Annotated in this window: 61 protein-coding genes, 1 tRNA gene and 1 pseudogene (1 of these 63 running past the window's edge); 30 read left to right on the top strand and 33 right to left on the bottom strand. The window is 73.8% G+C overall.

The window, feature by feature from the left end; all coding sequences use genetic code 11:
- On the bottom strand, positions 1–1,023 hold a 1,023-nt coding region (locus KBX37_RS10010; RefSeq protein WP_210775618.1), incomplete at its 3' end, for a cobyrinate a,c-diamide synthase.
- Between the two features lie 172 nt (positions 1,024–1,195).
- On the opposite strand from KBX37_RS10010, the gene KBX37_RS10015 reads away from it, so the two are divergent.
- Positions 1,196–2,011 (top strand): SURF1 family protein, encoded by an 816-nt coding sequence (locus KBX37_RS10015; RefSeq protein ID WP_307849024.1) that lies wholly within the window; start codon positions 1,196–1,198, stop codon positions 2,009–2,011.
- Positions 2,012–2,097: 86 nt separating this feature from the next.
- Positions 2,098–2,925: a hypothetical protein gene (locus tag KBX37_RS10020; RefSeq protein WP_210775619.1), complete on the top strand. Its 828-nt coding sequence runs from the start codon at positions 2,098–2,100 to the stop codon at positions 2,923–2,925.
- 18 nt (positions 2,926–2,943) lie between these two features.
- Here KBX37_RS10020 and KBX37_RS10025 read toward each other — a convergent pair whose 3' ends face one another.
- From KBX37_RS10025 to KBX37_RS34365, 4 genes are all read right to left on the bottom strand, one after another.
- A complete protein-coding gene (locus KBX37_RS10025) occupies positions 2,944–4,527 on the bottom strand; it encodes an ATP-dependent DNA ligase (RefSeq protein ID WP_210775620.1) in 1,584 nt (527 codons plus the stop codon).
- Between the two features lie 146 nt (positions 4,528–4,673).
- Positions 4,674–4,880 carry a hypothetical protein gene (locus KBX37_RS10030; RefSeq protein ID WP_088975693.1) on the bottom strand — a complete coding sequence of 69 codons (207 nt, stop codon included), beginning with the start codon at positions 4,878–4,880 and terminating at the stop codon, positions 4,674–4,676.
- Positions 4,881–4,957: 77 nt separating this feature from the next.
- The gene (locus tag KBX37_RS10035) at positions 4,958–6,310 is read right to left on the bottom strand and encodes a dipeptidase (RefSeq protein ID WP_210775688.1); all 1,353 of its coding nucleotides are present in this window, start codon (positions 6,308–6,310) and stop codon (positions 4,958–4,960) included.
- Positions 6,311–6,346: 36 nt separating this feature from the next.
- Positions 6,347–7,093, bottom strand: coding sequence for a uridine kinase (locus KBX37_RS34365; protein ID WP_374103715.1), 747 nt, complete (start codon positions 7,091–7,093; stop codon positions 6,347–6,349).
- Between the two features lie 180 nt (positions 7,094–7,273).
- Here KBX37_RS34365 and KBX37_RS10045 point away from each other — a divergent pair, with 180 nt between their 5' ends.
- Positions 7,274–7,675 (top strand): rhodanese-like domain-containing protein, encoded by a 402-nt coding sequence (locus tag KBX37_RS10045; protein WP_210775689.1) that lies wholly within the window; start codon positions 7,274–7,276, stop codon positions 7,673–7,675.
- Between the two features lie 173 nt (positions 7,676–7,848).
- Here KBX37_RS10045 and KBX37_RS10050 read toward each other — a convergent pair whose 3' ends face one another.
- The 3 genes from KBX37_RS10050 to KBX37_RS10060 form a co-directional block, all read right to left on the bottom strand.
- Positions 7,849–9,393 carry a cobyric acid synthase gene (locus KBX37_RS10050; RefSeq protein ID WP_210775621.1) on the bottom strand — a complete coding sequence of 515 codons (1,545 nt, stop codon included), beginning with the start codon at positions 9,391–9,393 and terminating at the stop codon, positions 7,849–7,851.
- Complete coding sequence (locus KBX37_RS10055) at positions 9,390–10,403, bottom strand: cobalamin biosynthesis protein (RefSeq protein ID WP_210775622.1); 1,014 nt, start codon at positions 10,401–10,403, stop codon at positions 9,390–9,392. Before KBX37_RS10055 ends, KBX37_RS10050 begins: the two co-directional genes overlap by 4 nt.
- Before the next feature lie 138 nt (positions 10,404–10,541).
- Entirely contained in the window at positions 10,542–11,135 is a 594-nt protein-coding gene (locus tag KBX37_RS10060; RefSeq protein WP_374103716.1) for a single-stranded DNA-binding protein, read from the bottom strand.
- An 87-nt stretch (positions 11,136–11,222) separates the two neighbouring features.
- Here KBX37_RS10060 and KBX37_RS10065 point away from each other — a divergent pair, with 87 nt between their 5' ends.
- From KBX37_RS10065 to KBX37_RS35940, 3 genes are read left to right on the top strand one after another with little or no spacing between them, the layout of a single operon-like run.
- Positions 11,223–11,522, top strand: coding sequence for a hypothetical protein (locus KBX37_RS10065; protein ID WP_210775623.1), 300 nt, complete (start codon positions 11,223–11,225; stop codon positions 11,520–11,522).
- 11 nt (positions 11,523–11,533) lie between these two features.
- Positions 11,534–12,148: a helix-turn-helix domain-containing protein gene (locus tag KBX37_RS10070; protein WP_210775624.1), complete on the top strand. Its 615-nt coding sequence runs from the start codon at positions 11,534–11,536 to the stop codon at positions 12,146–12,148.
- Entirely contained in the window at positions 12,145–12,939 is a 795-nt protein-coding gene (locus tag KBX37_RS35940; RefSeq protein ID WP_374103717.1) for a hypothetical protein, read from the top strand. Before KBX37_RS10070 ends, KBX37_RS35940 begins: the two co-directional genes overlap by 4 nt.
- A 57-nt stretch (positions 12,940–12,996) precedes the next feature.
- On the opposite strand, the gene KBX37_RS10080 is transcribed toward KBX37_RS35940, so the two are convergent.
- Together KBX37_RS10080 and KBX37_RS10085 are read right to left on the bottom strand one after the other, a co-directional pair.
- Positions 12,997–13,149 (bottom strand): hypothetical protein, encoded by a 153-nt coding sequence (locus KBX37_RS10080; protein WP_210775625.1) that lies wholly within the window; start codon positions 13,147–13,149, stop codon positions 12,997–12,999.
- 561 nt (positions 13,150–13,710) lie between these two features.
- Positions 13,711–13,908, bottom strand: a complete 198-nt coding sequence (locus KBX37_RS10085) for a hypothetical protein (protein WP_210775626.1) — start codon at positions 13,906–13,908, stop codon at positions 13,711–13,713.
- A gap of 82 nt (positions 13,909–13,990) precedes the next feature.
- Between KBX37_RS10085 and KBX37_RS10090 the strand changes: the two genes are divergently transcribed.
- The 8 genes from KBX37_RS10090 to KBX37_RS10125 all read left to right on the top strand — a co-directional run bounded on the left by KBX37_RS10090 (position 13,991) and on the right by KBX37_RS10125 (position 20,161).
- Positions 13,991–14,254, top strand: coding sequence for a hypothetical protein (locus tag KBX37_RS10090; protein ID WP_210775627.1), 264 nt, complete (start codon positions 13,991–13,993; stop codon positions 14,252–14,254).
- On the top strand, positions 14,251–14,469 hold the full coding sequence (locus KBX37_RS10095) for a hypothetical protein (RefSeq protein WP_210775628.1): 219 nt from the start codon (positions 14,251–14,253) through the stop codon (positions 14,467–14,469). The genes KBX37_RS10090 and KBX37_RS10095 overlap by 4 nt, the downstream gene beginning before the upstream one ends.
- Entirely contained in the window at positions 14,466–14,702 is a 237-nt protein-coding gene (locus tag KBX37_RS10100; RefSeq protein ID WP_210775629.1) for a flavin reductase, read from the top strand. Before KBX37_RS10095 ends, KBX37_RS10100 begins: the two co-directional genes overlap by 4 nt.
- 425 nt (positions 14,703–15,127) lie before the next feature.
- The gene (locus KBX37_RS10105) at positions 15,128–16,099 is read left to right on the top strand and encodes a hypothetical protein (RefSeq protein WP_210775630.1); all 972 of its coding nucleotides are present in this window, start codon (positions 15,128–15,130) and stop codon (positions 16,097–16,099) included.
- A 230-nt stretch (positions 16,100–16,329) separates the two neighbouring features.
- Entirely contained in the window at positions 16,330–16,605 is a 276-nt protein-coding gene (locus KBX37_RS10110) for a hypothetical protein (protein ID WP_210775631.1), read from the top strand.
- Between the two features lie 110 nt (positions 16,606–16,715).
- Entirely contained in the window at positions 16,716–17,819 is a 1,104-nt protein-coding gene (locus KBX37_RS10115) for a hypothetical protein (protein ID WP_210775632.1), read from the top strand.
- Positions 17,820–18,388: 569 nt separating this feature from the next.
- A complete protein-coding gene (locus KBX37_RS10120) occupies positions 18,389–18,694 on the top strand; it encodes a hypothetical protein (protein WP_210775633.1) in 306 nt (101 codons plus the stop codon).
- Positions 18,695–18,955: 261 nt separating this feature from the next.
- Positions 18,956–20,161 (top strand): hypothetical protein, encoded by a 1,206-nt coding sequence (locus KBX37_RS10125; protein WP_210775634.1) that lies wholly within the window; start codon positions 18,956–18,958, stop codon positions 20,159–20,161.
- A gap of 88 nt (positions 20,162–20,249) precedes the next feature.
- Here KBX37_RS10125 and KBX37_RS10130 read toward each other — a convergent pair whose 3' ends face one another.
- From KBX37_RS10130 to KBX37_RS10140, 3 genes and pseudogenes are all read right to left on the bottom strand, one after another.
- On the bottom strand, positions 20,250–20,870 hold the full coding sequence (locus KBX37_RS10130; RefSeq protein WP_210775635.1) for a hypothetical protein: 621 nt from the start codon (positions 20,868–20,870) through the stop codon (positions 20,250–20,252).
- 70 nt (positions 20,871–20,940) lie between these two features.
- The gene (locus KBX37_RS10135; protein ID WP_210775636.1) at positions 20,941–22,443 is read right to left on the bottom strand and encodes a recombinase family protein; all 1,503 of its coding nucleotides are present in this window, start codon (positions 22,441–22,443) and stop codon (positions 20,941–20,943) included.
- A 17-nt stretch (positions 22,444–22,460) separates the two neighbouring features.
- A pseudogene (locus tag KBX37_RS10140) lies at positions 22,461–22,628 on the bottom strand (single-stranded DNA-binding protein); the annotation flags it as partial.
- A 354-nt stretch (positions 22,629–22,982) separates the two neighbouring features.
- Here KBX37_RS10140 and KBX37_RS10145 point away from each other — a divergent pair.
- Together KBX37_RS10145 and KBX37_RS10150 are read left to right on the top strand one after the other, a co-directional pair.
- Positions 22,983–23,405 (top strand): HPF/RaiA family ribosome-associated protein, encoded by a 423-nt coding sequence (locus KBX37_RS10145; protein ID WP_210775637.1) that lies wholly within the window; start codon positions 22,983–22,985, stop codon positions 23,403–23,405.
- Between the two features lie 96 nt (positions 23,406–23,501).
- Entirely contained in the window at positions 23,502–24,551 is a 1,050-nt protein-coding gene (locus tag KBX37_RS10150) for an alpha/beta hydrolase (protein WP_307849026.1), read from the top strand.
- 7 nt (positions 24,552–24,558) lie between these two features.
- On the opposite strand, the gene KBX37_RS10155 is transcribed toward KBX37_RS10150, so the two are convergent.
- Positions 24,559–25,251, bottom strand: a complete 693-nt coding sequence (locus tag KBX37_RS10155) for a hypothetical protein (protein WP_210775638.1) — start codon at positions 25,249–25,251, stop codon at positions 24,559–24,561.
- Positions 25,252–25,400: 149 nt separating this feature from the next.
- Between KBX37_RS10155 and KBX37_RS10160 the strand changes: the two genes are divergently transcribed.
- Positions 25,401–25,473 (top strand) — tRNA-Arg (locus KBX37_RS10160).
- A 422-nt stretch (positions 25,474–25,895) separates the two neighbouring features.
- The gene (locus KBX37_RS10165; RefSeq protein WP_210775639.1) at positions 25,896–26,453 is read left to right on the top strand and encodes a DinB family protein; all 558 of its coding nucleotides are present in this window, start codon (positions 25,896–25,898) and stop codon (positions 26,451–26,453) included.
- A gap of 143 nt (positions 26,454–26,596) precedes the next feature.
- Here the strand turns inward: KBX37_RS10165 and KBX37_RS10170 are convergent, their stop codons facing one another.
- The 4 genes from KBX37_RS10170 to KBX37_RS10185 form a co-directional block, all read right to left on the bottom strand.
- Entirely contained in the window at positions 26,597–27,619 is a 1,023-nt protein-coding gene (locus tag KBX37_RS10170) for an LD-carboxypeptidase (RefSeq protein ID WP_210775640.1), read from the bottom strand.
- Positions 27,620–27,831: 212 nt separating this feature from the next.
- A complete protein-coding gene (locus KBX37_RS10175) occupies positions 27,832–28,515 on the bottom strand; it encodes a hypothetical protein (RefSeq protein ID WP_210775641.1) in 684 nt (227 codons plus the stop codon).
- On the bottom strand, positions 28,500–28,787 hold the full coding sequence (locus KBX37_RS10180) for a hypothetical protein (protein WP_210775642.1): 288 nt from the start codon (positions 28,785–28,787) through the stop codon (positions 28,500–28,502). The genes KBX37_RS10175 and KBX37_RS10180 overlap by 16 nt, the downstream gene beginning before the upstream one ends.
- Before the next feature lie 53 nt (positions 28,788–28,840).
- Positions 28,841–29,410 carry an N-acetyltransferase gene (locus KBX37_RS10185; protein ID WP_210775643.1) on the bottom strand — a complete coding sequence of 190 codons (570 nt, stop codon included), beginning with the start codon at positions 29,408–29,410 and terminating at the stop codon, positions 28,841–28,843.
- A 306-nt stretch (positions 29,411–29,716) separates the two neighbouring features.
- Here KBX37_RS10185 and KBX37_RS10190 point away from each other — a divergent pair, with 306 nt between their 5' ends.
- Together KBX37_RS10190 and KBX37_RS10195 are read left to right on the top strand one after the other, a co-directional pair.
- Complete coding sequence (locus tag KBX37_RS10190; RefSeq protein WP_210775644.1) at positions 29,717–30,661, top strand: RNA polymerase sigma-70 factor; 945 nt, start codon at positions 29,717–29,719, stop codon at positions 30,659–30,661.
- Between the two features lie 81 nt (positions 30,662–30,742).
- A complete protein-coding gene (locus KBX37_RS10195; protein ID WP_210775645.1) occupies positions 30,743–31,930 on the top strand; it encodes an NAD(P)/FAD-dependent oxidoreductase in 1,188 nt (395 codons plus the stop codon).
- 46 nt (positions 31,931–31,976) lie between these two features.
- Here the strand turns inward: KBX37_RS10195 and KBX37_RS10200 are convergent, their stop codons facing one another.
- The 3 genes from KBX37_RS10200 to KBX37_RS35600 all read right to left on the bottom strand — a co-directional run bounded on the left by KBX37_RS10200 (position 31,977) and on the right by KBX37_RS35600 (position 34,427).
- On the bottom strand, positions 31,977–32,669 hold the full coding sequence (locus KBX37_RS10200; protein ID WP_210775646.1) for an SMI1/KNR4 family protein: 693 nt from the start codon (positions 32,667–32,669) through the stop codon (positions 31,977–31,979).
- 132 nt (positions 32,670–32,801) lie between these two features.
- Positions 32,802–33,698 (bottom strand): aminoglycoside phosphotransferase family protein, encoded by an 897-nt coding sequence (locus KBX37_RS10205; protein WP_247657525.1) that lies wholly within the window; start codon positions 33,696–33,698, stop codon positions 32,802–32,804.
- 78 nt (positions 33,699–33,776) lie between these two features.
- Positions 33,777–34,427, bottom strand: coding sequence for a VOC family protein (locus tag KBX37_RS35600; protein WP_210775647.1), 651 nt, complete (start codon positions 34,425–34,427; stop codon positions 33,777–33,779).
- A gap of 99 nt (positions 34,428–34,526) precedes the next feature.
- Between KBX37_RS35600 and KBX37_RS10215 the strand changes: the two genes are divergently transcribed.
- Entirely contained in the window at positions 34,527–35,066 is a 540-nt protein-coding gene (locus tag KBX37_RS10215) for a DUF4240 domain-containing protein (protein WP_210775648.1), read from the top strand.
- A gap of 135 nt (positions 35,067–35,201) precedes the next feature.
- Here KBX37_RS10215 and KBX37_RS10220 read toward each other — a convergent pair whose 3' ends face one another.
- Positions 35,202–35,711: a hypothetical protein gene (locus KBX37_RS10220; protein ID WP_210775649.1), complete on the bottom strand. Its 510-nt coding sequence runs from the start codon at positions 35,709–35,711 to the stop codon at positions 35,202–35,204.
- Between the two features lie 209 nt (positions 35,712–35,920).
- On the opposite strand from KBX37_RS10220, the gene KBX37_RS10225 reads away from it, so the two are divergent.
- The 5 genes from KBX37_RS10225 (at position 35,921) to KBX37_RS10245 (ending at position 40,700) form a co-directional block, all read left to right on the top strand.
- The gene (locus KBX37_RS10225) at positions 35,921–36,730 is read left to right on the top strand and encodes a class I SAM-dependent methyltransferase (RefSeq protein WP_210775650.1); all 810 of its coding nucleotides are present in this window, start codon (positions 35,921–35,923) and stop codon (positions 36,728–36,730) included.
- A 111-nt stretch (positions 36,731–36,841) separates the two neighbouring features.
- Positions 36,842–38,020 carry a sensor histidine kinase gene (locus tag KBX37_RS10230; RefSeq protein WP_210775651.1) on the top strand — a complete coding sequence of 393 codons (1,179 nt, stop codon included), beginning with the start codon at positions 36,842–36,844 and terminating at the stop codon, positions 38,018–38,020.
- Positions 38,010–39,200 carry a hypothetical protein gene (locus KBX37_RS10235; RefSeq protein ID WP_247657526.1) on the top strand — a complete coding sequence of 397 codons (1,191 nt, stop codon included), beginning with the start codon at positions 38,010–38,012 and terminating at the stop codon, positions 39,198–39,200. Before KBX37_RS10230 ends, KBX37_RS10235 begins: the two co-directional genes overlap by 11 nt.
- Positions 39,170–39,886, top strand: a complete 717-nt coding sequence (locus tag KBX37_RS10240) for a response regulator transcription factor (protein WP_210775652.1) — start codon at positions 39,170–39,172, stop codon at positions 39,884–39,886. The genes KBX37_RS10235 and KBX37_RS10240 overlap by 31 nt, the downstream gene beginning before the upstream one ends.
- A 73-nt stretch (positions 39,887–39,959) precedes the next feature.
- Positions 39,960–40,700 carry a hypothetical protein gene (locus KBX37_RS10245; protein WP_210775653.1) on the top strand — a complete coding sequence of 247 codons (741 nt, stop codon included), beginning with the start codon at positions 39,960–39,962 and terminating at the stop codon, positions 40,698–40,700.
- On the opposite strand, the gene KBX37_RS10250 is transcribed toward KBX37_RS10245, so the two are convergent.
- From KBX37_RS10250 to KBX37_RS10260, 3 genes are all read right to left on the bottom strand, one after another.
- The gene (locus tag KBX37_RS10250; protein ID WP_210775654.1) at positions 40,655–41,602 is read right to left on the bottom strand and encodes a GlxA family transcriptional regulator; all 948 of its coding nucleotides are present in this window, start codon (positions 41,600–41,602) and stop codon (positions 40,655–40,657) included. The two genes, KBX37_RS10245 and KBX37_RS10250, sit on opposite strands and share 46 nt — an antisense overlap.
- A gap of 4 nt (positions 41,603–41,606) precedes the next feature.
- A complete protein-coding gene (locus tag KBX37_RS10255) occupies positions 41,607–42,215 on the bottom strand; it encodes an isochorismatase family protein (RefSeq protein ID WP_210775655.1) in 609 nt (202 codons plus the stop codon).
- Positions 42,216–42,344: 129 nt separating this feature from the next.
- Positions 42,345–43,094: a 1-acyl-sn-glycerol-3-phosphate acyltransferase gene (locus tag KBX37_RS10260; RefSeq protein ID WP_210775656.1), complete on the bottom strand. Its 750-nt coding sequence runs from the start codon at positions 43,092–43,094 to the stop codon at positions 42,345–42,347.
- Positions 43,095–43,228: 134 nt separating this feature from the next.
- On the opposite strand from KBX37_RS10260, the gene KBX37_RS10265 reads away from it, so the two are divergent.
- Positions 43,229–43,876, top strand: a complete 648-nt coding sequence (locus tag KBX37_RS10265) for an alpha/beta hydrolase (RefSeq protein ID WP_210775657.1) — start codon at positions 43,229–43,231, stop codon at positions 43,874–43,876.
- A 51-nt stretch (positions 43,877–43,927) separates the two neighbouring features.
- Positions 43,928–44,290, top strand: coding sequence for a VOC family protein (locus KBX37_RS10270; RefSeq protein ID WP_210775658.1), 363 nt, complete (start codon positions 43,928–43,930; stop codon positions 44,288–44,290).
- Positions 44,291–44,320: 30 nt separating this feature from the next.
- Here KBX37_RS10270 and KBX37_RS10275 read toward each other — a convergent pair whose 3' ends face one another.
- Both KBX37_RS10275 and KBX37_RS10280 read right to left on the bottom strand, forming a co-directional pair.
- Entirely contained in the window at positions 44,321–46,381 is a 2,061-nt protein-coding gene (locus KBX37_RS10275; protein WP_210775659.1) for an amylo-alpha-1,6-glucosidase, read from the bottom strand.
- Positions 46,381–46,752, bottom strand: coding sequence for an SCP2 sterol-binding domain-containing protein (locus KBX37_RS10280; protein WP_210775660.1), 372 nt, complete (start codon positions 46,750–46,752; stop codon positions 46,381–46,383). Before KBX37_RS10280 ends, KBX37_RS10275 begins: the two co-directional genes overlap by 1 nt.
- Positions 46,753–46,899: 147 nt before the next feature.
- Between KBX37_RS10280 and KBX37_RS10285 the strand changes: the two genes are divergently transcribed.
- Positions 46,900–48,009 (top strand): DNA glycosylase AlkZ-like family protein, encoded by a 1,110-nt coding sequence (locus tag KBX37_RS10285; protein WP_210775661.1) that lies wholly within the window; start codon positions 46,900–46,902, stop codon positions 48,007–48,009.
- Positions 48,010–48,078: 69 nt separating this feature from the next.
- Here the strand turns inward: KBX37_RS10285 and KBX37_RS10290 are convergent, their stop codons facing one another.
- The 6 genes from KBX37_RS10290 to KBX37_RS10315 all read right to left on the bottom strand — a co-directional run bounded on the left by KBX37_RS10290 (position 48,079) and on the right by KBX37_RS10315 (position 53,756).
- On the bottom strand, positions 48,079–48,495 hold the full coding sequence (locus KBX37_RS10290; protein WP_088960657.1) for a CBS domain-containing protein: 417 nt from the start codon (positions 48,493–48,495) through the stop codon (positions 48,079–48,081).
- 64 nt (positions 48,496–48,559) lie between these two features.
- The gene (locus KBX37_RS10295; protein WP_210775662.1) at positions 48,560–49,249 is read right to left on the bottom strand and encodes a TMEM175 family protein; all 690 of its coding nucleotides are present in this window, start codon (positions 49,247–49,249) and stop codon (positions 48,560–48,562) included.
- Positions 49,250–49,348: 99 nt separating this feature from the next.
- Positions 49,349–49,789 carry a PPOX class F420-dependent oxidoreductase gene (locus KBX37_RS10300; protein ID WP_210775663.1) on the bottom strand — a complete coding sequence of 147 codons (441 nt, stop codon included), beginning with the start codon at positions 49,787–49,789 and terminating at the stop codon, positions 49,349–49,351.
- 233 nt (positions 49,790–50,022) lie between these two features.
- Positions 50,023–51,048, bottom strand: coding sequence for an aspartate-semialdehyde dehydrogenase (locus KBX37_RS10305; protein WP_210775664.1), 1,026 nt, complete (start codon positions 51,046–51,048; stop codon positions 50,023–50,025).
- A gap of 72 nt (positions 51,049–51,120) precedes the next feature.
- On the bottom strand, positions 51,121–52,467 hold the full coding sequence (locus KBX37_RS10310; RefSeq protein ID WP_210775665.1) for a pitrilysin family protein: 1,347 nt from the start codon (positions 52,465–52,467) through the stop codon (positions 51,121–51,123).
- On the bottom strand, positions 52,464–53,756 hold the full coding sequence (locus KBX37_RS10315; RefSeq protein WP_210775666.1) for a pitrilysin family protein: 1,293 nt from the start codon (positions 53,754–53,756) through the stop codon (positions 52,464–52,466). The genes KBX37_RS10310 and KBX37_RS10315 overlap by 4 nt, the downstream gene beginning before the upstream one ends.
- A 108-nt stretch (positions 53,757–53,864) precedes the next feature.
- Here KBX37_RS10315 and KBX37_RS10320 point away from each other — a divergent pair, with 108 nt between their 5' ends.
- Positions 53,865–54,155, top strand: the start of a protein-coding gene (locus KBX37_RS10320; protein WP_210775667.1) for a phosphodiesterase. It continues 453 nt past the right edge of the window; only the first 291 of its 744 coding nucleotides appear in the window; the start codon lies at positions 53,865–53,867; its stop codon lies off the right edge, out of view.

Raw genomic sequence — 54,155 nt, forward strand, 5'->3', positions numbered from 1 at the left:
CCAGAGCAGGCCCGCCCCCTCGGCGAGCACCGGGCGGCCGGTGCGGGCCAGCTCGGCCACGGCGATGCAGAGCCGGCGGTTGGCGGAGAGTTCGGCGGCGTACGACTCGGGCAGACCGGCGCCGACGACCAGCGCCCGGGTGCCGGCGGGCAGCGCCTCGTCGCGCAGCGGGTCGACGGTGACCACCTCGGCGCCCGCCGCGCGCAGCAGCTCGGCCGTCTCGGCGTAGCTGTAGCTGCCGCCCGGGCCACCGGCCAGCGCGACCAGCGGCCGGCCCTCGACCGGGGCGGCCGGCGACGGCGACCACGGCTCGACCGTCAGCGCGGGCGCGGAGCGGGCCAGCGCGAGCAGCCGGTCCAGCTCGACGGTGCCGGCCACCGCCTCGCCGAGGCGCCGCACCGCGCGGGTCGCCTCGGCGTCGCCGCCGACCACCGGCAGCACGCCGTGCCGCCGGGCGGGCAGCACCGGGGGCAGCTCGTGCCGGCGCAGCGCGCCGTAGACGGGGACGTCGACGTCGTCGAGCGCCTGCCGCAGCATCGCCTCGTGACGGGGGGACGCGACCTGGGTGAGGATCACCCCGCCCAGCCAGAGCTGATCGTCGTAGGAGCGGAAGCCGTGCACCAGGGCGGCCACCGACTGCCCCATCGCCGCCACGTCCACCACCAGCACGACCGGGCTGCGCAGGGCGGTGGCCACGGCGGCCGTGGACTCCGCGTCGGGGCGCCCGGCGACCGAGTCGTACAGCCCCATGGTGCCCTGCACCACGGCCAGCTCGGCGCCGGCCGCGCCGTGCGCGAAGAGCGGACCGAGCCGGTCCGCGCCGACCAGCCTCGCGTCGAGGGTGCGCCCGGGTCGACCGGCGGCGAGGCCGAGGTACGCGGCGTCGACGTGGTCCGGGCCGACCTTGAAGCCGGCGACGTCCAGGCCCCGTTCGGCGAGGGCGGCGAGCAGCCCGATGGCCAGCGCGTTGGTGCCGTGTCCGGAGGACGGCGCGCTGAGCACGAGGCGCGGCACGGCGGTCATCATCGACTCCTCGCGGGCGACGGGTGGTGGCAGGCGGACGACCGGGAAGATCTCCGACCGGAGATCCGCTCGCGTGACCATACCCGCCCAGACCGACACGTGGCGGCCGACGACCGGTCGCGCACCGGGCCGTCGCGGTCGGTGGTCCCGGTCATACGGGTAGCCTCGTGGCGTGTACCGGTTCCTGCTGACCCCACGCTGGCTGGGCATCCTCGCGCTGACCCTGGTCGCTGCCGCGGTGATGGTGCTGCTCGGCAACTGGCAGCTGGACCGCTACGAGCAGCGCACGGCGGTCAACCAGCGCATCGACGCCGGTAGCCGGGGCACCCCCGCGCCGCTGCGTGACGCGCTGCCCGCACCCACCGGCGGGGCGGGCTCGGTCGGCCCGGCCCCCGCCGAGCGGGTCGAGTGGAGCCGGGTCACCGCCACCGGCCGGTACGACGCCGCGAACGTGGTCCTGATCCGTGGCCGGACGGTCGACAGCAAGGTCGGATTCGAGGTGCTCGCCCCGCTGGTGCTGACCGACGGCACGGCCGTACTGGTCGACCGGGGCTGGGTCCCGCCCGCGCCGGGCGGCGCGATGGCCATGCCGCAGGTGCCCGCCCTGCCCACCGGCGAGGTGACGGTGGTGGGCCGGGTGCACCCCACCGAGACCGGCGGGGCCGGCGTGGACCGGCGCGACGGCCGGCTGGAGACCCGCCGGGTCACCGTCGACAAGATCGCCCGCGAGCTGCCGTACCCGGTGCACGGGGCGTACCTGCTGCTGGACGAGCAGACCCCGGCGAACGACCCGGCGTTCCGCGCGGTACCCATCGGGCACGCCAACAACTGGCAGAACTTCGGCTACGTGATCCAGTGGTGGCTCTTCGCCGCGATGTCGCTCTTCGGCTACGGCTGGGTCGCCCGCCGGGAGGCCCGGCGGGCGGCGGGGCTGGACGCGCCGAAGAAGCCGGTCGACCGGGCAGCGGAACCCGCCACCCCGGCCTGACGGCGCGATCGCCGGTCTCCTCGGCCCGAGGAAACCGGACACTCGGGCGGGCCACTGGACAGCGGAGGACGTTGTAGTGTCCGCCCGTGATCAACGAGCCGGCGACCCCTGATCCCACCACCGCCCCGTCGGAGCCGGCGACGGCGGCGTACCCGGCCTACGACCCGTGGAGCGCCATGCCGCCCTCGGACACCGCGCCGGTCACCGCCCAGTTCTCCGCGGCGCCGGCGCCGCACATCGCACCCACCGCGCAGTTCCCCGCGCCGTACCCCGCCGGCTCGACCGCGCCGTACCCTGCCGGCCCGACCCCGCCGTACGCCATGCCGCCGGCGGGACCGGTCGGACACGTACCCCCGCAGTCGCCGCCGACCGCGCACCTGCCCGTGGCGTACTCCGCGCCGCCCGCGACGGCGCAGTTCTCCGCGCCGCCGGCCCACTTCTCGGCGCCGCCGGCGCCGTTCCCGGTGCCGGCCCAGTTCTCCGCGCCGCCCGCCCGGCCGGGGCCGCATCCGCCGGTGCCCGCGCCGGCGCTGCTGCCCGCCGGTTATCCGCCGGCTCGACCGGACGTGGTGGCGGTGCAGATCGGCGAGATCGTGGTCAGCCCGCCGGTGATCCGGACGCCGGCCGGGGTGCTGCCGCTGGCCGGCGCCTACTGGCAGGTGGCGGACTTCTGGCAGAAGGAGGAGAAGATCGCCACCTGGGCGCTGGTCTGCGCCATCGTGGGCTTCTTCTGCCTGACCTTCTTCAGCCTGTTCTTCCTGCTGATCAAGGAGACCCGCCAGCACGGCACGGTCCAGGTGACGGTCGTCAACGGCGCCCACCAGTACGTGGCCCGGATCCCGGTGCTGGACCAGGGCCAGGTGCAGCACATCAACAACCAGGTGAACTACGCCCGGTCGCTGTCGACGTTCTGATCCCGGCGGCGGCGCGGGTCAGCCGCCGGCCCGCCCGGCGTGGATCGCCCGCACCATGTCGATGGTGTCCGCCTCCGCGGCGGCCTTGTCCTCGCGGTAGCGCACCACCCGGGCGAAGCGCAGCGCCATCCCGCCCGGGTATCGGGAACTGGTCTGCACCCCGTCGAAGGCGATCTCGACCACCTGCTCGGGGCGGACCCGAACGACCCAGTCGCCGCGCTCGACCGCCAGCGACAGGAACCGCTCGGTCTGCCAGCGCAGCAGCTCGTCGGTGAGGCCCTTGAACGTCTTGCCGAGCATCACGAAGTCGCCGGTGCGCGGATCCCGCGCGCCGAGGTGCAGGTTGGAGAGCCAACCCTGCCGCCGGCCGCTGCCCCACTCCACCGCCAGCACCACCAGGTCGAGGGTGTGCCGGGGCTTGACCTTCACCCAGGCCGCGCCGCGCCGGCCCGCGTCGTAGGGCGCGTCCGGCGCCTTCACCACGACGCCCTCCTGGCCGGCGTCGACGGCGGCGGCGAAGGCCACCCCGGCCCGCTCGGCGTCCTCCACCTCCATCCGCCCGACCAGCAGCGACTCGTCGACCGCGCCGGCCAGCGCCGCCCACCGCTCCCGGCCGGGCCGGTCGATCAGATCCTCGCCATCGATGTGCAGCAGGTCGAAGAAGTACGGCGTCAGCACCGTCTCGCCAGTCGTCTCGGCGGCGGCGAGCACCGCCGGGGCGACCGGAGCGCCGCCGGTGGTGCTCGGCGTGGTGCGGCGTGCGGCCCGACTGGAGGTCTGCTGGAACGGCAGCGGACGACCGGTGGCGTCCAGCCCGATGGCCTCGCCGTCGAGCACCAGCTCGCGGGCGGGGAGCGCGCGCACGGCGGCGACCACCTCCGGGACCCGGGTGGTGCACTCGTCGAGGCTGCGGGTGAAGACGGCGATGTCGTCGCCGGAGCGGTGCACCTGGATCCGGATGCCATCGAGCTTGACGTCCACCACCGCCGGTACGCCGGTGGCGGCGAGCGCCGCGTCGACCGACGGGGCGCTCGACGCCAGCATCGGGGCGAGCGGTCGGCCGACCTGGAGCCCGAACCCGGCCAGCGCGGCGGCGCCCCCGGAGAGCGCGGCGACCGCCACCGCGCGCAGGTCACCGGCGAGCAGCAGGGCCCGGCGGACGGCGGCGACCGGCACCTCGGCGGCCCGGGCGATGGCGTCGGCGAGCAGCCCCGCCTGGGCACCCTGGCGCAGCTCCCCGCTGAACAGCCCGACCAGCAGCCGCTGCTCGTCGGCGGTCGCGGCGGCGAAGAGCGCGCCCAGCAGCTCCCGCCGGCGGGCCTGCGAGCCGGGGCCGCTGACCGCCGCGATCCGGTCGACCGCCGCGTCCACCGCGGCCACGGTCAGGGACGGCTCGGCGGCCGGTGCCGGCAGGTCGCGCAGGGCGGCCCAGCCGACGCCGGTCTGCCGCTGGCGCAGCTCGCCGGCGAGGTAGCCGGAGCCGGCCGGCACCTCGACCGGGTCGAGCGCCCGCAGCGCGGCGGCGAGCAGCTCCACCTTGGCCCGCCGGCCGCTGGTGGCGCCGACCGCCGCGGAGGTGGCTGCCAGGGCGAGGAACCGCACGGCCTCATCCTGCCAGCCACCCCCGACACCACCCGGGCATTGCCGTGCCCGGGTGGTCCTGACGGGCGGCGCGGGGCAGCGGCTGTCGGGAAGCCCCGGGGCGAGCGAGGCGGAGTCCAGCCGGCGCGAGGTGTCCCGACAGCCGCTCAGGCGGAGACGGGCTCCTCGATGCGCAGGCCCCGGGCCCGCACCTCGTCGGCGACCCGGGAGAGGACGCCGTCGAGGGCGACCAGCGCGGCCGAGAGCTCGCCGAGCTGTTCCTTGAGCGTGTCCTCGGGCCACGCGGAGACGTCGACGTCCCCCAGAGCACTCACGGCGGCTTCGAGCCGCGCCATCACGTCGTTCGTACGCATGTTCGAAAGGCTATAACAGCCCCGCGCCCGACACACCGCAAACTCCGACATCGGCCCCGAAGTTACGGCTCCGTCACCTAACCGACCTGGCGCCCCGCCTCGGCCACCTTGGCCAGCAGCAGCGCCTCGGCCAGGCAGACCCGCGCGAACTCGCCCAGGTGCAGGCTCTCGTTCGGGCCGTGCGCCCGGGCGTGCGGGTCCTCCACGCCGGTGACCAGGATCGCGGCCTGCGGGAACATCTCCTGGAAGGTGGCGATGAACGGGATGGAGCCGCCGACGCCGATGTCCACCGGGTCGGTGCCGTCCCAGGCGGTGCGGAAGGCGCCCCGGGCGGCGTCGAACATCGGCCCGGAGGCGTCGATGACGCAGGGGTCGCCGTCGTGCTCGAAGGTGACCGTCACCCGGGCGCCCCACGGCGCGTGCTTCTCCAGGTGGGCGCGGAGCGTGTCGTACGCCCGCTTCGGGTCGTCACCCGGCGCCAGCCGGACGCTCAGCTTGGCCTTGGCCGACGGGACCAGCGCGTTCGGCGCCTCGCCGGTGGCCGGGGCGTCGATGCCGAGCACCGCCAGCGCGGGCTTGGTCCAGAGCCGGTCGGTGATCCGGCCGGTGCCGAAGAGCGCCGCCCCCTCGACCAGCCCGGCCTCGGCGCGGAACCGGTCCTCCGGGTAGTCGACGCTGGCGCCCTCCCGCCCGACGAGGCCCTCGACGGCCACGTCACCGGCGTCGTCGTGCAGGGTGGCCAGCAGCCGGACCAGCGCGGTCAGCGCGTCCGGCACCGCGCCGCCGAACATGCCGCTGTGCACCGCGTGGTCGAGGGTGCGCACCTCGACGAAGCAGTTGACGATGCCGCGCAACGAGGTGGTCAGCGCCGGCACGCCGACGTCCCAGTTGGTGGAGTCGGCGATCACGATCACGTCGGAGGCGATCTCGTCGCGGTGCTCGGCGAGCAGCCGCTCCAGGGAGTCGGAGCCGTACTCCTCCTCGCCCTCGATGAAGAGGACCACGCCGACCGGGAGCTGGTCGCCGAAGGAGCGCAGCGCCGCGACGTGCGCCATGATGCCGGCCTTGTCGTCGGCGGCGCCCCGGCCGTAGAGGCGGCCGTCCCGCTCGACCGGCTCGAACGGGTCGGACTCCCAGAGCGACAGGTCGCCGACCGGCTGCACGTCGTGGTGGGCGTACAGCATGACGGTGGGCGCCCCGGGCGGCGCCGGCTTCGTCCCGATCACCGCCGGCCGGCCGCCGGAGCGCACGATCCGGGTGTCGAGGCCGCAGCCGCGCAGCAGCTCCGCGACGGCCTCGGCGGAACGCTCCACGTGCGAGTGGTCGAAGCCCTCGAAGGCGATGCCGGGGATGCGGACGAGTCGTTCCAGATCGGCACGGACACCGGGCAGTTCACGCTCGACGGCGGCCCGCACCTCGGACTCGGACATGATCGGTGTGGTCATGACCGGCATCGTATGCCGGCCTTACCTCGGCGCACCTCGCGAGGCCGCATCGCCGCAGCTGGCGGGGTGGCGCACGAGGTAGCGCGCGGCGTCGTGCGGCAGCGCCGGCGCCCCGTCGACCACCAGGTCCGCGTGCGCTGCCGTGCGGTCGGCGGCGAAGTGCGCCCGCTCCCCGGCGTGCCAGCGACGCAGCTCCGGCAGGATCTGCGGGCCGTCGCGGTTTAGCGCCCGGGCCCGCCGCAGCGGCGCCGGGGCGGTGACGAACACCGCGAGGCTCAGCTCGGGGCGGATCGCCGCCCGCGCCGCGCTCACCCCCTCCACCAGCAGCACCGGCGCGACCGGCACCGGCACCGCCCGGGGCAGGAAGCCCCGCCGCACCCAGCTGTAGCGCTGGTACGCCCCGGGCCGCCCGGCCCGCAGCGGCGCCAGCACCCGCTCCTCCAGCCGCGACCAGAAGGTGAACTGGTCGTCCCACCCGTCGAGCAGGTCGTCGGTGTGCACCACCGGTGGCCGCTCGCCGCCGGGCAGCGCGGCGAGGGCGTCCGCGAGCCGCGCGGCGAACACGCTCTTGCCCGCGCCGCTCGGCCCGTCGACCGCCACCAGTCGGGTACGCCCCAGCCGCGCCGGCCGGGCCAGCACCCGGCGGGCCAACGCCGCGTACGCCTCCACCACCGCCACCCGCGGCCGGCCGGGCTCCTCACCGGCGCCCTCCCGATCTCCGCGCGGCCGGCCGGGCTCCTCACCGGCGCCCTCCCGATCTCCTGTCACCCGGCCGACGCTAGCGCCGCCTGGAGCCGCGCGGACCCCCGGCCCGGTGGCCGTCTGCCCTGGTCGCGCCGGGTAATCGCGGTGTTGTCCCCCGTGAGCCTGGTTCCGTCTTCCGCCCGGCCGTTTCGCCCGGCGGTCGCTTCGGGTGAGCGGCATGATCTGGATGTGCTGCATGACGTGATGAGTCCGGGCGTGGACGCCCTGCTGGAACAGGCCCGTGCCGGGCTGCGCCGGCTGAGTCCGCAGGAGACGGTCGAGGCGGTGCGGGCCGGCGCCCTGCTGGTCGACACCCGTACCGAGTCGCAGCGCCGCGAGCAGGGCGAGCTGCCCGGCGCGGTCGTCATCGACCGGACGGTGCTGGAGTGGCGGCTGGACCCGGCGAGCGAGTGGCGCATCCCCGAGGCGACCGGGTACGACCGGGAGATCGTCGTGGTGTGCCGGCAGGGCTACGCATCCAGCCTCGCCGCGGCGAGTCTGCAGGCGCTGGGGCTGCGCAACGCGACCGACATGATCGGCGGGGTGCAGGCGTGGCGGGAGGCGGGGCTACCGTTCTCCGAGGAGCCCGCCGACATCCGCCCCTGATCGGGCCGCGCCAGCCGGGCCGGGCCGCGCCAGCCGGGCCGGGCCGCGCCAGCCGGGCCGGGCCGCGCCAGCTCAGCGATGTCGGCGAGGTTGCGGTATCCCAGCGAAGGGGATATCACCACATCCCGTAACCGGTGTCGATCAGGCGGCGGCGCGGCCGGTTCCCGGGCCGGTCAGGTCGTTGGCGGGGCCCCGGGCGGGATGAACGGCAGGTCGGCCGGCGCGCCGGTCTCGACCAGCCGCCACAGCGCGTCGGTGTCGAGGTGTTCCTCGACGAGGTCCCCGAGCAGGTCGAGCGAGCGCTCGCGGGCGGCGGCGAAGGCCATGTCCGGCGCCACCTGGAAACCGTGCCGCCCGGCCGTCCGGGCCACCTCGGTGAGGAACCGGCGGCGGAACTCGTCGGACTCGAACGCGCCGTGCCAGTGGGTGCCGTACACCGCGCCGAGCCGCGCACCCTCGCCGTCGCCGTCGGCGTACGTCAGGAGCGGGGGCAGACCCGGGTCGGCGGTCGAGACGTACCCGTGGTGGATCTCGTAGCCGCGCACCGGGACGCCACCGGCGGCGGTGCCCACCGCCTGCCGGACGGTCTTGCGCGGGTCGAAGGTGATCTCGACGGGGAGCAGGCCCAGCCCGGGGACGCTGCCCCGACGGCTCTCCACCGGGTCGTGGATGGCCCGGCCGAGCATCTGGAAGCCGCCGCAGATGCCGAGCAGCGGCCGGCCGGCGGCGGCGTGCGCGGTGACGGCGTCGGCGAGGCCGGTCTCGCGCAGCCAGGCCAGGTCGGCGACGGTGGACTTGGAGCCGGGCAGCACGATCAGGTCGGCGGCGGCCAGTTCGGCGGGCTCGACGGTCAGCCGGACCCGCACGCCCGGCTCGGTGGCGAGCGCCTCGACGTCGGTGGCGTTGCTGATCCGGGGCAGCCGGACCACGGCGACGTCCAGCCAGTCGGTGCCGCGTGGCGCGGCCGGCCGGCCGAGCACCCGCCCGTACGCGAGGGAATCCTCGGCGTCGAGCCAGAGGTCGAGGTGCCAGGGCAGCACCCCGTACGTCGGGCGGCCGGTGACCCCCCGCAGCATGTCCAGCCCCGGCTGGAGCAGCCCCAGGTCGCCCCGGAACTTGTTGATCACGAAGCCGGCGACCAGCGCCTGGTCGGCCGGGTCGAGCAGGGCGACGGTGCCGAACATCGAGGCGAACACCCCGCCCCGGTCGATGTCGCCGACGACGATGGTGGGCAGGCCGGCGTGCCGGGCCAGGCCCATGTTGACGTAGTCGCCGGCCCGCAGGTTGATCTCGGCCGGGCTGCCCGCGCCCTCGCAGATCACCACGTCGTACGCCTCGCGCAGCTCGGCCAGGGCCGCGTACGCGGTCTCGGCGAGCTTCGGCCGAAGCTCGCGGAAGTTGCCGGCGGTGACGGTGTCGACGGCCTCGCCGAGCAGCACCACCTGGCTGGCCAGGTCGCTGCCGGGCTTGAGCAGCACCGGGTTGAACCGCAGGTCGGGGGCGAGCCCGCAGGCCGCGGCCTGCATCGCCTGGGCGCGGCCGATCTCGCCGCCGCGGCCGTCGGGGCCGACGACCACCGCGGAGTTGTTGGACATGTTCTGCGCCTTGAACGGGGCCACGGCGACCCCCCGGCGGTGCAGCCAGCGGCAGATCCCGGCGGTGAGCACGCTCTTGCCGGCGTCGGAGGTGGTGCCGGCGACCAGCAGCCCGCCGCTCACCGTCCACTCCCCCGGCCGACGGCGCCCAGGCCGCGCAGCCCTCGCCGGCCCACCGCCGCCACCAGGCGCCCACCGGTCAGGGGCCAGGTGGCCGCGATCCCGAGCGCGGCCAGCCCGACGGCGCCGGAGATCCGGGCGGCCCGCCTGAGGTGCCGCGCCTCGGGACGGGGGCCGTCACCGAGGAACGGCCGCACCTCGGAGCGGCCGAAGTACACGTTGCGCCCGCCGAGCCGGACGCCGAGGGCACCGGCCATCGCCGCCTCGCACTGGCCGGCGTTGGGGCTGGGGTGGTCGTCGCGGTCGCGGCGCCAGACCTGCCAGGCGCCGGCCCGGTCGCCGTGGGCGGTCGGGGCGAGGGCGACGGTGAGCAGCCCGGTCAGCCGCGCCGGCACCAGGGTGAGCACGTCGTCGAGGCGGGCGGAGGGGGTGCCGCCGCGGGCGTAGCGGGGCGAGCGGTGGCCGACCATGGCGTCGAGCGTGTTGGCCGCGCGGTAGCCGAGCAGGCCGGGCAGGCCGGCGACCGCTCCCCAGAGCAGCGGGGCGACCACCGCGTCGGAGGTGTTCTCGGCGACCGACTCGACGGTGGCCCGGGCCAGCTCGGACTCGTCGAGCGCGGACGGGTCCCGCCCGCAGAGGTGGCCCAGGCGGCGCCGGGCCGCCGGCAGGTCGCCGCCGCGCAGGGCGGACCCCATCACGTCGGCCTCGTGGCGCAGGGTGCGCCCGCCCAGCACCGTCCAGGTGCCGGCGGCCACGAGCAGACCCCGCAGCACCGGGTGCCGCCGGGTCGCCACGGTGGCGACGGCGCCGAGCAGCACCGGCGCGCCGACGGCGAGCGTGGTGAAGACGGCGCCAGCGGCCCGGTCGGGGCGGTAGACCCGCCGTTCGAGGGCACCGGCCGCGCGGCCGTAGCCGGCCACCGGGTGCCAGCGACCCGGGTCGCCGAGCAGGGAGTCCAGGGCGTACCCCGCCACCAGCCCGGCCGCGTTCGCCACGGCGGTCGCCTGACGCACCTCGCACCACCTCCGGCCGGCCAGCCTAGCCGTACGGCGGGGTGACCGACGCCGCCGTCGCCACCCCGCCCCCGTCCGTACACCCGCGTCGGGCCGCAGCGGCGCCGTCGGCGCGGCTCACCGCTCCGGCCCGCCGGGTCAGGCCGGCACCGGCACCCGGCCGCGCCCGCGCCGACCCCGCCCGGCCGGCGCGACGGCGGTCTCCTCCGGTACGGCGTCCAGCTCGCCCTCCCCGGCGCCCTGTTCGTCGTCCCCCGGCACCGGGGTCAGCTCGTCGCCGGACACCGGAGCGTCGTCGCCCTCCTCGTCGAACGGGTCGGTCAGCTCCGCCAAGTCGGTGCCGGGAACTTCGTGGCTGGCGCGGGGCACGGCGAAGCCGGAGAACTCGAAGTCCTCGTCGAACGGCCGGTCGTCCGGCGCGGCCGGCGCCTGCTCGTGCGGCACCGGCTCGGTCGGCTCGCCCTGCACCCGGCCGGCCGCCTCGGCGTCCTCGACGGTGCTGGTGGCCATGGTCGGCTTGTTGCGCAGGAACCGGCCCCGCCCGCGGGAAAGGTCGTGCCCGACGGCGACCGCCTCCAGCTCGTAGACGGTGCGGTGGTTGCCCGCGTCGTCGGTCCAGTCGCGGGTGTAGAGGCGGCCGGCCACCACCACCGGGTCGCCGACCATCACCGAGGCCGCCACCCCCTCGGCCAGCTTGCGCCAGCAGTTGACCCGGACGCGGGTCCTGTCCAAGTGCCACACGACAGACCCGCCGACCGACATAAAGAGCCCCGGCGGGTGCTGGAACACCCCCGGGGCCGGACGGGAGAGGACCCCGCCATGCCCGAGCTTACCGCCCCCACCGCCTACGTGGCCGCTCCCGCGCGCTCTACCGCCGCGCTCGCCGCCGCCGTCGCCGCCCTGCTGGCCGCCGGCTTCCTCGTGACCACCGCGACCGCCGCCGAGACGGTCGACGCGGACGACCTCCTCGCCGTGGTCGCCGACGACCTCGACGCCGCCCGCGCCGCTGACGCGGTTGTGACCCTGCCCGGCGCGGAAAACCTCGCCGAGCCGGTCATCGCCGCGCTGTACGGCGTGCCGGTCGTGACCCTTGCCGACGCGCTGGCCGGTGCCCGTTGAGCATCGAGGCTGTGTCCTGGGTGCTGAACGACGCCCCCGACGTCCCGCCGCAGTGCCTCGCGGTGTTGATCGGCCTCGCCAACCACGCGCATGCCAACGGCCGCGCCGCGTACCCGAGTCAGGAGCGGTTGGCCCACTACGCCCGCAAGTCCGTCCGGTCCGTTCAGAACGACCTGAAGACCCTCGCGGGCCTCGGCCTGATCCGGCGAGGCGATCAGCGGCACACGGCGTTCCTGCCGGCCGACCGCCGGCCGGTCGTCTACGACCTCGCGATGGAGCGCCGCCGGCCGCTACCCGGCGCGCTTGACCCGTTCGCCGAGCCGCAGTCGGGCCGCCCGAGCGAGGCCCCGCAGCCGGCCGCCGACCGGGGCGAAGCCGACTGCGCCCCGGTATCGGACCGGGGCGAAGCACGCTCCCGAACGGGGCGAAGCGTGCTACCGACCGGGGCGAAGCGTGCTTCGGGGGAACCGTCCTTAACCGTCCAGAACCAAGAGCGCGCCCGCTCGCTTCGCGGCGGCGCTGCGCTCCCAACCGACCCCCGCGCCGGGCAGTGCCCGCGCCATCGGGGAAGCCCTGCCCACAACTGCGGCCCGTGCCGCGCTGAAGCTCTCGGGGGTGCCGCATGACCCGCGCCGAGCGTGCCGAGGGCGCGCTACTGGTCCTGATCCTGCTCGTCGTCGGCGCTGCGGCCGGCTGGGCGAGCTTCACCCACGTCCACGATTGGACGATGCGCAACAGCCCCGCCGGCACGCCGGACGCCTTCGGCTGGGTCAATGCCTGCGTGTCCGAGCTGGTGCCCGTGGCGGCGTTGTTGGAGATCCGGCGACGCCGCCGGGCGGGAGCGCCGACCGGCTACCCCCTCGCCCTGCTGATCGCGGCGGCGTGCCTGTCGCTGGCGGCGCAGCTCGCCGTAGCGAAGCCGGGCCTGTCGGGCGGGTTGCTGTCCGCCGTGCCCGCGCTCGCGTTCATGGCGTTGGTGAAGCTCGTCTTCGCCCGGACGCCGGCCGCCCCGCCCGCACCCAACGGGACGGCCTCCAAGGCGCTGACGGAGCCGACCCCTGCCGGGACCACGCCCGGCCTCTCTGCGGCCGTCTCGGGCCCTGTGGCGACCCCCGCTCCGGTCGCTCTCGTCGCGCCGATCCGCCCGCGCCCGCCCGTCATCCCGCCCGGCGTGCGGACGCTGCCGGTCGTCGCCGCTGTCGGCACCCCGCCGACCGCGCCGGACACGTTGGCGGCACCGCCCGCGACCGCCGACAGGGTGGCGGCGGTGCTGGCCGAGACGCCCGACGCGACGCCCGCTCAGGTCGCCGCCCGCCTGGGCGTGTCCGAGCGCACCGCCCGGCGCTACATGCCTGCCGCCACGGTGCCGCCACGGCGTCGGCGGGCGGCGAAGGTGCCGGCACTGGCGGACGCCTGACCGCACAACGCAGAGCGCCCGCCCCGATCATGGGACGGGCTCTCGTGCGTTGCCGTGTTACTTGAGCAGGAGTGCCAACAAGGCAGTGACCGCCGCGAGCACGGTCGCCAGCCCACCCAGTACGGCCGGGGCCGTCTTCAAGTAGTCGAGGACAATGCTGTGTCGGTCACGTGACCTGTTGTCCGCCTGCTCGTTTGTTGTTACGGTCACGCTGACTCCTTATCTGGACCACTGCTGAACGTCGGAGTCGCCAGCGACGCCCGGGGCCTAGTCCGGGCGTTCGCTGTTTCTCGGCTACTTACACCGATGTAACTCCGTGTGCCGCAGACCATTAGAGCCGACCACGACGGTCAATACACCCCGGCCGTAGAGAGCTACGACCGAAAGGCTGATCCCCCATCCTCCGATCGGTCGCTTGTATCCCTGATCCGCGCTCACAGAGACCGTAAGTTGAGCGCGCACTGACCGCAAACACCCGCGCGGGCGCTGTAGCCCAGGCGGTGGGGCGACATTAAGTCGCCCACAAGCCTCGTTCGGTAGCGTGTGCGGTCCTATGCAGACCAGTGCAGTTGATCTAGCCCTTTGGCCGAGCCGCCGGATCATCCGATCGCCGCGCAAATAATGCGGATTCGGGCACACCTAGCGCTGTACGCGGCCATGAGGGCGAGCAAACTTTCGCCCTCAGGCCCGATCACCTCGTGCAGCATCAAGGCGAGGTTCTGCGACCGCCGCCCGGCGGGGGACTGCTCACGCAAGCGGATACGGGGAGTGTCAGGAGTCGCGCTCTTCGTCGGCGAGCCTCTGCCCGCGCCGCTCGGCGTACGCCCGGACCTCGCCGGCATCCCAGATGCGGCCGACGGTCAGCGTGTCGATCGGCGCGGGGAAGTCCGGCCGGTCGACCAGGATCGCGGCGCGCTGGCGCGAAACGCCCAGGTAGTGAGCGACTTCCGAAAGCGCCATAACTCGCACGGGCGGACCCTCCGGCGACACGGGTAGGCAGCTTGTCACCAGGGGGGTTGACGACTTGTCAACAGTGCGTCAGCGTGGCTGTATGCCCACGCGACGTGCCCACAAACCCGTACCCCTGGCCCCTCGCCACCGCCGGACCTGGCGCTCGCTCTGGCGACGCTGTACGTGCGGCCTCACCGCGCCCTGCCCGGACCGGTTCGCGGCGGTGCCGGTCGAGCCCGTTCCCGCTCCCCGCCGCAACGCCCCGCGCTGGACGGCCCCGACCGCCGAGGTCAACGCCGTCGGCCGCGCAGGCCGGATGACCCCCGCGCAGACCTGGCGCGCGAACGGGGGGCGCTGGTCGTGAACGTCGGCGACACGATCCGCGTCCCCGAGAAGGACTACGCCTTTGGGAGCGGCACGCTCACGATGAAGGTCGAGGAGGTCGTCAGCACGGCGTCAGCCGGCGGCGAGCGCTGGGCCGAGCTGCGGGGCCGCGACGTCCGCCCGGACGGGTCCCTCGCGCCGACCCAGCGGTACGCCTCGGTACGGGTCTCTGCGATAACGGTGGTGTCCGGGTGAAGCACCTTCCGAAGCGGCCCGTATGGCTGTGCCAGCACTGCGGCGAGCCCTGGCCCTGCGCCGACGCGAGAGCGTCCCTCCTGTGGGAGTACCAGGGCAACCGCGCCGCCCTCGGCGTCTACCTGGCGTCTCTGATGACCGAGGCTGCGGACCAGCTCGCCGAGCTGGACAGCGGCACCCCTCCGGCGGACCTGACGGACCGCTTCCTCGGCTGGGTCCGCCCTCGCGGCTGACCCTCTGATCGGCCCGCCCCGGCGGCGCTTCCTCACCACCCGTGGGAGGCGTCCCGGGGCGGGGCTCTTGCGCCGGACGGCGCGGGGAGCGCGGGGAGAGACCGAGGCTAGTGATGGTTTCGCGTGGAAGTGACGCGAACATCTTCACTCCCCATTGGTGTGTTAGGTCTTCTTCTTCTTCTCCTACACAGACAGAAGGAGGAGTGACGTTCTGCGCGTCATTCCACGCGGAACCATCACTACCTGAGGCCGTCGCCGGCCCTCGCCCGCGACCCGTCCTCGTGATCGTGAACAGGTTCGGCCCCGCTGGCCCACTCACCCAGTGAACAGATTCCGCCTCGCTGGCGCATAGGCCCTATGCCACCCACGAACCAAGCCCGTCGGGGCGGCCCCCGCCGCCCGGCGCACGACACAAAGGAGAAGCCGTGGCCGACGCCGAAGGCCGACCACCAACCCCGGCCGCCCGCCTGGCGGCCCTGACCGAACGAAGCTGGCAGCCGCGCCGAGGCAAGGTCGAGCGGCACAGGCTCGACGCCGGGCCCCATGTCGCGTTGCTGCCCCCGGCCACCCTCGCGACCGCCTGGGCGCTGCCGACGCTGACTGAGCGGGCCGAGTGGTACGGCGAGGGGAACGGCTTCCGCCGTCGGCCGCTCGGCTCGACCGCTGAGCCCGCGCCGGTCGACCTGGCGGACGTCGTTGCCGAGCTGCGCGCCGAGCTGGTCGCGCTGCCCGAGCTGGACGACGCACGCGAGCCGTACCAACATCTGCGGCTCTTCGTGGCCGCCGCCGGCCCCGCCCTGGTCGACGACTACCTGACCCGTCTCGCCCGCGCCGTGCGTGCCCAGCTCGGCCGCGTACCGCGCCCAGAGCGCGCCACGCTGACGTCGGAAGAGCGGGCCGCGCGCATCCGCGAGAGTAAGGCCGCCCATCAGCGCCGGGTCCGCGCCGAGGTCCGCGAGGGCGGCCGGGACGACATGGTGACCGCCGCTGGCTGGGTTTCCGCCTGGCGCGAGCAGGTCTCGCCCGGCGCGCACCCCGCGACCGCCGTTTACGGCACGTACGTCGATCGGGTGGCCGACGCCGGCCGCACTCCGGTCGGCCGGAACACGTTCTACCGCATCGCCGACGAGGTGTGTGGTCCGCGCAAGCGCCGAGCCAGGGGCCCGGCGTACGTCGTGTCCCAGGAGGTCGCGCCGATGAACCGCGAACAGCGCAAGGAACTTGCCTCACTCATCGTCGACCGCCTCACCGATGAATGGCGTAGCGCGGCCCTCGACGGCCTGGCCGACCTCTTGGCCGACCGCCAGGGAGAGAAATCCGCGGCGACCCGCCCCGCGATAGAGGGCGCCGCAAACGTCGTCTCTCTCGACGCGCGTCGCGCCCGCCGCGTCGCGTAGCCCCACCAGCTCAGCGCCCCGGCCCGTCGCCCCCTCGGCGGTCCGGGGCGCTGCTGTACCCGTGCCAGCCCCGGGGGCGGGCGTTGGCACGGTGCGCGCCTTCGGGCCGCGCTCCCCGTGGCCGGGCCTGTCCGCGTCCCTCCGTACGCCGACAGGCCCGGCCCCGGGTCGACCCCACCGCCCCGCCACGGAGACCCGCCCGCCCCTAACGACCCCGAAAGGCCCCGCCCATGGCCTACGCCCCGCCTGATCCGGCGGTCGCCCGATTGATCGCCGAGGAGGTCCTACGCCGTGGCGGCGAGTTTCAGGCGAACATCGGCCACCTTCACGCGCTCATCCGCCGGCAGTTACCCGACAGCCCGGCCAGCGAAAGCCCCGCCGCCGCCGCGACGTTCGTCCGCTGGGCTCGGTCGGACCTCGGCGCGTTCGGCATCGCCGTTTGCCGCAGCTCGCCCGGCCCTGGCCGTCGCGAGTGGATATTCCGCCTGATCGCCGTTCCGGACTGAGACAGGCCCTCAGACAGCCGGACCGCCCGACCCTGCCCCGATCTACCCGCCGCCCCTGATCGCCCGCGAGGGACCGTCCCTCGGGGTGCCGCACACCCAACGGAGGAACCATGACCGATCCGACCCCCGCCGAACAGCTCACCACCATTCAGACGCTCCAAGCCGAGCTAGCCGCCCTGCGCGCGCCCGCCCCGGCTGACCCCGCCCCGAGCCTTCCGACCCTGCCGAAGCCCACGACCGGCGAGGGCCCGGCCGTTAGCCCGGCACCGACCTCCGGCCTCGCGCCCGCGTTCCAGGCCCCCGCGTTCGACCCGGCGGACATCGCCGCCCAGATGCCGCCGAGGCCGGTGACCGCCTCTGGCGTGATGGCGGGCGACCTGCGCGAGCCGGCCGCGCCGCTCGCACCGCCGCCCGGCGTCGAGGTCCCCGAGGACCACGCCGCTGCCCTGGCCGAGGCTGACGCGCGGTACCAGGCATGGCGGGACGCTGTCGAGGCGGTCGACGAGTACGCCGACACCGCTCGCGACTCGCGCACCCGACGCGCTGACGCCATCCGCGAGGCCGGACGGGCCGCCGCCCAGGGCAAGCCCCGGCCGGCTATCCCGACGGCGACGAGCGAGGATGAGGAGGCGGCCGAGGTCGCGATCCTGTCCGCTGTCGTCGAGGCCCGCCGCAGGGAGGCGGACGCCGCCACGAAGCGCGCCGACAAGATCGCGGCGAAGTACGCGCCGGAGTGGTCGGCCCAGGTGGTCGCGAGCTTCGGCCCGGCGCTGGCCGCCGCGAGCGAAGCCGTCCGGGCCGCGCTGGACGCTGTCGGTCGGGCCGAAGGCGTCCTCGGCGTGGCGTCCGCCTGGCGTGCGATCGCCGTTGCGGAGGAGTTGGAGCGGCGCGGCGTCCGTGTAAACGACCACGGACGTGCCCGCATCATGAGCGACCTTCTCGACGCCACGAAGAGTCAGCTCTTCACCGGGGCCGAGAGCGCCAGCCGCAACCCGGTCGCTCTGCTGAGTCAGGTCCGCGACGCCCTCGGCACCCTGAGCCAGTGCGACGCGGGGGCGGTGCCGTCGCCGGACACGCTCCTCCTCCCTGGCGGCTTCGAGGCGAGCCGCGAGGTCTGGCGCAGCCTGTACGACTCGGCCAGCCCCGGCACCAAACAGCGCTACCGCGACCGCCACACGGGCGGCCGTCCCCTCGCTCACGAGCGCGAGGGCTGATCGCCGCGCCGTCGACACAGCAGGGCCCTCGGATCACCCCCGAGGGCCCTGCTGTCTGCCTGCCCCCGCCGAAAGGACCCCTCCCGTGTCGACTTCCGCCCCCGCCCCTTCGCGTGCCTCGCGCCGCCAGCTGTCCCTCGCCCGGCGCATCCGCCGCGAGGCCGGCTACCGCTGCCAGCTCGGTACCGACCGCCGGCAGTGCGGGGCCCCGTCGTCCGGCGTAGCCCGGGTCGCCGGCCGCGACCTGGCCGCGTGCTACCAGCACGTCAGTTCCCGCGCCGCCTACGTCACGTCGGACGCGCGTCCCCGTGAGTCGTCCTGGTCGAGGCAACTCCTCGCGACGCTTCGCCAGGAAGCCGCGACGCTCTCGGCGTGAGGTCACTCTGCGTGACCCCTGGGGGGTGCCCCCTCGCCCCTCCCGCCCCTCACCGAAGCGGCATAGCGCCCCTGGCTTTGTACGGGCAGAGAGGTCGCGACGGCTTAACGCTGCGTACAGGCAGCCGGTTCACCGACCCACGAGAGGAGGACTAATGCATTTGCGCCCCGACAGGCGGTCGAGGGCCGTTCGCATGTCCGAGGCCGCCCGCGCGTACCGCGTCCTGCCAACCTCGCGCCAGCGCTACGACGACGGCCAGGCCGTGAGGGTCCGGCTCGACGAAGCCGGCATCGCCGTATGGGCCCCGCTCGGCCCGGACGCCGTTCGCGGCGAGATCGCCCGCCAGCTCGTCGAGGCGTACGGCCGCCGCGCGACGACGCCAGCCGAGTACCGGCTACTGATCCGCTGGCTTCGCTACGAGGTCGCCGATCAGATGGCCGCTCGCTACCCCGCCAGCGGCCCGCAGAGCGTCGCGCACCCCGCCACCCTCGCCGCCTGACTTCGCCCGTCCCTGCCCGTCCCTGCCCGTCCCTGCGGGGCGGCACGGCGCACCCTGACTGACACGGAGGACCCCTTGACCACTGCTGACACTCTCGCCCGCCAGCTCGCCGATCTGACCCGCCGGCTGGCCGCTGTCGAGCGGACGGCCCGCCTACCCCGGTCTTCGATCGAGGGCGGGGCCCTGACGATCAACGACGCCGACGGTCTGCCGGTCGTCGTCCTCGGCGATCAGGGCGACGGCACCTACGGCGTCGCCGCGATGAACGGCGCGACCGTCTATGCCGACGTCGTCCCGCAATCGACCCTCGACGAGATCGCCGCCGAGCTGGCGCTGTCCGACGGGGCCGTCACGGAAGCCATCCTCGCGGCTGGCGCGGTGACCGAGACGAAGATCGCCGACGGCGCGGTCAGCTCGCCGAAGATCGTCGCGGGGGCTGTGCAGGCCGGGCACATCGCGGCCGGCTCGATCGACGCGGGGAAGCTGACGGCCGGCGCGGTGACCGCCGACAAGATCGCGGCTTTGGCGGTCACCGCCGACAAAATCGCGGCGAACGCGATCACGGCCGACAAGCTCGACGCGAACGCGATCAACGGTAAGACGATTACGGGCGCGACGCTGACGGCGGCCGGCTCGGACGGGTCCTACGTGCGGGTCTACACGGACACGAGCAAGAACACGGCGGCCGTCGACCTTCAGCCCCCGACGGCGGCCGGCGCGGGACTCCTCCCGGCGTCGCTGAGGGCCAGCGTCGACCCCGTATCCGGGCAGGTCTCGGCCGCGCTGTCCGGCCCGCACACGTCCGGGCAGTCTGCGCCCGCGCTTCACCTGACGCCGGGCCGACGGGTGACCGTCGCGGGCGACACGGTCCACACGGTCGCGACCTCGGCGGCGTCGGTACGCCTCGGGGCGAGCGGTAACTTCCTCGTCCGCCACGACATCCCGGACAGCTCCGGTGACCTGTTCCGTGTCGACGTGCTGACCGGGGACACCGTGATTTACGGCGGGCTGAAGGTCGCCGGTCGCGACGTCGGTCGAGGGAAAGTCGCCAGCGCCCAGGCGACGGGCAACTCTGCGGCCGTCTTCGCCGAAACGTCCGTCCTCTCGATTCCGAGCCTGACCTTCGTCGCCGGCCGCGCGTACCGCGTCCGCATCGGCGGCGCGTTCACGATGACGGCGGCGGGCGTGGTCCGCGCTCGGCTGCGGGACCGGACGTCGACCTTCACGGTCGAGTGGGCCGACCTCGGCCACTTCCCGGCGACCCTGGCAAACAACCCCTTCCGGCTGGAAGCGACCGCCTACCTGCGCCGCACGGCGGCAACCGATCTGACCGCACAGACCCTCGCCCTCACGTTGCAGGCGTCCGTAGCCGGCACCGTTCACGCCGCGAGCGCGACCGCCCCGCGATGGGTCGAGATCGAGGACTGCGGCGAGGCGGCGGACTTCCCGCAGGCCGTCACCGTCTGACCCTGACACAACGAACGCCCCGCACCCGGTCCGCGCCAGGGTGCGGGGCGTTCGTGCGTTTACACGCTTGCTGAGGCCAACGCCCTGCTCAGTCGCTACTAGGACGCTCAGGCTCGCGCGGGGGAGCGGTCATCTCCACATAGAGAATCGGGACGAGGGCAAGGGTTTTAAGGGCATTGTGGCCCCTGCGGCTATCGAACTCATCCGGCATCTCCCGCCCTTCCTCCGCCCCTGTGAGATCGGCAACTATGCCTGTAGCCGCGATTCCGGCTCCCAACGAGTGCAAGAAGCTGTGCTCGGTAGGCTCCCGCTCCTCGATCTCCTTGCGGTGACGTTGCCATTCCATGAGGAGTTTTACAGCACGCTCGACCAGGAACATCGCTGTCAATGCGTAAGCCACGGGGGCGGCCTTACTGCTCGCGGCCGTCAACACGACTTCCAAAGGACTAGCAAGGCGGATGCGCTGCACGCCAAAGTACCGCGACGCCGACACCGCCCCGTGGAATTGGCGCGACCACTCATACGCTCGTCTTCCTGGGTCGGATTTCGGCATAGCGTCCCACGCCGCGATTTCACAGGCGAACGCGCAAAGGTCGTTGAGTGCGTCGAAGTAATCCCGCACCCAGGGAAGCGCCGGGGAATCTCCAACATCCACCACGAGCCGCAGCGTCGGCGCTAGCGTGGAGGTTTCCGTGCCTGCCTGAGCCATGCGGGCATTGAAGCACGCGGCCCCCTGGGCCGGCATCTGGCGTGTTCCGGGCGAGCCTGAGTCGTAGCTATCAATCCGGGTCGCGCTCGCCCTCGGTCAAGCCGTCCGGGTCGCCGATCCTGAAGTCAATCCGCGACTCATCGAAGAACTTTCGGCCCGGGACTGCGGCGCGGTGAACCGTCACCGTCGCCCCCGCCGACAGGAGCAGCGCCCGGCGGCCGTCCGTGTCCCGTGCCCGCCACTCCTCCGCGAAAGTCCGGCCGGTGTCGATCCGGCGAACCTCCGTGAGGTCTGTCGCCGGCAGTGCCTCGCGCGCTGCGTGAAGCTCTGCCAGCCGCGCCGCCAGAGCGGCAACGTCCGCCCCGCGCTCGGTCATCTGCTGGGCGGTCGCGCTGATTGCGGCCTCAACGTCCGCCCGTCGCCCGTCGTCCACGGCGACAGTGACCAGCTCAACGACGGGCCAGTCACCCACCAGGCCGAGGAATTCCCGCTCTACGTACGCCTCGACCGGCTCGGCCGACACGGCGACGCCCTGGCAGCCCTGACCGTTGCGCCGGGCGGCACAGGCGTACGTCGGCACATTGCTCCCGCTTCGATGCTTCCGCGACGACGCGTAGAGGACCCGGCCGCAGCCGGCGCACCGCGCGACGCCGGAGAGCAGCCGCGCGGCCCGTACTCGCCGCCCGCGCCCCTCGGCCCCCTCGCCGTTGGCGGCCAGCTCGGCACGAAGCCGATGCCAGGTATCGAGCGACAGGATCGGGGCCCAGAGCTGGCGCGGCATCCCGCTCTCGTCGCGGATCAGCTCGCCACGATGGACGGAGCGCCCTACGGTCGCCGGGTTGAACAACACTTGTGAAAGTGTCTGCGTCGCCCAGGGCGCGGGCTTCTCGCGCCGCGTGCGGCCCTGCGCGATCAGCGTCGCGGAACGGGTCGGCACGCCTCGCGCGTTGAAGTCCTGCGAGATCCGGTAAAGCGACTCGCCGGATAGGACTCGGTCGGCGGCCTCTCTGATGACGGCGGCGGCGTTCGGCTCGGGCGCGAGGACGTAACCGGGCCCATCCGGCGCGGGCACCACCTGAAAGCCGTACGGGGCCGCGCCGCCCGCCCAGCGGCCGAGCTTGCGCGTCCCGGCGATGCCTGCGGCTGTCCGCTCGGCGATGGTGGCCGCCTCCATCTCGGCGAACGCCGCGAGGATGGTTGCGACGAACTTCCCCGAGATGGTCGTCAGGTCTAGGGACTCCTCAACGGACACGAGGGCAGCGTCGTTGTTGCTGGCCTCCTCGGCGAACGCCCGGAAGTCGATCACGTTACGGGCCAGGCGGTCGAGCTTCGCGAAGATCACGACGTCGACCTCGGGCCACCGCTCGCGGATCTCCTTCAGCCCCGGTCGGTCGAGGCGAAGGCCCTTGTCCGACCCGCTGACGTCGAGGTCGCGGACGAGGTGCGGGTGAACGTCCCAACCCTTCGCGGAGCAGTAGGCCCGGCAGCGCTCTTCCTGGCGGGCGGGCGAGGTCGACGGGTCAACGTCGCCACGGTGGGAGGAAAGTCGAACGTAGATGATCGCGGTCGTCATGTGGGACATGCTATGTTCTGGACGCGGAGGCTGTTGCCGTCCACCCACCGGCCGCTGTCCCGGTCGAGCCGGCGGGCGGTCGAGGCGACCTTGAAGTTGGCGACCAGGGTCTTGCTCTGCGTGGTACGGCGCCACTCGGGTGCCGTCAGCACATTGCCGACGACCGTGACGTAGGTATCGAACATCGTCCCCTCCCAGGGGTTACAGGGCCTGCCGTGGCGAGTCGACTCGGTGCCGAGCCTGGCCGGGCCGGCGCCACAGGGCGAGCGGCCGGACCACAGCTGTGGACGACGGGATGGGCTGTGGACAACGACCTGATCAAGGTCCCGGTCTGCTAGGGCCGAGCGGCCCTGGGTGGCCGGACCGGGTGTGACCAGGATCGGAAGGCAAGGTCACCCGGCGTGGGAACGGCTCCGGCTGGGTATGGATTTGATCAACCGAGAGCCAGCACGGCACGAGGTTCGATGAGAAAGGTCAGTGACGATGATTCTCAGCTCGCGTACCACCGGCCCCGTCCGCACCGAGCGGGAGGTGCGGCGATGAGCGCGGTGACCAACCCGGCGACCGTTGCCGACTGCCTGCGCGTCGGCGCCGGCTTCTCCCAGGGCGACCGGAACTGGATCGTGGAGCAGTTCGCGACCCTGGACGCGCGGCTGGCCGCGTTCCACGCCGACGCCACCGAGCTGGAGGTGTCGGTCAAGGACCGCGAGGCGCGCGGGCAGAAGGTCACGCTGGAGTGCTGGATCGCCGGTCGGCAGAAGATCGTCACCACCTCCAGCGAGGAGGACCTGCGCGCGGCGCTCCACGACGTCCGCGACGACCTGCGCCGGCGGCTCAACGACGCCAAGACGCGGCAGGAGCCCCGGCACAACAAGCACGTCCGGGAGATCGGCCAGCCGGGCCCCGACCGGGTGGCCGACGCCGACGCCGACCTCGAACGGGTCGACGCCGAGACGGCCTGAGCCACACCTCGACCGTCCCTGTCCGACCGGTGCGGTCGAACGGGGGCGGCAACGGGGGGCTACCGTCCGGTAGCTTCCGGGCGTACCGTCGCCTTCGTGGAACCGGACGTGCTGGGGCCGCCGTACGAGCGGCAGACGATCGACCTGGGCACCGACGACGAGGGACCGGTGGTCGCCACCCTGGTCCGCCGGCGTGCCGAGCGCCCCACCGGGCGGGCCGTGCTCTACGTGCACGGCTTCGTCGACTACTTCTTCCAGACCCACGTGGCCGACTTCTTCGCCGAGCGCGGCTGGGACTTCTACGCGCTCGACCTGCGCAAGTACGGTCGCAGCCTGCTGTCGCACCAGACCCCGAACTTCTGCCGCGACCTCGGCGACTACTTTCCGGAGCTGGACGCCGCCGCGAAGATCATCCGCGAGGACGACGGGCACGACACCCTGCTCGCCATGGGCCACTCCACCGGCGGCCTGATCCTCTCGCTCTGGGCGCACGCCCGACGCGACGCCGGCCTGGTCGACGGGCTCTTCCTCAACAGCCCGTTCTTCGACATCAACGCCCCCTGGCTGGTCCGTCGACCCCTCGCGGCCGCCGTCTCCCGGCTGGGCCGCCGCGCGCCGCAGCGCATTCTCCCCTTCGGCCTGGGCACCGTGTACGGCGAGAGCCTGCACGCCGAGCACCGCGGCGAGTGGACGTACGACCTGGCCTGGAAGCCGCTCGCCGGGTTCCCGGTCCGGGCCGGCTGGATCAACGCCATCCGCACCGCCCAGCGGCAGCTGCGCGCCGGGCTGGAGATCCCGGTGCCCGTGCTGCTGGCCTGCTCGACCCGCAGCTTCAAGGGCACCAAGTGGCACGACGCCGCGGCCCTGGCCGACGCCGTCCTGGACGTCGAGCACATGGTCCGCTGGGCGCCCCGGCTCGGCCGCCACGTCACCCTGGCCCGCTTCGACGGCGGCATGCACGACCTGACGCTCTCCGGCCCCGCCGTACGCGAGAAGGTCTTCGCCGAGGTCGGGCGGTGGGCCGAGGCGTTCCTCGGCGCGGGCCCGACGAACGCCGGCCCCTACACGGCGAACGCCGGCGCCGCCGTAATCCCGGGCAGCCGGGAGCCGGTCGCGGACCCGGCGGGAGCGCCGCAGGCCGGCTGAGCGGCGCTCAGCCGACGGTCGGCAGCGCGGCGGTGATCCGGTCGAAGGTGGCCACCGGGTGGCCGCCGTCGCCGGGCAGCACCAGGCCCAGGCAGCGCAGCCCGACCTCCCCCGCCGGGTCGGCCTGCACCCCGAAGACGGGCGCGCCGACGTACCCGGTGGGCAACTCGCCGGTGATCCGCAGGCCGTCGCCCGCGCGGACGGCCCGCTCGACCGCGACCTCCAGCGGCCGCGACCCGTCGTCGCGGACCCCCAGCGCCAGCACGATCGCGGTGACCGGCTCCGCGCCGATCCGGGCCACGTCGTCCGCGCCGGCCGCGACCGCGTCCGGCACCGGTTGGGTACGCCAGCGCCAGCCCTGCCCGGCCGCCCGCTCGTGCAGCTGGCCGGCCGGCAGCACCGCCACCCCGAGGTCCGGCGGGTGCGCCCACCGGTCGGCGAAGTGCGGCAGCACCAGTGCGTCGGGAGCCACCCCGGCCGGCTCGGTGACACTCGGCCGCAACCCGACCTCGCCGGCCTCGACCCGGGTCAGCACGTCGGCGGTGAGCAGGTACTCCCCCGTCGGATGCGCGAAGAAGAACGCGGTGCCGGCGGGCCCGTCGTCGGCCGGCCCGGCCGGGCGGACCGGCAGGATCGCCCGCCCCAGGAGCTGGCACAGCTCGTAGGCGACCTCGTTCTCGGCGTCCGGTTCCAACAGCACGAAACCGAGCGTACGGGGCGCGCCCGGCCGGAACCCGGATGACCGGACGCGCGGCGGCGTGCGACGGTGATCACCACGCCGCAGCGGGCACCCGTTCCCCCGCGGCCCGGGGGTGCGGCGGTACCCTCTTGGCGCGACACGCACGCCGCGCGCCCGTAGCTCAGCGGATAGAGCAGGGGACTTCTAATCCCAAGGCCGCAGGTTCGAATCCTGCCGGGCGCACCCACGTCACCGCAGGTCAGCGGCTTCCCGCTCCCGGTCCGAGCCATCATCACAGCCCCCGTACAGCCATTCGTACAGCCAAGTCAGCCGAAGAGGTGCTTCGCGGCCTCGTCCACGGCGGCCCGCTCGATCTCCGGCAGAACGTGGGCGTAGGTGTTCATCGTCAGCCCGATCTGGCTGTGCCCGAGCACCTTCATCACCGTTCGCGGCGAGGCCCCCGAGACGACGCGGGTTGCCCGGCAACCCGGCGACGAAGCGGACCCGGCCGTCGGCGCCGGCGAGCCGGGCCAGCAGCATCGGGAAGCCCGGCCGGACCGCCACGGTGGGCGGAGCTCGACCGAAGCCGGGCCGGGCCGCAGTCGTAGGTCAATGAAACAAGTAGCCGATGAGCGGTAGACGAGCTGCTGGCTATGCTGCCGGCCATGAGCGAAACGTCTCCACAGCCTTCGCCGCCGGCGGCCTCCACCGAGGCCGAGTCCCTGTTGTCGGTCTTGGAGCGCAACCGGCGGACCTTTGCCTGGAAGACGTCGGGGCTTGAGGAGAAGGGCCTGTGCGCGACCACGGCCGCCAGTGCGATGACGCTCGGTGGTCTCGTCAAGCATGTGGCCCTGGTCGAGGCAGACTGGCTGGCGGTCAAGCTCGCCGGCCAGGAGTACGGAGCCCCGTGGGACACCGTAGATTTCGACGCCGACCCTGACTGGGAATGGCGCACTGGGGCGCTGGACTCTCCGGAAGATGTCTATGCAGTGTGGCGAGACGCTGTCGAGCGTTCGCGCGAACTCGTGGCTGAGGTCATCAAGGAGCGCGGCCTCGACGGGCCGGCGTCCTTCACCTGGCCGGACGGCCGCACGCCTACGGTCCGCGCCATGCTTTTCGACATGGTTGAGGAGTACGCACGACACACGGGACACGCGGACATCCTCCGAGAAGCAGTGGATGGCCGCGTGGGTGAAGGCGCGCCTGCAGACTTCACGATCTGAACGTCCTCAACTGCCGCTGACCGCGAACTGCCGCTGACCGCGCGAGCGGTGTCCACCCGGTCGTCGACCCAAGGCGTCGGTCACCAGAGCCTGAGCCGGCCCCCGGGTGCTGCCGAGACCGTGGGCCCACTGATCCGCGTTGCTCAGCCGACCGGTCCCGTTGTCGCGTGCGGCCGTACCGCCGGTTCGAGCAGCGACAACGTCCGCTGCTGCGCATCGAGGCCGACGCGGACGCCGACCGGCATCGGCAGATTCGGGCCGGCGTGTCCGAACTCGACGTTGCCCAGGACCGGGATGTCACGGTCGCCGAGGACGTCGAGGACTATCTCGGGCAGGGTCGGGGACGCGTCGGGCGCCCCGAGCCCGTCGATCGCGTACGGGACGCCCACGACCATGCCGGAGATCCGATCGAGGATGCCGCAGTGCCGCAGCACCTGCAGATCGCTCCACACCCACGACGCTTGGCCGCCCATTTCCTCCCAGAACAGCACCGCGCCGTCGAACCATTCGAGCGGCAGCGCGTAACGCGTCGCCTGCGCCCGCATGATGCGATTGAGCACCCCGCCGATCAGCCGGCCTTCGGCACGACCGGCACGCCAGCACTCCCATGACGGGGTGGCAGGCAGCGCACCGATCGCCTCCGTGCCGGTCAGCAACGTCGAGTAGAGCTTTTCAAGTTCCGCTCGGCGCGCTGCGGGCGCAACCTGCCACGCCCCGCCGAGTCCAGGCGTGGCCAAGTCGGCATGGAACCCGACCAGACCCGTGCGTGCATAGAGCACCAGATGCAGCACCGAGATGTCGCTGTAGCCGAGGATCGGCTTGGGGTCGGCAGCGATCGCCTCAACGTCGATCAGGTCGAGGTAGCCGAGCGCCGTCTGGCCGCCGTCATGCGCGATGATGGCGCGCACCTCAGGATCACGCAGAAGAGCATTGAGTTCCCTGGCGATCTCCGCCGGCGTAGCCGCGCTCCACCAATGGTGCCGCCCTGCTTCGAGTAGCGGTGCCCGACGCACGCGGAATCCCATCCGCTCGAGCACTACTACCGCCTGCTCGAGGTCGGGCTCGTAAGCGGCATGGAGCGGCCCGGACAGCGATGCGACAACGACGAGATCACCGGGCCTCAGGGCACGAGGTCGAAGCGGTTGAGGCAGCGCAGAACCGGTCACCGACGCAGTGTCCCAACACGCGTAACAACCCGCTACACACTTACCGATCGACCGCCCAGCAGGCCTGGCCCGCACAGCCCCGGCTGGTCCCAATACTCGAGCCGACCCCGAGGAATTACGTGAGCGCCCACACCTCTGTGTAGCGGCGACTGACCACACCGACAGCGTCTGGACACATGGCCTGGACAGCAGCAGTCCAGGCGCTGTCCTGGCTACAGTTCAGCATCTCCGCCCGGGAGCTTGTCGAACCATCCCTCGGCCAAGCGCAGGCGCCACAGGTAGGCGGACAGGTCGTCGGGAAAGCGAGGGCCGAACCGCCGCCAGAAGTCGACAAAGACCCAGGGCGAGCCCAGCTCGAACTCATCGTCAGGAAATGCCCGGCCCACCTCAGGCTCCACGACGTGGTAGCCCTCGTCGTCCTCGCCGTCTTCCACGTCGACTGGCACGAGGTAGGGCGCAACATCATCGACTGGGCAGCCGACCGCCTCCGCGATCACGGCCGGCTGGCCGGCGTACCTGGCAGTGAGTCGAGCGATTTCCGGTGGGTCGTCGGTGAAGTAGTCCGGCATCGTCGCGAACCGGTCCAGCGTGGCGCCGTTGCGCAGCAGCGAATGGCTCCAGTAGTCACCGTCGTGGATGCGCACCGTGCTGCCAAGGACAGCGAGGTCGCGAGAGATGAACTCCGCGGCGGCGAGTTCGGTGAAGTAGCGCGGCCAGTTGACGACGGTCCAGCCGTTGACCGGCGCAAATCCCAGTACGTCGTCGTCAGTCACCGGTTCGGTGCTCTGGGCGGGCTCAGCCAGGCAGTCGTTGGCCGTGAAGAACCGGCCGGCGGCGGCCAGCACACTGTCTGCGTCCCCGGTCCGAAAGGCGGACACCGCTACGAACTCGCCCACGCGGCGACCCTAGACGTTGGTGAAGACCTACGGATCAGCGGGCGGCGGGCCTCCTCCATCTCAGGCAGGGTCATTGCGCAGCCGTCAGCTCTGGTGATCCCGAAACCGTAGTCGTGCGGCCCGCTGAGCCAGTCGACGTCGTACCCGCCGGGCGTCTCAGCACGCTGACGGATGCGAAAGCTCTGCCCGTCGACCGTCATCACGATCGGATCCTCGGCGTAACGGGGTCTCGTGTGCTCGGGCGCGAGGCCGGGCTCCGGTTCGGTTGACATGCCTGCTCCTTCCTCCGCCACCCGCCGGGGGCGAGAAGCTGGCGGGTTGACACCTACACCGGATGCCGCATGATCCAGGTGGGCAGCGGCTCCGTGAAGGCGTGGACCACCTCCCAGCCGGCGCGGCCGTACACCTCGACGTTGTCGGGGTTGCTGGTCTCCAGGATCGCCGGCAGGTCGTCTGCGGCGGCGCGGAGCAGTCCGGCTCTCATGACGGCGTGGCCCCACCGGCGGCCGGCGTTCTGCGGATGGGTACCCAGGACACCGAGGTACCAGTAGGGAGCGGCCGGCAGTGCCGCATGCACCGCCTCGTCGTAGGCATGGACGCGGGCCTGTGCCTCGGCGGGCAGTTGGGCGACGAGATCGTCGTCCGGCCACTCGCTCTGCATCGCGGGAGGCTCCCAGATTGCGACCGACGCGCCGCGCTCGATCGTCCAGATCGTTTCCTTGCGGACCCGCTTGTCGAAGAGGTGCCCGAAGAAGGCGGCGGCATACTGCGGGTAGGTCGCCTCGTCGGGAAACAGGTACCGGAGGACCGGGTCCTTGGTGAATGCGGCCACCAGCGAGGCGATGACGCGTCCACGGTCTTTCGGGGTGGCGACGGTGATCTCAGGCGCGGTCACAGCGTCCGACCGTATCGCAGGCGGTTCGGTCGCACACCCGAGGCGGTGCCATATGCTCCGCCCGTCGTCACGGGGACACGGGGGAATCAGATGCCAGGCCAGGGCAGGGCGGCGATCACGGCTGCGAAGTAGGCGGCGCCAACGGCGACAACGACCGGGCGATCGAGCGGGCCGGGACGCTCCGCGACGCGGTGCGCAGCCGCTCCTTGGCCGGGAAGACGGTCAGGCCAGGATTGACCCCGGTCAGGAAGTGGGTCCGGCTGCCATTGGCTGCGGCGCGCGCCGCGCGTGGTTGACTATCGAGCCATGCCGCTCAGTCCGCATGAGGTCGAACTGTTCGAGGACTCCAGGGCCCGCCTGGAGGCGATCGCCTATCGCCTGCTGGGCTCGACGAGCGACGCCGAGGACGCGGTCCAGGACACGTTCCTGCGCTGGCAGGCCGCCGACCGGGAGCGCGTCGAGACGCCCGAGGCGTGGCTGACGAAGGTGCTCACCAACCTGTGCCTCAACCAGCTCACCTCCGCGCGGGCCAGGCGTGAGACCTACGTGGGCACGTGGTTGCCCGAGCCGGTGCTCGCCGGCGACCGGATGCTCGGCCCGGCCGATACCGCCGAGCAGCGCGAATCGGTCTCGATCGCGGTGCTCACCCTCATGGAGCGGCTCTCGGCCAGGGAACGCGTCGTGTACGTGCTGCGCGAGGCCTTCGGCTACTCACACGGGGAGATCGCCGAGATCCTCGAGATCACCGAATCGAACTGCCAGCAGATCTACCGGCGGGCCAGGCAGCACGTCACCGGCGACCGGGCCCGCGCGGAGGTCGACGGCGCCGCCGCGCGCAAGGTCGTCGAGGAGTTCCTCGCCGCGGCCGTCAGCGGCGAGATCGAGCGGCTGGTCAAGCTGCTGACCGACGACGCGATGAGCGCCGGCGACGGCGGCGGCAAGATCCCGGCCCGTGCCAAGCCGGTCACCGGCGCGCTGGCGGTGGCGAGGTTCCTGCGTGGCCTGTTCAAGCCCGCTGACGCCAAGTGGGACCTGGTGGGCGGCAGCCCCGCCCTCCACGTCGACCTCGTCAACGGCGAGCCTGCGGTGGTGGTCGTGGTCGGTGACCGGGTCGTCGGTGTCATGTCCCTGGAGGTGACTTCCCAGGGCGTCGCGGCCGTCCGCATCCAGGTCAACCCCGACAAGCTCGATCGCGCCACCCGCCGATGGGCCGTATCCGAGCACGGGGAGCCGTTCCTCGAAGCCTTGTGACCCACGACACGGACGGCTCCTGTCAGGAATCGCGTCGCTGCCCGGTTCAGGAAGCGAACACATCGAGGCAGGAGTGAGGCCATGAAGCACCGCATCGTCGTTCTCGGGGCTGGATACACCGGAGCCATCGCGGCCGGGCGCCTCGCCAGGCGGCTGCACCCCGACGACACCGAGATCACCGTCGTCAACGCCGACCCCGATTTCGTCGAGCGGGTCCGCATGCACCAGCTCGCGACCGGACAGGAGCTCAAGCGCAGCAGGCTGAGCGACATCTACGCGGGCACGGGCGTGAAGGTACGACTGGCACGGGTCACCGCGGTCGACGCCGACGGCAGGACCGTCGCGCTCGTCGACGAGCACGGTGCCGGCGAGATCGCCTACGACACCCTCGTCTACGCCCTCGGCAGCGCGGTCGCCGACCACGGCGTCCCCGGCGTCGCCGAGCACGCCTACGACATCGCGGGCAAGCAGTCCGCGCTGCGGCTGCGCGAGCGCCTGAACGACCTCGCCGCGGGCGGCACCGTGCTGGTCGTCGGCGGGGGCCTCACCGGCATCGAGGCGGCCACCGAGATCGCCGAGGCCCGGCCGGACCTCGACGTCGCGATCGCCGCCCGCGGCGGCCTCGGCGACTGGCTCAACGACACGGCCCAGCGGCACCTGCGCGAAGTCTTCGACCGGCTCGGCGTCGCCGTCCACGAGCACACCGACATCGCACGGGTCGAGGCGACCGGCGCGGTCACCGGCGACGCACGGGTGATCCCGGCCCAGGTGACCGTGTGGACGGCGGGTTTCGCCGTCCATCCCATCGCCGCCGCCACGACCCTGGAGGTCGCCGAGACCGGGCAGATCGTCGTCGACGCCACGATGCGCTCGGTCTCGCACCCCGACGTGTACGCCGTCGGCGACGCCGGACTCGCCGAAGGGCCGGGCGGCAAGCCACTGCGGATGTCCTGCGCCTCGGGGGCCCCGATGGCCTGGCAGGCCGCCGACGCCATCGCGGCGCGCCTGACCGGTCGGGAGATCCCCCAGGCCCCGCTCCGGTACTTCCAGCAGTGCATCAGCCTCGGCCGCCGCGACGGCATCATCCAGTTCGTGACCGCCGACGACCAGGCCAAGCCGTCCCTCATCAAGGGGAAGCTGGCCGCCCGCTACAAGGAGGTCATCTGCAAGGGCGCGGCCTGGGGCGTCACCCACCCGACGCTGCTGCTTCCGACCCGCCGCCGCCGCATCGCCGCGATCCGTACGGAGAGCGTCGCGGCCACCTCGTGACGAGGCGAGCGCCGCTCGTCGCGACACCACCCCAAGCTGAGCTGTCTCAGAGGCCCAAGCCATGGTCCGAAGAAAGGCAAGCAGTCGTCTCTGCCGCATCCAACCAGCGCCGGTACCACCCGGCGAACCCGAGCGGCGTTCCGTCGTCGTCGCACAGCGGCCGGAAACCACCGTCCTCGGCGGTGTCGTCGGCCCACATCTGGCCCCGTGCCGGGCCAGTCACGACAAGGGCCTCCCGCATCGCGCAGCCGAGGTGACACAGGTACAGCAGACCGATCGAGTGCTCGGGCTTGAAGACGATGCTGTCGTGCTGCTCCCAGTACGCGTCCTCAGCCGCGTTGAACTGCTCCTCCGAGTCGTAGTCCGCCTCGTCCGGCGGGTCGGGTAGACCGTCGGCCGGGTTGAACGCCTCGACGTGTGGAAAGGGCTGCGTGAGCGCGTCCAGGTCGGTGAGCTCGGCGCCGTCGCCCTCCCACCGCCACCGCCCGTCCAGCCGACGCAGGGGAAAGAGCCCGTAGGTCGGCCCTGCACCGCCGCGCCCCGCCGCCAGCAGAAAGGACCGGTACTCACCCGGCAGCTCCACCTGGAGCTGTGTCTCCACCTCGGCCAGTTCATCCGCGCTCAGCGGCGGCTCAAGTTTCCACCGGTGGCTCGAAGCACCGAAGACCTCGACGGCGCCGGGCGCGGAGGCCAGCCGGGCGAGCCGTTCGCGGACATCTGACCAGTCGGAGCGCGTCACGGGCGGCACGATACAAGCCCGGGGCGACTCGTACCGTCCGGACCGCTCACGCGAGGGACCGCCCTCCCGGCCAAACGGAAGGACGGCCCTTCGCAGCGGATCAGGCGTCAGGCCACCGAGGCGGGGAACCTCTCAATGGTGGTCGGCGAGGACCTGCGCCAAGGCGTGCGAGGCCTGACGGACGATGCCGGGGTTGGTCTTCCAGTAGTAGGGCAGGGCCACCACGGCCTGGAACAGCGCCCAGCCACGCCCCCGCAGCCAGGACGCGTCGTCGACGTCGAGTTCGGCGCGGAACCGCTCGCGGCTGGCGCCGGCGAACACGTTCCACGCCGGTTGCAGGTCGCAGGCGGGATCACCGACGTTGAGGCCGCCGAAGTCGATGACCGCCGACAGCCGGCCGTCGACGACGAGCAGGTTGCCCGGCAGCAGGTCGCCGTGCACCCAGACCTCCGGGGCGTCCCACGCCGGGGCGTCGAGCGACTCCTGCCACGACCGCAGCGTCGCCGTACCGTCGATCCGGTCGCCGAGCCGCGCGACCGCCCGCCGGACGCCTTCGTCGAGCTCCGCGAGCGGTGCGCCCCGCTTGCCGGGAAGGCGCGGGAAGGCCCCGGTGGTGTCGATCCGGCGCAGCGCGGCCACGAATGCGGCGAGATCGACCGCCGCCCGGTCCAGGTCGTCGATCGTGCCGTTCGCGTTCTCGCCCGGCAGCCACTCGCACACCGACCAGTCGAAGGGATAGCCCTCGGCGGGACGTCCCATCGCCACCGGCACGGGCAGGGCCAGCGGCAGGTGCGGTGCGAGCTTCGGCAGCCACTCCGCCTCCTGGGCCGCCTGCCGGGTGGCCCAGCCGATCCGCGGCAGCCGGACGACGAGGTGCTCACCGAGCCGGTAGATGTCGTGGTCGGTGCCGTACGACGGGACCGGACGGATCGGCAGCCCGGCCCAGTGCGGGAACTGTCCGGCCAGGAGGCGACGGACCAGGTCGACGTCGGTCTCGATCTCGTCGGCGTGCATCTTGAGAGCGCTCATCGCGGCCATCCTCAGCGAACCGGGGTGAGCGCGGCAACCGAGTTGTCGGCGGGCCCCGCCGGGACGGCTCGCCGACGTTCAGTCGCGGCCCAGCCAGGTGGCGACGCACGCTTCGTTGCCCTCGGCGTCGGCCAGCACCCACCACGTCGGGGCGTTCTGGTCGGTGACCAGGCGACCCCCGGCGGCGAGCGCCGCCGCGATGCGCGCCTCGGCCTGGTCGTGCGGCACGGAGACGTCGACGTGCAGCCGGTTGCGCGCGGTGCGCCGGGCGTCCAGCTGCTGAAACCAGAACGACGGCCCGTGGCCGTGCGGGTCGATGAGGTCCTCGGGCCCCTTGTCCCGGTAGCCGAGCAGGGCGCGCCAGAACGGCAGCACCTCGGGGATGACGAGGGCGTCGACGGCGACGTTGACCTGCTGGAGGGCGGCCGGGTCGGCGGGCACGTCCAGCTCGCGCGCCGCCTGGGAGATCTGCCGGGCCAGCGTGACGTCGCGTTCGCTGGGCCAGCCCACGTCGGGCGTCGGCAGCCGTACGGTCACGCCGTCGGGCCGCAGGTCGACCCGGGGATGGTGGCCCGCGACGTCGGCCAGCCCGCCGATCGCCGCCACCAGGGCGACGCCCCGGGCGAACGACCCGGTGCGGAAGTGCGCGCAGGTCGCGTGAAAGAGCACCCGCCAGTCCTCGACGCCGTCGAGCCGGTGGAACTCCCGCGGCCTGATCCGCTCGGTCACGGCCCCAAGCTAGCCCCGTGGGCGTCCACCCGGCCGCCCAACGACGGCCGGCCGAGAGCGGCGGGCCGGGTTGTCGGTCCGGCTCGCTACCCTCCGCCGGTGACCGACACCGCTGACGCGATCCGGGTGCCCACTGTGGAGGACGAGGCCCGCTTCTGGGCACTGGTGGAGGCCGCCTGGGAGCGGCTCGGCCCGGAGCCGGCAGCGCTGCGCCGGGCCCTGGCGACCCGCGACCCGGAGGCCGACGACGTCGACCCGTACGCGATCGACGACTGGCTCGACCCGTTCCTCGCCAGTCTCCGGGCGCTCTGTGCCGAGCTGTCCGGTCGGGAGCTGACCGACCTCGACCGCGTGGTCGAGCGAAAGCTCCACGACATCGACCGGGAGGACGTCCACGAGGTGACCGACGGCTCCGACGACGGGTTCCTCTACTGCCGGGGCTGGATCGTCGCGCTGGGTCGGGAGTTCTACGAGGCCGTGCGCGCCGACCCGGCGATGGCCGTGCTGGACGCCGACTGCGAGGAGATGTGCTACCTCTTCGCCCACCTGCACGAGGAACGCTTCGGCCAGTGGCCCGACACCGGCTCCGGTATCTCTCGGGAATCCACCAGCAACGCCGCCGGCTGGGCGGCGAGCTGACCAACGGTACGGGCGGGCGGCGCCCGTCCCCCCGACGACCTGGGGGGTGAGTAATCGGTGCGACGCGGCCTGACCGACGCCGGGGCGGGGCGGAGGGGGAAGGGGGGAGTGACGTGCCCCGCCCGGCGTCGGAGCTCAGCTGGCGGTGGGTGTGCTCGGCTTGTGGCCGCCGCCCGGGCCTCCGGTACGGGCGGTCTCCTGCGGGGTCGGTCGCGCGTCCGGCTTGCCGGTCGGGTGGCTGGGCGTTACCGAGGGGCGGGGGGACGGCTTGCCCTTCTCGGCGGCGAGCAGCGTGGTGCAGTAGCCGGCCACCTGCTCCCGGCCACCGGCGGTGGTGATCAGCACGGTGAAGGCGGGACTTTCCAGCGCCTTGCCCGGGTCGTCGCCGGCCTTGGCGGTGTAGGCGCGGCAGAGGCCGACCAGGGACGGCGAGGGGGTGCCCTTCGCGCCCGGCGACTTCTCGCCCTTCACCTTGTCGGCGGGGGCGCCGGTGGCGTGCGCCGAGGGCTTGGCGCTCGCCCCGGTCAGCGGGTTCGGCAGGGTGCCGTTCGCGGCGGCGAGCGCCACCCCACCGGTGGCGGTCACGGCGAGCGCCGTGGCCCCGACCTTCAGGGTGAGCAGTTTCGCCAGTGCGGTGTTCAGCATGAGGGCTCCGGTCTTGAGGGGATGACGGAGTGGCGGTGTCCCCGGGGCGCCTTCCGGACCACACCTTCCGTGCCCCTCAGCGCCGACCTCCCCCGATACGTCACACCGGCCCGTCGTGATCGCGAGGACCGCACACCTGCTCACACCCCGTGAGGGGCCGGCGCGGAAACCCGGGTGACGGCGGCGCGTCCACGCCCCACCATCGACGGATGCCGTCGACCCGAGCGCCCGAGCCGGACATCCGCCGCTACTACACAGACGTCTACGACGAGGCCGGCCGGCTGGACCGCACGCCGCAGGGGCGGCTGGAGCGGGCCCGTACCCGGGAGTTGCTGGCGCGGCTGCTGCCGCCACCGCCCGCGACGGTGCTCGACCTGGGCGGCGGCCCGGGGGCGTACGCGGGCTGGCTGGCCGCCGCCGGCCACCCGGTGCACCTGGTCGACCTGGTGCCGGCGCACGCGGCGGCGGCCCGGCGCGACCACCCGGTGGCGAGCGCCAGCGCGGGCGACGCCCGGCACCTGCCGTACGCCGACGCCAGTGTGGACGCCGCGCTGCTGCTCGGCCCGCTGTACCACCTGACCGAGCGGGGCGACCGGGTCACCGCGCTGCGGGAGGCCGCCCGGGTCACCCGTCCGGGCGGGCCGGTGCTGGCCGCCGCGATCAGCCGCAACACCCCGATGATCGACCTGGTCCGGCAGGGCCGGGTGGACGACGACACCCGGCCGGCGATCCTGGCTGGGTACGCGACGGGGGTCAACGACCCGGCCACCGGTTTCACCACCGCCTACTTCCACCGCCCGGAGCAGCTGGTGGACGAGTTCACCGCCGCCGGGCTGCCGGCGGTCACCGTGTACGGCATCGAGGGTCCGCTCTGGCCGGTGCTGGAGACGCTCGGCGCGGCCGAGGAGTCCACGCTGTTCCGCGAGGCGGTCGCCTGCGCGCGGGCGTTCGAGTGCGACCCGGCGGTGATCGGGGTCAGCTGCCACCTGCTCGCCGTCGCGACGGTGGGAGCCTGTTGACCTGTCAGCGACCCGACGCGCACCGAAGGTGATCGGAATCGTGCTATTCTCCGTCGTCGATCTACCGCTGCGCGGACCCGGACGGGTCGCTGCCCGAAGGACGCCTCCCCGATGTCGGCCGTACCCGCTCCGACCTCGCCGCCGTCGCTGTTGGACCGGCCGGCCGGTGGCGCGTTCACGCTCATCTTCACCACCCTGCCGGCCCTGCTGCGGCTCACCTGTGGGCTGGTCGGGGCGGTCACCGCGCTGGCGGTGCGCACCCCGCCGGTGCGGACCGGGGCGCTGCTCGTGGCGGTCGCGGTGCTGACGGCGTGGTCGGTGCTCTACGCCGTCCGCGCGCTGCGCGCCGGGATCGGCCCCGCGCTGGTCACCGGGGACGTGGCGCTCACCACGGCGGCGTGCCTGCTCATCCCCCACCTGGTCGCGCCGGAGGTGCTGCCGGGTGAGGGCAGCTGGATCGCGGTGCTGGCCAGCACCACGGTGATCAACACGCAGGCCACCGCCGCCGCCCGCTGGTCGGTCCCGGCGGGGCTGCTGCTCACCGCCGTCTACGCCACCGGCGCCACCGCGGCCGGCAACCCGGCCGAGGCCACCGCCCACGCGGCGACCCTGCTCGGGCAGACCGGGCTGGCGGCGATGATGACCGCCGTCATGCGCTGGCGGATCGGCCGGGCCGACCGGGCCTTCGCCGGCTATCAGGGGTTGCGCCGGGACGCGCTGATCGCCCGTACCGCCCGGGAGGCCGAGCGACGGCAGAACCGCGACCTGCACGACACCGTCCTCGGCACGCTCACCATGGTCGGCCTCGGTGCGCTGCCCGACGGGTCGCCGGCGCTGCGCCGGCGGGCCGGGGCCGACCTGCGTACCCTCGTCGGGCTCGCCGACGCGCGGTCCGCGCCGGTCGCCGGCCGGGTCGCGGTCGACGAGCGGTTGCGGGCGGTGCGCCACGCCCACCCGGAGCTGGCGGTGACCGCCGAGCTGGCACCCTGCGCCGCCCCGGCCCCGGCCGCCACCGCGCTCGCGGAGGCCACCGCCGCCGCGCTGGCCAACGTGGCCCGGCACGCGCCCGGCGCGACCGTGACGCTGCGGCTGACCACCGAGGCGGAGACCGTCGTGGTCGAGCTGGTCGACGACGGTCCCGGCTTCGACCCGGCCGCCGTCCCGGCCCACCGGTACGGGCTGCGCGAGTCGGTACGCGGGCGGCTCGCCGAGGTCGGCGGGCACGCGCAGGTGACCTCCGCCCCCGGCGAGGGCACCCGGATCCGGTTGGCATGGCCCCATGTCGGCTGACCTCGACACCGGCCCGGTCGCCGTACCCCGGGTCGATCCGTCCCCGGCGAGCCGCCCGCCGCCGGACGACGTCCCGGCGGTCGACGTGGCCCGCGCCTCGGACCGGGGCGCCCGGATCGCGGCCGTCGCCATCGCGCTGGTCTGGCACGCGGTGATCGGGTTGCCGGCGCTGCTGGGGTCGTGGTCCGAGCTGGCGGCGCCGACGGTGGTCGCGGCCGGCTGGCTGGTCGTCGCCGCGACCGGCGGGTACGCCGGGGCCCGGCTGCTGGGCGGGGCCCGGCCGCCGGCACTGCCGCTGGTCGCGGTGCTGCTGGCGGTGGACGCGGCGGTCTTCGCAGCCAGCGGGCGGGAGCTGTTGTTCACCGCCGCCAACTGGGTCTGGGGCACCCTCGGCTGGTTCTTCGTGGTGGTGCTCTGGGGGCGGCGGATCCCCTGGCTGCTCGCCCTGCTCGCCGCCCACTCGCTGATCGCGCTGGCCGCGCTGCTCGGGCACGGCGCGACCGCCCCCGCCGACCTGACCCGGTACGCGATGTACGTCTACGGCACGTCGTCGCTGCCCATCGCGGTCTTCGCCGGCGCGGCGGTGATCGCCGGCCTGGCCCGGCAACGCGCCGCGACGGCGACGGCAACCCTGGCGGTCGCCGCCGAGCGGGACGCCGCCGAGCGGGCCCGGCGGGAGCGGCAGGCCCGGCTCGCCCTGGTCAGCGGCGCCGCCGAGGAGGTGCTGGCCGAGCTGGCCGACGGGCGCGCCGATCCGGCCGACCCGCTGGTGCAGCGCCGGTGCGTGCTCGCCGCGGCCCGGCTGCGCCGGTTGATCGCCGAGTCGGACGACGTGCCGGACCCGCTGCTGCACGAGCTGCGCGCCGCCGCCGACCTGGCCGAGCGGAACGGCCTGCCGATCGACCTGGTCGCCATCGGCACGCCCCCGCCGCTGCCGGTGGAGGTCCGCCGCCGGCTGGTGGACCCGCCGACCGCCGCGCTGGCCGAGGCACGGCGCTGGGCCCGGCTGACCGTGGTCGCCGGCCCGGACGAGGTGGTGGTCAGCCTGGTCACTCCCGAGGTGGACGATTCCGCCGGGACCGGTCCGCCCAGCCACGCCGAGGACGACGGCCAGGTGGAGCACGTGCAGGAGCGGGACGGGGAGATCAGGTGGACGCAGACCCGGTGGCGCAGGACGTGAGCGGGGACCGGCCCGTCGGGGTGGCCATCGTGGACGACCACCCGGTGGTGATCGACGGGGTGCGGGCCTGGCTGGCCGCCGAGCCGCGGCTGCGCGTCCTGGCCGCCGGGGACGATCCGGACCAGGTGCTGCGCGACGCGCCGGACGCCGACGTGGTCCTGCTGGACCTGCGCCTGCACGGGCGGATGGTGCTCGACAAGCTGGCCGAGCTGAGCGCCGCCGGTCGGCGGGTGGTGGTCTACTCCGAGCACACCGACCCGGCGACGATGCTCGCCGCGCTGGACGCCGGGGCGGCGGCCTTCCTGGCCAAGCACGAGGGGCGGGAACACTGCGTGGCGACCGTGCTGGCCGCCGCCAGCGACCGCCCGTACGTGCCACCGGCGCTGGCCGGGGCGATGGTGGGTGACCCCCGCCCCGACCGCCCGGCCCTGTCCGACAAGGAACGGGAGGCGCTGCTGCTCTGGTTCCAGTCGATGTCGAAGGCGTCGGTGGCCCGTCGGATGCGGATCAGCGAACACACCGTCAAGCAGTACGTGGACCGGGCGCGGATCAAGTACACCCGGGCGGGCCGGCCGGCGGCGACCAAGGCGGCGCTGCTGGCCCGGGCGATCGAGGACGGCCTCGTCCGACCGGAGGAGATCGGCATCTACCGGTCGCAGGCGGCGGCCGACCGGCCGACCCCCTAACGGCTGTCATGACAGGCCCGGCGGGCTGGGCGAGGCTTACCGGCAGGAGGTCAACCGCCGGGAGGTCGTGACGATGCGCGAGGACGCGTCCCCGTTCTTCATCGCACCGCACCGCTTCGACGCGCCGGGCGACGAGCTCCGGCCGGTGCTGGACCGGCGCTACGAGCTGGTCCCCGAGCCGGGCGAGCGGGTGTTGCGGCGGCTGCGTACGCCGGTGGCCGGTTGCCTGCTCAGCCCCACCGGCACCCGGCGGCAGTGGGTGCTGCCCGCGCCGGCCACCGTCACCGTCACCGACCGGCGGCTGGCGTACGTGTGCGCCGGCGCCGAGTTGTCCGTGGTCTCCGGGCGGGACGGCCGTAGCGACGCCCGGCACCGGCGCGCTCTTCGGCTGTCCCGCCTGGTCAGCGGCCAGATCCGCTGGCAGTGGCCGTCCCGCCTGGAGCTGCCGCCACCCGCCGGCCCGGCAGCGGACGGGCCCGCCCCGGACTCGAAGGCCGACGGGGAGCTGCTGGTGGTCTGCGACGCGCTGCGGACCATCCAGCAGCCGGCGCTCGCCCTCGGCGGTCCGGCCGACACGGTGACGGAGCTGGCCCGGCTGGTCCGCCGGTCGGTGGCCACGTTCCGGCTGAGCCACCCGGACCTGGTCGAACTCTCCCCGCCGGAGCGCGACGAGCTGGCCCGCCGGGCGGCGCCCGGTCCGCTGGACGGGGTGGTCCGGGTGACGCTGCCCGGCTCGCTGCCGGTGGAGTTCCTGTCCCGGGACGACTACTACCGCACGCCGGCGCCGTCGGCGCGGGACGCGGTCGGCGAGTGAGCCCGGGCCCGTAGCCGGCGCAGCATCCGGGCGTCGGTGAACCCGACGGCCCGGGCGGCGGACTCGACGGTCGCGCCGTGCCCGATCAGGTGCTCGGCCCGCTCGACCCGCAGCAGCTGCTGGTAGCCGAGCGGCGTGAGCCCGGTGGCCTGGCGGAACAGTCGGGTCAGGGTGCGTTCCGCGACCCCGCCGGCGGCCGCCAGGTCGGCCAGCGGCAGCGGCTCGGAGAACCGGCTGTCGATGAGGTCCTGCACCCGGTGGGCCGCGTCGGACAGGTGCGAGCGGTGCCGCATCATCGCGCTGGCCTGCTGCTCGTGCCCGTTGCGCCGGGTGTGGACCACCAGGGTGCGGGCGATCCGGGCGGCGGCGGCCGGGCCGTGCCGGGTGGCCACCAGGTGCAGCGCCACGTCGATGCCGCTGGCGATACCGGCGGAGGTCACCACCCGGTCGTCCACCACGTAGAGCACGTCCCGGACCACCCGGGCGGCCGGGAAGACCCGGGCCAGGTCGTCCTGCACCTCGTGGTGGGTGGTGCAGCGCCGGCCGTCGAGCAGGCCGGCCCGGCCGAGCGCGAACGCGCCGGCGCAGATGCTGGCCACCGTGCCGCCGCGGGCGTGGTGGTCGGCCAGGCGCCGCAGGTCGTCCCGGCCGACCGGCCCCGCCGGGCCGTGCGCCCGCAGCCGCCAGCCGGGTACGACCACCAGGTCGTCCGCGTCCAGCTCCGGCCAGCCGGTGGCGGCCCCCAGCGGTACGCCCTGCACGGTGGGCACGGTGTCCCGCTCGGCGACGTAGTGCAGCCGGTAGTCGTACCCGTTGTCGGCGGCGGCGGAGAAGACCTGGGCCGGGCCGGCCAGGTCCAGCAGGTGCAGCTGCGGGACCAGCAGGAAGACGACCCGGGCCATCGGGTCAGCTCCGCGCGCCGACCGGGGTCGCCCCGGCCACCTCGTCGACGGTGCGGACGATGGCGAAGCGGCCGGCGAGGGCGTACTCCGTCCGGGCGGTCATCTCCTCGCCGGAGAGGGTGCGCGGATCGGCGAGGATCTCCTCGACGGTGGCGGTCGGCGGCAGGTCCCGGTGCGGGGTCGGGAAGGTCACCGTCGCGTCGGTCACGAAGGTCATCTCGTAGCCCAGATCGCAGCCGACCCGGGTGGTGGTCTCGACGCACTGCTCGGTGCGGATGCCGCAGACGGACAGCTCGCGGATGCCGGCCATGGTGAGGATCTGCTGGAGGTTGGTGGTGGTGAAGGCGTTGTGCGACGTCTTGACCAGGGTGGGCTCGCCGGCCACCGGGGTCAGCCCCTCGATCAGCCGGACGTGGCCGAGCGCCGGGTCGAAGACGGTCCCGCTGCCGGGCTCGGCGTGCAGGACCCAGACCACCAGGTCGCCTCGGCGACGCGCGGCGTCGACCAGCCGGTCGACCTGGCGCACGATGTCGGGCTGCGACGCGTGGGCCCAGATCGGGCGCTGACGGAAGGACTCCTGGACGTCGATGACGACGAGTGCTGCTCTGCTCATGGCTGTAGATCCTGGCCGGGTGGCTGCCGGGGCGGCAGACACCATCATGCCCGGCTGCGGAACGATCCGGTCACCGCCCCGGCCCACGGAAGGCGGGGCGTCGTGCGGGGCGGAGCCGGAGCGGAAGCCTCAGGAGGCGGCGGTGCGCCGCCCGCGCCGGTCCAGCTCGGCCGCCTCCTCGAGGGTGGGGGCCGTGCCGCCGAGGTGGGCGGGCTGCCACCAGGCGTCCTCCGGGCCGGCGGGCTTGTCCGGGTACTCCCGCTGGGCCCGGTCGACCAGGGCGGACAGCCGGCTCTTCAGCTCGACGGTCATGGCGGCGGCGTCCGGCCAGTCCGCCGGGTCCATCGGCTCGCCGAGCAGGATGGTGATCGGGGTGTGCCGGCGGGTCAGGTTCTTCGGCCGGCCCTTGGTCCAGAGCCGCTGGGTGCCCCAGAGCGCCACCGGCAGCAGCGGCACGGAGGCCTGCTGCGACATCCGGGCGGCCCCGTTCTTGAGCTCCTTGACGGTGAGCGAGCGGCTGATCGTCGCCTCGGGGAAGACGCCGACCACCTCGCCGCGCCGGAGCGCGTCCACCGCGGCGTTGTACGACCCGGCCCCCGCCCGGCGGTTCACCGGGATGTGCTTCATGCCGCGCATCAGCGGGCCGGAGACCTTGTGCGCGAAGACCTCGTGCTTCGCCATGAACCGGACCAGCCGGCGGGATTCGTGCGCCCCGTAGCCGCAGAAGATGAAGTCGAGGTAGCTGACGTGGTTGCTGGCCAGTACGGCCCCGCCGGTACGCGGGACGTGGTGGCTGCCCTCGACGGTCAGGCGCAGGTCGAGGACCCGGAACATCGTCTTGGCGGCGGCGATCACAGGGGGGTACACGAGTTCCGACATTCGCCAACTTTACCCCGCGTAGGTTACGGACCCGTAGGGCCGGAGACGGCCCCGGTGTTGCGGCCCCGGGTCCGTCGCTCTGCCGCTGGCAGAAGGGCTCGCCCCGGCCGACGCCCCCGGCCCAGGATGGCGGGATGACGGAACGCGCGGTGTTGCTCTGGATCCACGGCGGCGGATGGCGTGGCCGGTCGGACGAGGACGGCCAAACCCTGGCCCGGCTCGGGCTGCGGGTGGCGGCGGGGACCTACCGCTTCTCCCACCAGGCGCACTGGCCGGCGCAGCTCGACGACGTACGCCGGGCGGCGCGGGCCGCCCGCGAGGAGGCGGGCGGGTTGCCGCTGCTCGTCGGCGGAGACTCGGCCGGCGGCACCCTGGCCCTGCACCTGGCGCTGCGCGGGATCGACCGGCCGGACGACGTGGCGGCGGGGCTGGCGTACTGGCCGGTGAGCGACCCGCTGGACGACGAGTGGCGCCGGTCGCGGGGGCCCGACGACCCGTGGGCCGACCTGCTGGGCCACCCGCCGGCCGCCGGTGACCCCGCCACCGTCGACTCGACCGTCGCCAGCCACCTCGGCAACCGGGTGCCGGTGCTGCTCGTGCACGGCACCGGCGACGCGGCCGTGCCGGTGGGCCAGTCGGTCGCCCTCACCGGGGCGCTCGTCGCCGCCGGCCATCCCACCCACACCTGGATCACCCACGGCGGCCACGCCCCGGCCCTGGACCGGCCGGACATCCGTGCGGTCACCGCCGCGTTCCTCGACACCGTCCTGCCGGCCCGCTGACCGGCGGAGAATCCTCCGCCCACGGGGAGTCGGCGGGGCTACCGTCGACGCATGCCGGAGCTGCACTCCATCGTGATCCACTGCCGCGACCCGTACCTGCTGGCGCCCTTCTGGAGCGTGGTCACCGGGCTGCCCGTGGTGCCGGAGGACGAGGCGAAGCTCGCCGACCGGTCGCTGGACCCGGGCGAGTCGGTGCTGCTGCGCGACCCGCACGGGCACCGCCCCGACGTCTGGATCTCCCCCGTGCCCGACCTGCCCGCCCCCGGTCGGATCCACCTCGACCTGGTGGGCGACGCCGAGGAGCGGGCCGACGTGCTGGCGGCCGGCGCCACCGTGGTCCGGGAGCTGCCGGGCTGGACGGTCCTCGCCGACCCCGAGGGCAACGAGTTCTGCCTGCTCCCCCACCGGCCCTGAGCGGGCGGCGGGAGAGCAGGCGAAACTGGCTCACTCGACGAGTTTCTCCATGTCCAACCGGCCCCGGGCGAAGGCGTCCACCCGACCCCACCGGCCCGGGATGTCCAGCACCTCGATCCGCCCCATGCCCACCGGCAGCATCGGCTCGACCGCCAGGTGCCCCTCGTGCGGCTCCAGCCCGAGCATGGTGCGCAGCAGCAGCAGCGGGGTGCCGGTGGACCACGCCTGCGGGCTGCACGCGGTCGGGTACTCCACCGGGAACTTGGTCTGCTCCCGGGGATAGCCGCCGAACGCCTCCGGCAGCCGCCCGTTGAAGTACCGGGCGGCGTCGAGGATCCCGCTGGCGATGGTGGCGGCCTCCTCGTTGAAGCCGTACCGGCGCAGGCCCCAGGCGATGAAGGAGTTGTCGAAGGGCCAGATCGTGCCGTTGTGGTAGCCGATCGGGTTGTACCGGACCTCGCCCTCGGCGAGGGTGCGCACCCCCCAGCCGGAGAAGAGCCGGGGACCGACCAGGTGGTGGGCGATCTTCTCGGCCCGGTCCTGGTCGACGATCCCGCTCCACAGCAGGTGCCCGATGTTGGAACTCAACGTGCCGCACTGGCGCCCCTCCGGGTCCAGGGCGAGGGCGTAGTACTCGCCGTCCTCCACCCACCAGTCCCGGTTGAACCGCTCCTTGAGCTGCGCCGCCTCCCGTTCCAGCTGGTCGGCGTACCCCGGGTCGTTCCAGAACTCCCGGGCCAGCCGGGCGGCGCGCAGCTTCGCGTCGTACGCGTAGCCCTGCACCTCACAGGTGGCCCGGGGGAACGGCGGCAGCGTGCCGTCGCGGTACTGGATCGAATCCCAGGAGTCCTTCCAGCACTGGTTCTCCAGGCCGGTCTCGGTGTTGCGCCGCTCGTACCAGATGTAGCCGCTGCCGACCAGGTCGGCGTAGTTGTCGATCCACTTGAGCGCGGCCCGGCACTCCCGTTCCAGCTCCAGGACCAGCGCGACGTCCCCGCTCCACTTCTCGTACTCGTCGAGCAAAATCACGAAGAGCGGCGTGGCGTCCACCGACCCGTAGTACGGCGAGTGCGGCTGCTCCTCGAAGGCGGCGGTCTCGCCGTAGCGCATCTCGTGCAGGATCCGGCCCGGATCCTCGTCCCGGAAGTCGTCGAACCGGGTGCCCTGCAACGCGCCGAGGATGCGCAGCGTGGTCCTGGACAGTTCGGGGGCGAACGGCAGCACCTGGAGGCAGGTCAGGATGCTGTCCCGGCCGAACATCGTCATGAACCAGGGCAGGCCGGCCGCGGGGAGCGTCTGGCCACCGAGGGACAGCGGCGAGAAGCGCAGCGCCGCCAGGTCGATCAGACTGCGCCGGTAAATGGACGCCAGCTCGGGGTGCTCGCTGTTGACCTTGGGCGCCTTGGCGACCCACTCCTCGAGGTCGTGCTGGAGGGCGAGCCGCTCGGTGCCGTGCGCCTGCACTCCCATCCGCAGGTCCCGGCCCCCCGGGCCGAGCGCGTGCGTCTGCACGTCGATGTTGGTGTCCCACTGCTCGTTGGGCTCCAGGTGGACGCTGAACGCGAACCCGTTCTTGTCGTAGCGGGCCGGGCGGGACGCCGAGATCACCGTCTCCCGCCGGAAGTTGCCCCGCCGGTAGCCCAGGCGCAGCCGGTCCGCCTCCACCTCCGTGTAGATTTCGCCCTTCTTGTTCAGGATCTCGTCCTTGACCTGGAACAGGTCGGCGAAGTCGGAGCCGGCGTCCATCCGGATCTCCAGGTCCACCGGCTTCTCGTCGTGGTTGAGGATGGTCACCTGCTCACGGAAGCTGCCGCCCACGGCGCGCTCCCGGATGATCGACAGCTTGGCGTCGATGTAGTGGGTGGCCATGCCGGGCACCAGGAAGAACCGCGCCTCGTAGTACTGCAGGTCGTCGAAGGAGAGCGCGTTGAGCCGCTCGCCGTTGACCGTCAGCACCCACTTCGACAGGAAGCGGGTGTCGAGGTTGAACAGGCCGGTCGGTTCGCTCGGCGTCGCCTCGATGTCGCCGGTGTCCTGGGAGACGACGAAGGTGTTGCCGTCCAGGATGCGGATCGTGTTGCTCTGCGCCATCAGCGGGCCTCCCTGCGGAATTCGTGGCGGGGGCCGGTGGAGGTGACGGGACCCGGGAAGATCCGTTCCACCTGGAGCAACAGTCGCGGGTTACCCGAGATGGTCATGTCGCCCCGCAGCACCGCGGCGATCGCGTTCTCGCGGCCCGCGACCATGTCCCCGAAGAACACCGGATCGGTGCCGATCACCGTGTCCGCCTCCCGGTCCTCCTGGCTCACCGCGAGCCTGCCCCGGTCGATCTGGAGCAGCCAGTGCGTCGTCTGCGCCCCCTTGTGCAGGTCGAAGCGCAACGTCCCGGAGGTCTTGTCCAGCAGGGGCTCGTAACCCCGCCGGTCGAGATCCTCGAAGAAACTCGTGGTCGGGTCCACCATCCACTCCCCCCGTCGATCCACGGCATCACGACGTACGCCGACCGGGTCCCCGTCCGGCACGCCGTCAACCTCGCCCGGATCGGGTGAGTCCGGGCGGGCGTCGTACCGGCGCAGTAGCCTGCTCGACGGACGACGACGGGAGGGCCGATGGCGACGGTGCCGACGGTCGACCGCGGCCGGGTGCTGGCTCACCGGGCCGCGGCGCAGCAGCTCGACCGGCCCGGGCTGCGCCCGGCCGACCTGGCGGTGCTCGACCTGGGTGTGCCGGACACCCCCTACGGCTCGGCCCGGCTGGCGCTGGCCGCGCGCGGCGCCGCCGGCCTCGACGACGACCGCCTGGAGCTGGTCTGGGCCGCCCGGGGAGCGCCGCACCTGCACCGCCGCGCCGAGCTGACCGGGCTGGCCGCCGCGCTGTGGCCGCTCAGCGACGCCGACGCCGCGCGCCGGGTGGCCGGGCGGATCCGCGCCGGGGTGACGAAGCTCGGCACGGTCGCCTTCCAGCGCACCGCGCAGGCCTTCCGGGAGGTGGTCACCACCGCCATGGACAAGGGCGCGGTGAGCCGGGCGGTCAGCGACCGCATCCCCGCCGAGCTGAGCTACGACTGCGGGCCCTGCGCGGCGCGGCACGTCTCCGGGTCCCTCTTCCAGCAGGCCGGGCTGGCCGGCGGCGTCCGGCTCGAGGTGTCCGGGCGGGGGGCCCGGCTGGCGCCGCTGGCCGACCGGCCGCCCCTGCCCACGCGGGCGGCGGGCACGGCGGGCCTGGTGCTGGCGTATCTCCGCCTGCTCGGGCCGGCCACCGTGGCGGACGTGGCCGGCTTCCTGGGCACCTCCGCCACCGAGCTGCGGGCAGTGTGGCCGGCGGCCGAGCTGACCGAGGTCCGGGCGGGCGGCCGGCGGGCGTGGCTGCCCACCGACCGCCTGGACGCGCTGCGTGGCGCCGAGCCGCTGGACGGCGTCCGCCTCCTGCCGACCGGCGACCCGTTCCTGCAGGCGCGGGACCGGGACGTCCTGGTCCCCGACCCGGCGCACCAGCGAGAGCTGTGGCGGATGCTCGGCAACCCGGGTGCGCTGCTGGTCGACGGCGAGATCAGGGGCACCTGGCGGGCCAGGCAGTCTGGTCGGGCTCGGCTCGACCTGACCGTCACCCCGTTCACCCGGCTGTCGGCTCGGGCCGGCGAGCGGATCGAGGCGGAGGCGGAGACGGTACGACTGGCCCGTGGGGCGTCCGCCGTGACGGTCCGGGTGGAGTCCGGCTGAGGGACCCCCGGGCAGGACGGACGCCGGCCCCCACGAGGGGAGCCGGCGTCACGGCCCGCGGCGGACAGGTCAGTTGTTGGGCTCGTCGGCGCTGATGTCGGCCAGCACCGACTGCGGTTCCCGCTCGACCGCCAGGTCACCCATCGACACCAGGCCGACCAGCTTGCCGTCGTCGATCACCGGCAGCCGGCGTACGGCGTAGGTGCGCATCAGGTCGGCCGCGGCGACGGCGTCGTCGTACTGGCTGACCGTCACCACGTCCTTGCTGGTGACCTGGTTGAGCCTGGTGGTGTTCGGATCCATGTTCTCGGCCACCGCACGGACCGTGATGTCCCGATCCGTGACGATGCCGACCACGTCGTCTCCTGCGGTCACCACCACGTCGCCGATCGCGCTGTCGCGCATCTCCTGCGCCGCCGCGGTGAGCGTGTCGTTGCCGTCCATCGTCACCAACCGGGTCGTCATGAACTCTCCGACCGTTGTCATGGTGCTCCCCTCTCGGTGTCGGCAGGCCCCGTCTACCCGCCACGCCGCAGCAGGTAACGCGTGCTCACCGGTGCCGCCGCAGCCGCCGCCGCAGGTCGTAGAAGCCGTTGCTGGACAGCGCGTAGAACAGCGGCAGCAGCAGGAAGATCACCAGCGCCACCGACACGCCGCCCAGCCAGCCGACCAGCGCGGCGACCGCGTACGCGCCGATGCCGAGCACCGCCCGACCGCGTTCGACGGCGAAGAACCGGGCCGGGACGCGCTCCTGCAACAGGTCCTCGTGCCGGCTGAGGTAGTGGTAGAGCCCGAGCCAGGCGGCGGAGAGGATCACCCCGACCGCCGCGTACAGCACCACCGCCACCGTCTCGTCGGCCCGGTCGCCGGCCTGCACCGACCGGGAGACGACGACCGTGGCGAACGGCAGCAGCGCGGTGCTGAAGAGCACCCCGAGGTTCCACCATTGCAGGCCGCGATCGGTGCTGCGGATGCGGTGGTAGGTGCCCTTGTGGTTGAGCCAGCCCACCGCGACCCAGAGGTACGACGTCACGTACGCCAGGTAGGTGGGCCCCTGTTCGAGCAGGAGGTGCCCCATCCCGCCGGGTTGCACCTCGGGCGGGTTCAGCTCCAGGACCAGCACCGTGATGATGATGGCGAAGACGGCGTCGCTGAACCCGACGGCCCGTGCGGTGTCCGACCGCAGCGCCGCCTCCTTTTGCGCCGCGATCGGGTCCGGTCGTGCCCGCTCGGCGCCCATCGGCTCCCCCGTTCCCGCCGGCCGTGCGGTCGCCGGCGTCACGCAGGAGCCCGGTATACCCGCCGGGCCGCCGCCGCCACACCGCCGCCCCTACAGCTCCTAGCCGGGCGGGGGCATGCCGTAGAGCCGCTCGAAGTGCAGGCACAGCACGAGGCGCCGCTCGGCGACCATGGCGGCGCGGAAGTCGTCCCAGTCGGGGTGTTCGCCCTGCACCGCCCGGTACAGCCCGATCAGTTCCTCGACGGTGGGGTCGTCCGGCCCGGCCGCCACCGGGGTCAGCTCGGCCCGCGCCTCCGCCACCGCGTACGCCCAGCCGTCGTCGCTGCTGACGTGGAAGCTGGCCCGGGGGTCGCGGCGCAGGTTGGCGGTCTTGGCCCGGCCGTCGGTGACCGAGACCCGGATCAGCTCACGCTCCCGGTCGAAGGCGTAGAGCACGTTGGACAGCTGCGGCCGGCCGTCCCGTTTGATGGTGGCCAGCACGCCGACCCGGCGGCCGGCGATGAGACCGGTCAGGGCCGCTCGGGTCCGTTCGTCCGCCATGGGATCCTCCGCGTCGACGTCGACGGCGTGGTTCGCCGCGCGGGCGACACACCTGAGAGGCACCAATATGCCGGGTTGGCGGGTCGCCCGCACCCGGATCGACCGTCCCGCCCCTGCCGGCCCGCTCACCGGACCGCCGCACCGGCCGGCGGTGGGCCGGACGGGCACGGCGGGCCGGACGGGGCTGGCGGTGGCCGGGCCGGGCCGGGCCGGCGGAGGGGCGGGCGGGCCGCTCAGCGGAGTTCGGCGGCGACCAGCTCGGCGATCTGCACCGCGTTCAGCGCGGCGCCCTTGCGCAGGTTGTCGTTGGAGCAGAACAGCGCCAGGCCGTGCTCGACGGTCTCGTCGGCGCGGATCCGGCCCACGTACGTCGGGTCCTGGCCGGCGGCCTCCAGCGGGGTCGGCACCTCGGACAGGGCCACGCCGGGCGCGCCGTCGAGCAGCTCACGGGCCCGCTGCGGGGTGAGCGGCCGGGCGAACCGGGCGTTGATCTGCAGCGAGTGACCGGTGAAGACGGGCACCCGGACGCAGGTGCCGGAGACCTTCAGCCCCGGGATGTCCAGGATCTTGCGGCTCTCGTTGCGCAGCTTCTGCTCCTCGTCGGTCTCGAACGAGCCGTCGTCGACGATCGAGCCGGCGAGCGGGAGCACGTTGAAGGCGATCGGCCGGGCGAAGGAGCGCGGCGTGGGGAACTGCACGGCGGCGCCGTCGAAGGCGAGCGCGGCGGCGTCCTCGGCGACCTTGCGGACCTGCTCGTCCAGCTCGGCGACCCCGGCCAGGCCGGCCCCGGAGACCGCCTGGTACGTCGAGACGACCAGGCCGACCAGCTCCGCCTCGGCGTGCAGCGGGCGCAGCACCGGCATGGCGGCCATCGTGGTGCAGTTCGGGTTGGCGATGACGCCCTTCGGGCGGACGGCGGCGGCGTGCGGGTTGACCTCGGCCACCACCAGCGGCACCTCCGGGTCCATCCGGAACGCCGAGGAGTTGTCGATGACCACGGCGCCGGCGGCGGCGACCCGGGGGGCGAGCTCCTTCGCGGTGCCCTTGCCCGCCGAGAAGAGCACGATGTCCAGCCCGGAGTAGTCGGCGGTCGCCGCGTCCTCGACCGTCACCTCGCCGTCGCGCCAGGGCAGCGTGCGCCCGGCCGACCGGGCGGAGGCGAACAACCGCACCTGCTCCGCCGGGAAGTCGCGCTCCGCCAGCACCTGCCGCATCACGCCACCGACCTGGCCGGTGGCCCCCACAATGCCGATCCTCATGCCCGCGAGGCTACCCAGGCGGCCGGTCCGGGCGGGAATGCTTTCCCACCGCCCGGACCGGATTCGCCCCGATCAGAGCGTGGCGTCCGTCACCTCGCCGAGCCCGGTCGCGACGAGTTCGTCGCGGATCACCGCCGCGTCGCCCTCCACCACCAGGGTCAGCGACTCCGGGTGCAGGTGGGCGGCGGCCGCGGCGGAGACCTCCGCCACATCGGCGGCGAGCAGCGCCTCCCGCAGCCGGGCGTGGTAGTCGTCCGGCAGGTCGTGCACCACCAGGGTGGTCAGCGCCGACGCGATCGCCCGCGGGCTCTGCAACTCGACCGACAACTGGCCGGCCCGCCAGGAGCTGGCCACCGCCAGCTCGTCGGCGGTCACCCCGCCGACCCGGGTACGGGTGATCTCCCCGACCGCCTCCACCAGGGCCGGCGCGGTCACCGCGTTCTGCACGCCGGAGCTGACCGCGAACCGGCCGAAGCGGCGGGACGAGGCGAAGTCGCCCCGGATGCCGTACGTGTAGCCGCGCACCTCCCGGATCAGGTGGTTGAGGCGGGAGGTGAACGCCCCGCCGAGCACCGTGCCGGCGAGCGTCATCGGCACGTGGTCCGGGTGGGCGCGGTGCGGCGACGGGTGCCCGAGCCGCAGCGTGGACTGCACCGAGCCGGGTCGGTCCACCAGGAGGATCCGCCGCCCGGTGTGCAGCGGCACCTCGATCGGGCCACCGCGGTCGGCCGGGCCGCCGCCGGTGCCGGCGAACGCCGCCGCGGCGAGCGCGTCCAGGTCGAGGCGGTCCAGGTCGCCGGCGACGATCAGCGTGCCGGGCCGCAGGAACCACTCGGAGTGGAAGACGGTGACGTCCTCGACGTCCAGGGCGGCCACCGAGTCCGGGTCGCCGTACATCGGGCGGCCCCACCGGTTGTCGGCGCCGAAGAGGTCGGCGCGCAGCGCCGCGTCGGCGCGCGGGCCGGGGTTGGCCCAGTCCATCCGCAGCGCGGTCGCCTCGTCGTCGCGGACCCGGCGCACGTCGTCGGGGTCGAGCCGGGGCGTCCGGACCGCCTCGGCGAGCAGCTCCACCGCCGCGCTCAACCGGTCCACCGGGACCTGCACGCTGACCTGGAAGGAGTCCCAGTCCAGCCCGGTCACCAGCTCGGTGCCGAGCCCCTCGACGGCGAGCGCGAAGGTGGTGGCGTCCCGCTGGGCGGTGCCCTCCTCCAACGCCTTGGCCAGCACCCCGCCGAGCCCCTCCTTGCCGACCGGCTCACGGCCGGCCCCGGCGTCGAGCAGCAGCACCGCCACGGCGAGGTTCTGCCCGGGCAGGTGCGCGGCGACCACCCGGCCGCCGGCGACCTCCCGGCGGACCACGGCGGGGAACCGGTACGGGCGGGGGGTGCCCGCGCCGGGACGGGCGGTGATCAGCGTCATGGGGTCTCCTCCGGCAGGTAGGTCAGGGTCACCCGGTCGTCGGCGCCGAGCAGCTCGCCGGCCTGCTCGGCGATCTGGTCGGCGGTCACCGCCAGCCAGGCCGGCAACCGCTCGGCGGCCTTGGCCGGGTCGCCGAACTGGGTGGCGTACCGGCCGAGGGTGTCCGCCCGGCCGTCCACCGTGGACATCTGCCGCCACCAGGCGGTGCTCAGCAGCGCCTTGGCGCGGTCCAGCTCGGCGTGGGTCACCGGCACGGTGGCCAGCTCGTCGACCACCTCGGCGACCCCGGCGGCCAGCCGCTCGGCGCCCACCCCGGTGCGGGCGGTGGCGGTGGCGATCAGCGGCGCCGGGGCGTGCGCCAGGTCCACTCCGTACGCGCCGACCAGGTCCGGCTGGGCGATCCGTTCCCCGTCCGCGAGGCGCTGGTAGAGGCGGCTGCCCCGGCCGCTGCCGAGCACCGCGGCGAGGACGGTGGCCACGTCGTACCCGGGGGTGCCGAAGGGGTGGGTGCGGTGCGCGACGTACACCCGGGGGGCGGGGACGTCGGTGGTGACGGTCTCGACGGCGGCCCGGCCGGTGGCCGTGACGGTCCGGCCGTCCGGCGCGGCCGGGATCTCCTCGCGTACGGGGATCGCGCCGAAGTACTTGTCGGCGAGCGCGAAGACCTCGGCGGCGGAGGCGTCGCCGACGACGGTGAGCACCGCGTTGTCGGGCGCGTAGTAGGTGGTGTGGAACGCCTGGAAGGTGGCCAGGTCGGCGGCGTTCAGGTCGGCCATCGAGCCGATCGTCGCGTGGTGGTACGGGTGGCCGGGCGGATACAGCAGCGGCAGCAGCCGTAGCCAGGCGTCGCCGTACGGCACGTTCTCGTAGCGCTGGCGGCGCTCGTTCTTCACCACGTCGCGCTGGTTGTCCAGCGTCTCCTGGGTGAGCGCCGGGACCAGGCCGCCCATCCGGTCGGCCTCCAGCCAGAGCGCCAGCTCCAGGTGCTCGGCCGGGACGGTCTCGAAGTAGTTCGTCCGGTCCGGGTTGGTGGTGGCGTTGAGGGAGCCACCGGAGCCCTGGATGAGCTTCATGTGCTCGGTCTTGGCGACGTTGAGCGAGCCCTCGAACATCAGGTGCTCGAAGAGGTGGGCGAAACCGGTCTGCCCCGTCGGCTCGTGCCGGGAGCCCACGTCGTACCAGAGGTTGACCGCCACCGCCGGAGCGGTGCGGTCCTCGCTCACCACCACGCGCAGGCCGTTGTCCAGTCGGGTCGTCTCGATGGGCCAGGGGTAACCGCTGTCGGGCATGACCCGACGCTATCCGATCTCCCGGGCGGAAAGGGGACTGCTCATCCGTCGGCGAGCCCACGCGGCGCGGCGGGCATCTACCGGGCGGCGCGGGGTACCGCAGAGGGCATGCCGACCCCCTCGGAGTCCGTCGCCGCCGGCGCGGCCGTCGCCGTCGCCGGGGCCGCCGCCGTCCTGACCCGCTGGCGCGGGGCCCGCCTGCTGCACCCGACCGGCCGGTCGTTCACCGCCGAGGTGATGATCTGGGGTACGCCCGGACCGCCGACCGGCGTCGCGCTGCTCGACGAGCCGGGCCGGCACCGCGCCACCGTCCGGTTCTCCCGCGGCGTGCCCACCCCGGACGGCTGGCCGGACGTGCTGGGGCTGGCGGTCCGGCTGCACCTGGCCGACGCCCGGGCG

It is taken from the genome of Micromonospora sp. U56 (assembly GCF_018070095.1).
Lineage (GTDB): Bacteria > Actinomycetota > Actinomycetes > Mycobacteriales > Micromonosporaceae > Micromonospora > Micromonospora purpureochromogenes.

Coding starts and splice junctions, on each gene's coding strand:
- KBX37_RS10045 (WP_210775689.1), top strand. CDS start 7,274: ATGAGTCCGGGCGTGGACGCCCTGCTGGAACAGGCCCGTGCCGGGCTG.
- KBX37_RS10260 (WP_210775656.1), bottom strand. CDS start 43,094: ATGTCGGAACTCGTGTACCCCCCTGTGATCGCCGCCGCCAAGACGATG.
- KBX37_RS10145 (WP_210775637.1), top strand. CDS start 22,983: ATGAGCGCGGTGACCAACCCGGCGACCGTTGCCGACTGCCTGCGCGTC.
- KBX37_RS10125 (WP_210775634.1), top strand. CDS start 18,956: ATGAACGGCGCGACCGTCTATGCCGACGTCGTCCCGCAATCGACCCTC.
- KBX37_RS10275 (WP_210775659.1), bottom strand. CDS start 46,381: ATGGCGCAGAGCAACACGATCCGCATCCTGGACGGCAACACCTTCGTC.
- KBX37_RS10065 (WP_210775623.1), top strand. CDS start 11,223: ATGCCCGAGCTTACCGCCCCCACCGCCTACGTGGCCGCTCCCGCGCGC.
- KBX37_RS10315 (WP_210775666.1), bottom strand. CDS start 53,756: ATGCCCGACAGCGGTTACCCCTGGCCCATCGAGACGACCCGACTGGAC.
- KBX37_RS10130 (WP_210775635.1), bottom strand. CDS start 20,870: ATGGCTCAGGCAGGCACGGAAACCTCCACGCTAGCGCCGACGCTGCGG.
- KBX37_RS10090 (WP_210775627.1), top strand. CDS start 13,991: ATGCCCACGCGACGTGCCCACAAACCCGTACCCCTGGCCCCTCGCCAC.
- KBX37_RS10180 (WP_210775642.1), bottom strand. CDS start 28,787: ATGTCAACCGAACCGGAGCCCGGCCTCGCGCCCGAGCACACGAGACCC.
- KBX37_RS10165 (WP_210775639.1), top strand. CDS start 25,896: ATGAGCGAAACGTCTCCACAGCCTTCGCCGCCGGCGGCCTCCACCGAG.
- KBX37_RS10225 (WP_210775650.1), top strand. CDS start 35,921: ATGCCGTCGACCCGAGCGCCCGAGCCGGACATCCGCCGCTACTACACA.
- KBX37_RS10220 (WP_210775649.1), bottom strand. CDS start 35,711: ATGCTGAACACCGCACTGGCGAAACTGCTCACCCTGAAGGTCGGGGCC.
- KBX37_RS10245 (WP_210775653.1), top strand. CDS start 39,960: ATGCGCGAGGACGCGTCCCCGTTCTTCATCGCACCGCACCGCTTCGAC.
- KBX37_RS10195 (WP_210775645.1), top strand. CDS start 30,743: ATGAAGCACCGCATCGTCGTTCTCGGGGCTGGATACACCGGAGCCATC.
- KBX37_RS10280 (WP_210775660.1), bottom strand. CDS start 46,752: ATGGTGGACCCGACCACGAGTTTCTTCGAGGATCTCGACCGGCGGGGT.
- KBX37_RS10285 (WP_210775661.1), top strand. CDS start 46,900: ATGGCGACGGTGCCGACGGTCGACCGCGGCCGGGTGCTGGCTCACCGG.
- KBX37_RS10305 (WP_210775664.1), bottom strand. CDS start 51,048: ATGAGGATCGGCATTGTGGGGGCCACCGGCCAGGTCGGTGGCGTGATG.
- KBX37_RS10255 (WP_210775655.1), bottom strand. CDS start 42,215: ATGAGCAGAGCAGCACTCGTCGTCATCGACGTCCAGGAGTCCTTCCGT.
- KBX37_RS10270 (WP_210775658.1), top strand. CDS start 43,928: ATGCCGGAGCTGCACTCCATCGTGATCCACTGCCGCGACCCGTACCTG.
- KBX37_RS10230 (WP_210775651.1), top strand. CDS start 36,842: ATGTCGGCCGTACCCGCTCCGACCTCGCCGCCGTCGCTGTTGGACCGG.
- KBX37_RS10235 (WP_247657526.1), top strand. CDS start 38,010: ATGTCGGCTGACCTCGACACCGGCCCGGTCGCCGTACCCCGGGTCGAT.
- KBX37_RS10035 (WP_210775688.1), bottom strand. CDS start 6,310: ATGTCCGAGTCCGAGGTGCGGGCCGCCGTCGAGCGTGAACTGCCCGGT.
- KBX37_RS10310 (WP_210775665.1), bottom strand. CDS start 52,467: ATGACGCTGATCACCGCCCGTCCCGGCGCGGGCACCCCCCGCCCGTAC.
- KBX37_RS10030 (WP_088975693.1), bottom strand. CDS start 4,880: ATGCGTACGAACGACGTGATGGCGCGGCTCGAAGCCGCCGTGAGTGCT.
- KBX37_RS10110 (WP_210775631.1), top strand. CDS start 16,330: ATGGCCTACGCCCCGCCTGATCCGGCGGTCGCCCGATTGATCGCCGAG.
- KBX37_RS10120 (WP_210775633.1), top strand. CDS start 18,389: ATGTCCGAGGCCGCCCGCGCGTACCGCGTCCTGCCAACCTCGCGCCAG.
- KBX37_RS35940 (WP_374103717.1), top strand. CDS start 12,145: ATGACCCGCGCCGAGCGTGCCGAGGGCGCGCTACTGGTCCTGATCCTG.
- KBX37_RS10290 (WP_088960657.1), bottom strand. CDS start 48,495: ATGACAACGGTCGGAGAGTTCATGACGACCCGGTTGGTGACGATGGAC.
- KBX37_RS10300 (WP_210775663.1), bottom strand. CDS start 49,789: ATGGCGGACGAACGGACCCGAGCGGCCCTGACCGGTCTCATCGCCGGC.
- KBX37_RS10265 (WP_210775657.1), top strand. CDS start 43,229: ATGACGGAACGCGCGGTGTTGCTCTGGATCCACGGCGGCGGATGGCGT.
- KBX37_RS10295 (WP_210775662.1), bottom strand. CDS start 49,249: ATGGGCGCCGAGCGGGCACGACCGGACCCGATCGCGGCGCAAAAGGAG.
- KBX37_RS10135 (WP_210775636.1), bottom strand. CDS start 22,443: ATGACGACCGCGATCATCTACGTTCGACTTTCCTCCCACCGTGGCGAC.
- KBX37_RS10250 (WP_210775654.1), bottom strand. CDS start 41,602: ATGGCCCGGGTCGTCTTCCTGCTGGTCCCGCAGCTGCACCTGCTGGAC.
- KBX37_RS10205 (WP_247657525.1), bottom strand. CDS start 33,698: ATGAGCGCTCTCAAGATGCACGCCGACGAGATCGAGACCGACGTCGAC.
- KBX37_RS10190 (WP_210775644.1), top strand. CDS start 29,717: ATGCCGCTCAGTCCGCATGAGGTCGAACTGTTCGAGGACTCCAGGGCC.
- KBX37_RS10115 (WP_210775632.1), top strand. CDS start 16,716: ATGACCGATCCGACCCCCGCCGAACAGCTCACCACCATTCAGACGCTC.